Raw genomic sequence first — 57,671 nt, 5'->3', positions numbered from 1 at the left:
TGTCGGACCGCTGCTTGGCGGGGCGGCCCCGCCGCTGTGAAGCGGCGGGGCCGGCCGGCGGCCGGGTCGAGTGCCGGGCCGTTGTTGTTGCCACGGGACTCACCGGCTGATCGCGGCCTGGCTGGCGGCGAAGAACTGCTCGGCGGCCTGGGCGGGGGTGGCGCGGCCGTACTGGGCCTCCTCCGCGGCCTTGATCAGTTCGGAGCGCACGGTGCTGTGACCCTTCGGCGGGACCGTCGGCGCGGGGCCGAAGTTCTTGCCGAGCTCGTCCATGGCCGCGATGGTCTCCTTCATCGCCGCGTTGTCCGTCGACGCGGCGACCTGGGCGCGGATGTCGAGGTTGGACGGCAGGCCACGGTCGGTGCCGAGGATCTTGCCGGCCTCCGGGTCGTTGGCCAGGAAGTTGAGCACGTCCGCCGCGACGTCCTTGTTCTTGCTGCCGCGGTAGACCGAGAAGTACATCGAGGCACGGGCCCACTGCTTGGACGCGTCACCCGGGTACGCGATCACGCTCAGGTCGTCCTTGGTGTTCTTCTGCAGCTCGGGCAGCTGGTTGGCCCACACCCAGGAGGTCAGCGCCTTGCCGGTCACCACCAGCTGCTTGGTGACGTCGGTGGCGTTGCCCTCGTGGATCACGTCGGGGCTCGGGGTGGACTTGCCGTCGCGGGCGCCCTTCCACAGCTCGAACCAGGCCTGCACGTCGGCCTGGGTGAAGCCGAGCTGGTTGCCGTTGTAGAATTCCTTGCCGTTCTGGCGCAGCCACACCCAGAACGCCTTGTAGTCGGCGCTCGGGTCCATGGTGCCGGCCACCTTCGCCTTGACCGCGGCGTCCTTGGCCCAGGCGATGTGCTGCTCCCAGGTCTGCCCGGTCTTGGGCAGCTCGACGCCGGCGGCCTCCAGCTTGGCCTTGTTGAAGACCAGGCCCTGGGTGTTCTCACCCATCGCCACGCCGGCGACCTTGCCGTCGACCGTGCTGTACTCGACGAGGCCCTTCTGGAACTTCGAGACGTCGATCTTGCCGGACTTGGTGTATTCGCCGAGGTCGGCCGTGACGTTGCGGGTGGCGTACTCGGCCAGGTAGTTGTCGTCGATCTGGAAGATGTCCGGGGCGTCGTTACCGGCCGTCAGGGTGGCCAGCTTGTCGAAGTAACCCTGGTTGGCCTGCCACGTCTTCTTGAACGTGACGTTCGGGTGCTTCTGCGTGTAGAGGGCGAGGGCCTGCTCGGTGAGCTGGGCGCGGGCCTCGCCGCCCCACCAGAAGAAGCTCAGTTCGACCTTGCCGTCGGCGGCGGGCTTGTCGTCGCTGCCACAGGCGCCGAGCGCCAGGGGAACAGCCAGCATGGTGGCCACCAGGCCGCTGAGTACGCGGCGCCGGGGAAGGGGGTGGGATGCGGTCATGGGGTCTCGTCACTCCTTGACGTGTGCGGCAGCAACCTCAGCGGTGATCGCGACGGCCGGGGCGTACGGCCCCGGGCCGGTGGAATTGCGGATGATCAAGTCGGTCCGGAGGGTGACCTGCCCGGTCGCCCCGTCGTCGCCCTGTTGCAGGAGCATGTCGACGGCGGTGCGGCCGGCGGTCGCGGTCGGGTTGGCCACGGTGGTGAGCCGTGGCCGGACCAGCACGCTGTACGCGATGTCGTCGATGCCGACGACACTCACCTGCCCGGGAACGTCGACACCGCGGTCCTGCAACGACTGGAGCAGGCCGATGGCCATCAGGTCGTTGTAGGCGAGCACCGCGGTGGCGCCGGTGCGCAGCACCGCCTCGGCGGACGCGGCACCGGTCTCCTCGACCGGCTGGTTCGGGCCGAGGACGGTCAGTTCCGCGCCGGCTGCCCGGGCTGTCGCCCCGGCGGCCCGGCGGATCTCCCGGTTGGTCCAGGAACCACGTGGCCCGGCCAGGTAGACCAGGTGTCGGTGGCCCAGGTCCAGCAGGTGGCGCACGGCTTCCCGGGCGCCGTGTCCCACGTCCATGACCACCGCGGGCAAGCCGGTGATCATGCGGTTGATGACGACCAGTGGCACCTCGCGGCGCACCTGCTCTATCTGGTCGTCACTCATCCGGGGACTGCACAGGAGGATCCCGTCGACCTGCTTGGCCAGCGCTTGCACCAGGTCGAGCTCGACGATCGGATCCTCGTCGGTGTCGGCGACGAAGACGTGGTAGTCGCGCCGCCGGGCGTGGGTCTCGGCCGCCTTGATCAGAGGCGGGAAGAACGGGTTCGCGATATCGGCCACGATCAGGCCGATGTTGTGGGTACGTCCGGTTATGAGTGCCCGGGCCGCCCGGTTCGGGCGGTAGCCGAGCTGCTCCGCGGTGGCCAGCACCCGGGAACGTGTCTCGGGGTTGACCAGATGCGGGGCGGAGAAGGTGCGCGACACCGTGGAGATGTGCACTCCGGACGCTCGAGCGACGTCCCGGATGGTCACGGCCACGATGCCTCCTTGATGGCGACCCGCTGTGACCCGGGTCTCTCGGTGAGAGCCATTAATGCAAACGGTTGCGGTGGTGTCAACGCCTCTCGATGTCGCTTCTGTTGCGTGATCATGACCAGGCGCGGGCAAAAGCGGACAAATATCCACGGTGCATTGACTTTGGTCGTGGTGAAGTCCCTAAGCTGTTGCAAACGTTTGCCGAATGGAGGCGACGGAATGCCCCCTCATCCCCGCCGCCGGTACGCCCTCGTGGGCGCCGGTGCACGGGCCGGAATGTTCCTCCGGGCGATCACGACCGACCACGCCGACGTGGCCGAACTGGTCGCCATGGCGGACACCAACCCGGCCCGCCCCGCGGTGCACAACGAGCGCCTCGAACGGCTCGGCGTCGCACCCGTCCCGGTCTACGACGCCGCCGACTTCACCGAGATGCTCAAACGGGAACGCGTCGACGTCGTACTGGTCGCGACCGTGGACCGCTATCACGACCACTACGTCGTGGCCGCCCTCGAGGCCGGCTGCGACGCCATCACCGAGAAGCCGATGACCGTCGACGCCGCCGGTTGCCGCCGGATCCTCGACGCGCAGCTCCGGACCGGGCGCGACGTCCGCGTCACGTTCAACTACCGCTACAACCCGCTGCACGAGGCGGTGAAGCGGGTCATCGCGTCCGGTGAGATCGGCGAGGTCGGCTCGGTGCACTTCGAGTGGCTGCTCGACGTGCGGCACGGCGCTGACTACTTCCGCCGCTGGCACCGCGACAAGGAGAACTCCGGCGGCCTGCTGGTGCACAAGGCCGGTCACCACTTCGACCTGGTCAACTGGTGGCTCGACGACGGCCCTGAGCAGGTCTTCGCCGCCGGGCGGTTGTTCTTCTACGGCGATCAGGGACGACGGCACGGGTACGCCCGCGACTACGACCGGGCGCACGGTGCGGCCACCGCCGAGGGCGACCCGTTCGCGCTCCGGCTGGCCGACGAGCCCGCGATGCGCGAGCTCTACCTGGAGGCCGAGCAGCACGACGGCTACCACCGGGACCGCAACGTGTTCGCCCCCGGGGTGACCATCGAGGACGACATGGCCGTGCTGGTCCGCTATGCCGGCGGCGCGTCGATGAGTTACCACCTCACGGCGTACGCGCCGTGGGAGGGCTATCGGGTGATGTGCAACGGCAGCCGCGGGCGCCTGGAGCTGGAGGTGGTGGAGAGCGACCACGTCGCACCCGCCGCGGCCGCCGGGGTGAAGGGCGAACCGGGCGCCGAGTCGACCGCCGAACAGGGCTTCAAACGGCTGCTGGTACGACCGTTCTGGGCCCCGCCGCGGGAGATCGCGGTGGACGGGCTGTCCCGGCACGGACACGGCGGCGCCGACGTCCGGATGCTCGCCGACCTGATCCGCCCCGACGCCCCCGCCGACCCGCTCGGCCGGACCGCGAACGCCGTCGACGGCGCCAGCGCCCTGCTGACCGGTCTGGCCGCCAACGAATCCCTGGCTCGAGGCCAGGCCATTCGCGTGCAGGAACTCCTAGATCTCAAGGACTTCAGGTGACCGACGAGAACCATCTCTTCCCCGCCGAGCCGAACCAGCGGCAGATCGCGCGCGAGCTCTACTCGCACGCGAAGGACCTGCCGCTGATCAGCCCGCACGGGCACGTCGACCCGGTGCTGCTCGCCGACGACGTGCCGTTCGGAGACCCGGCCCGGCTGTTCGTGGTCCCCGACCACTACGTCACCCGGATGCTCGCCAGCCAGGGCATCCCGCCGGCCCGCCTCGGGGTGCCGAGTGTGGACGGCTCGGAGGTGGAGACCGACGGCCGTGCCATCTGGCGGCTGCTCGCCCAGAACTGGAAGCTCTTCCGGGGCACACCGTCCCGGCTCTGGACCGAGAAGGTCCTCGCCGACGTCTTCGGGATCACCAAGACCCTGAGCGGCGGTACGGCCGACGAGATCTACGACGAGTTGTCCGCCCGGCTGGCCGAGCCGGACTACCGGCCGCGCGCACTGTTCACCAGGTTCAACATCGAGGTCCTCGCCACCACCGAGAGCCCGCTCGACGAACTGCAGGCGCACGGCAAACTCGCCGCCGACGGCTGGGGCGGCCCCGGCGGCCGGGTGATCACCACCTTCCGCCCGGACAACCTGGTCGACCCGGAGTGGCCCGGCTGGGCCGGACGGGTCGCCGAACTCGGTGAGCTGACCGGCCTCGACGTCGGCACCTACGCCGGCTTCCTGGCCGCGCTGCGCAGCCGCCGCCAGGCGTTCATCGAGGCCGGCGCGACGAGCTCCGACCACGGCCACCTGACCGCGGCCACGCTGAACCTGAGCGACGCCGACGCGGCGGTGCTCTACCGCAGGGCCCTCGGCGGCGGTGCTGACGCGGCCGACGCCGAGGCGTTCCGGGCGCACATGCTTGTCGAGTTCGCCCGCATGTCGCTCGACGACGGCCTGGTCATGCAGCTGCACCCCGGTTCGGTGCGCAACCACAACACCGCCCTCTACGAGCGGCACGGCCGGGACACCGGCGGCGACATCCCGTCCGCCACCGACTACGTGCACGCCCTGCGGCCGCTGCTCGACGCGTACGGCAACGACCCGCGCCTGCGGATCGTGCTCTACACGCTGGACGAGACCACCTTCAGCCGGGAGCTCGCCCCGCTCGCCGGCGGCTACCCGTCGCTGTTCCTCGGCGCGCCCTGGTGGTTCCTGGACAGCCCGGAGGGCCTGCGCCGGTTCCGGGAGACCGTCACCGAGACCGCCGGCTTCTACAACACGTCCGGCTTCGTCGACGACACCCGCGCGTTCTGCTCCATCCCGGCCCGGCACGACGTGGCCCGCCGGGTCGACGCCGGATACCTCGCCAAGCTCGTCGCCCAGGGCACGCTGCCCCTGGACGAAGCCGCCGAGACGATCGCGGACCTGGCGTACCACCTTCCCAAGAAGGTGTTCCGGCTCGAGGACGTGGCATGACGGTGACCTACCGCCTCGACCGCGGCGCCCTGTCGTCGCTGCCCGCGGCAGCCCGGCCGGCCGTCGAGCCCGGGTCTGTGCGGCCCGGCATCGTCCACCTCGGACTCGGTGCCTTCCACCGTGCCCACCAGGCCGTCTTCACCGAGGCCGCGGTCGCCGCGTCGGGCGGCCAATGGGGCATCGTGGGGGTGGCACCCCGCTCGCGCGAGATCCTCGACAAGCTGCGCGAACAGGACGGGCTCTACAGCGTCCTCACCGTCGGCGACGGCGAGGACCGGGCTCGTGCCGTCGGCATCCTCGCCGGCTTCGGGCACGCGGCCGGCGACCCGTACGGCGTGGTGGCGGCGATCGCCGACCCGAACATCCGGATCGTGTCGATGACCGTGACCGAGAAGGCGTACCGGCTCGACCCGGCCGGGCGGCTGCTGCTCGACGACGAGCTGCGCGACCAGCTGACCGGGCACGCGCCGCCGACGACCGTACCGGCGCTCCTGGTCCGTGGCCTGCTGCGCCGACAGGCGGCCGGTGGCGGTCCGCTGACCGTGCTGTGCTGCGACAACCTGCAGGGCAACGGGCCGCGCATCCGTGGCCTCGTCGAGCAGGCCCTCGACGTCGCCGGGGCGCACCTGCCGGCCGGTGTGGCGTTCCCGGCCACCATGGTCGACCGGATCGTGCCGGCCACCAGCGCCGGCCACATCCGGCGTACGGCTCTCGCGCTCGGCGCCGACGACGCCGCGCCGGTGGTGGCCGAGTCCTTCACCCAGTGGGTGATGCAGGACGACTTCCCCGGTGGGCGGCCGGACTGGGCGGGCGTCGGCGCGATCATGACCGATGACGTTACGTCCTGGGAGAAGCTGAAACTGCGGGCCCTCAACGCGGTCCACTCGGCGTGCGCTTATCTCGGGGCACTGGCGGGCCGCGAGCTGATCGCCGACTCCCTGGACATCCCCGGCCTGCCGGGAATGCTGCGCCGGTTCATCGCCGAGGACATCGCCCCGACCTTCGAACCGCCGCCGGGCGTCACGGTGGTCGGCTACGGGGAGACCGCTCTGGAGCGCTTCGCCAACCGCGAACTGGGCCACCGCAACCTGCAGGTGGCCATGGACGGCTCGCAGAAGTTGCCGCACCGGTTGCTCGGCACCATCTCCGACCTGCGGCGGGCCGGCGCCACTCCGGGCTGGGCGGTCCTCGTCCTGGCGGCGTGGATGCGCTTCGCGCGGGGGTACGCCGACAACGGCGCCCCGCTCCAGCTGGACGACCCGCTGGCCGGCCGGATCCGGGCCGCGCTCGCCGCCGCCCCGGACAACCCGGCCGGCGTGGTCGGCGCCCTGCTGGCCCTCGGTGAGATCTTCCCGGCGCACCTGGCCGGCGACGACGTGCTGCGTTCCGGGCTGATCCGCTGGTACGGCGAACTCGAGCGGCACGGTGTCGAGGCGACCGTGGCGGGGCTAGGGACATGATCGACTGCACCGAGCGGCAGCAAGCCGGACCGGGCCGCATCGTCGCAGGCGAGGGCCGGGAGAGCATGTCGAAGGCAGGCACAGCATGAGCACACGGGTCGCGCTGATCGGCGCGGGAGGGCACGGGCTGTCGCATCGGCGTGTGCTCCAGCGGCTCTCCGACGCGGGACTGGTCGAGGTGGCGGGGCTGTGTGACCGGCAGCCGGTGGAACCGCACCCGGACGCACCGCTGCCGGGCGTGCCGTTCTTCACCGACCACCTCACCCTGCTGTCGGCCGCGCGGCCCGAGGTCGTCATCATCTGCACCCCGCCGCACACACATCTGGCCATCGCGCTCGACGTGTTCGCGGCCGGTGCTGACCTGCTGCTGGAGAAGCCGCCGGTCATGTCGCTGGCCGAGCACACGACCCTCGCCGAGGCCGTGGCCGCCACCGGGCGGATCTGCCAGGTCGGTTTTCAGGCGCTCGGCTCGGCAGCGCTCGCCGAACTCTGCGTGGCGGCACCGGACGGCGACATCGGGGTGACCGGAGCCTGGTGGCGGCCGGACACCTATTACCGGCGTGCGCCGTGGGCCGGCCGGCGTACCGTCGACGGCCGCCCGGTGCTCGACGGCGCGCTGGTCAACCCGTTCGCGCACGCGTTGATGCAGGCGCTGGTGGCCGCCGGGGCACGTGTGCCCGGGTTCCAGCCGGTCGAGATCGAGTTGGAGCGCTACCGGACCCGGGACATCGAGACCGACGACACCACGTTCCTGCGACTGACCGGTACCGGCGGGCGGCGGATCACGGCGGCCGTGACGCTCGCCTCGCCGGTGTTCATCGCCGGCGAGATCCGGGTCGGCGACGCCGTCCTGGAATACCCGACAGACCGCCTGCGGCTCCCGGGGGAGCCCGAGTTCAAGCATGTCCCGGGCCGGGTGGGCCTGCTGGAGAACCTGCTCGAACACCGGCGCGACCCGGCCGTCCCGCTGCTGGCGCCGCTCGAGCGGACCGCCGGGTTCACCGCGGTGGTCGAGGCGATCGTGGCCGCCCCACCGCCCGCGGAGATCGGCCCCCGCTGGCGGGAACCGCATCCGGACGGCGGCGGCTCGGTCATCGCGGGCATCGACGCGCTGGTCCGTGAGATGGCCGACACGGGACGGCTGCCCTCCGAGTCGGGCGTGCCCTGGTCCCGGCCCGGCGTACGAGTTCCGATCGACGGACTGGCCGAGGTCCGCTGAACCACCAGAGCCACGGCGGGCGGGCGTGCTTTCGTGCGCTCGTCCGCCGTACCGGAAAGGGATTTTCATTAGAGAAGGGATCTGATGCAGTGAATGCTCTCTCGGGCCGGGAATCGGTCGGGTAGGCCGTGCGTACCGCTCTCGCCGCGACCATCGGCCTCGTCCTCGCCGCCGGTGTCGCCTCTGTTCCCGCCTCCGCGGCCCCGCTGACAGCGCCGGCCGAGGCGCGGGCTGTCCTGCCCGCGAACGACGGATGGGCCGCCGCGACCACCGGGACCACCGGTGGCAGCGCGGCCGACGACGCGCACGTGTTCGTGGTGCGCAATCGCGCGGAACTCGCCGCCGCGCTGGCCGGTGGCACCGACCCCACCCCGCGGATCGTGCTGATCAAGGGCACCATCCGGGCCAACGAGGACGACGCGGGCAACCCGCTGACCTGTGCCGACTACGCCGACCCGGCGTACACGCTGGACGGTTACCTGGCCGCCTACGATCCCGCGGTGTGGGGTCGCACGTCCCGGCCGACGGGCCCGCTCGAGGAGGCCCGGGTCCGGTCGCAGCGCAACCAGGCGGCCCGGATCCAGTTCCGGGTCGGTGCCAACACCACCATCTACGGCCTGCCGAACGCCCGGCTCGTCGGCGGCAACCTGCTGATCCAGAACGTGGACAACGTGATCGTGCGCAACGTGCGGTTCGAGGACGCGGCCGACTGCTTCCCGGCCTGGGATCCGACCGACGGTTCGCTCGGCAACTGGAACTCCGCCTACGACCTGGTGACGCTTACCGGGGCCACGCACGTGTGGGCGGACCACAACACGTTCAGCGACGGCAACAACATCGACGCCAGTCAGCCGCGGTACTTCGGGCGGCCCTACCAGGTGCACGACGGCGCGCTCGACATCATCCGCGCGTCCGACTACGTCACCGCCTCCTGGAACGTGTTCCAGGAGCACGACAAGACGATGCTGATCGGATCCACCAACACGGTCGGCGCGGACCTCGGGAAACTCCGGGTCACCCTGCACCACAACCTGTTCGCCAACGTGGGGCAGCGGGTGCCGCGTGTCCGATTCGGACAGGTCGACGTCTACAACAACTACTTCTACCAGACCGATGAGGACGCCTATTCGTACTCGTGGGGGGTGGGGGTCTACTCGGCAATCTATGCCGAGAACAACTTCCTGCTGCGCAGTGCGGATCTCGCCCTGGAGGACGTCGTCTACGACTGGGGTGGCACGGCCATCACCGAGATCGGCACGCTCACGCGGGTCGGCACCGGGCCGGTCGAGGCGGTCAGTCTGCTCGACGAGTACAACGCCACCCACGACCCGGACCTGGGCGCGGACGCCGGCTGGAGGCCGGTGCTGCGGGCCGGTCCGGTGACGCCCACCGAGCAGGTTCCGGCGGTGGTCGGCAACGGCGCCGGCGCGGGCCGGTTGTGAGTCACGGTTCCCGGCCGGTACGACACGGCCGGGAACCGGTTTTCCGCCCCGATTCCGGAACTCCGTCGCGGCCGCCTCGACTACGCTGACGCACGTTGTCGAAAATGCCGGTTATCGGAGTGTTGGTCATGAATATTGTTGCCCGTCGGCTGGCGGCGGTCCCGGCCGGAATCCTCCTTCTCGCGGGCCTCGGCGGGCCGGCCGGCGCCACCGGATCGACCGGCGTTCTGACCCCGCCCGGCACCGGATCGCCCGTGCTGGAGCAGATGCGCCGGGACGTCGCCGCGGTCACCGGCGCTCCGCAGGTGCCCTGCTGGCATGACATCACCATCAAGTCGGTGGCCAACAGGCGCTACGTGTCCGCCGAGATCGGCTGGGAGGACGGCGACTACGGCGCGTTGCGGGCCCGCGCGGTGGCGCCCGGCAAGTGGGAGAAATTCATCGTGTGCCGGGACGCCGCGTCCGGGGTCACGAAACTGCGGTCCCAGGCCAACAACGAGTTCGTCTCGGCCGAGCTCGACAACGCCGGTGCCCGGTACGGCATGCTGCGGGCCCAGGCCGAGAAGGCCGGCGGGTGGGAGCGGTATTACTCCAACAGCGCCCCAGGTGGCCAGTTCTCGTTCTATGCCCGGGACAACCGCCGCTGGGTCTCCGCGGAGGTCACGTTCCGTGGCGTTCTGCACGGCGTACTGAGGGCGCGGGCCACCAGCGTGAGCGCCGAGCAGACCTTCGTATGGTGAGTTTCCTTTAAAGAGGAAGCCCTGGAACCTTAAGTTTTTCTTTATTCCGATCTTCGGTGATCCGCGCTTGGGAGCGTTCCCGTATGGACCGGCGAGAAGGCGGTTCAAAAGGAAGGCACGCACATGAAGCGGTACCGGAGCTACCGGAGCAACGCGGGGGCATCGAACATCCGGCGCTGGCGGGTCGCCGGTGTGGCAGGCGTCGCGGTGGCGCTCGTCGGGGTCGGACTCGGCGTGGCGGCCGCCGCCGACAGTGCTGTACCCACAGTGAACTGCCAGACGGTCGCCGACAAGCTCGGTGCCGTGCCGGCCCAGGCCCAGGCCGAGATCGCCCGCAACCTGCAGCTGCTGAACACGCAGATCCAGGAGGCCAACAACCGGATCCGTACCAGCCAGGGTCAGGGTGGCCCCAACTTCATCCAGAACGCGATCCTCGGCCCGCTGAAGGACAAGCGGTTCGCCACGATCAACCGGATGGAGACGGCGATCGGCCGTACCCTGGCCAAGCCGGACCTGAATGCTGAGGGCCTGGCGCCCTGCACGCTGAACACCGGCGGCGGTGGCAACGCCTCGCCCGAGCCGGCCCAGGTACCCGCGAAGTCGGTGCAGGCCGGCGCCGCCGCGGCCGGGAACGTCGGAACGATCGCCTGTCCGGACGTCGTTATCAACGTGGCGATCCCGGCGCAGGCGCAGGCCGAGATCGACCGGAACCTGGCGCTGCTGCAGACCCAGATCGACGAGGCGAACACCCGGCTCAAGAACTCCGTCGGCCAGGGCGGCGCGAACTTCGTGCAGAACGCGATCCTCGGCCCGCTGAAGGACAAGCGGTTCGCCACGATCAACCGGATGGAGACGGCGATCGGCCGTAACGCCGCGAAGCCGGACCTGAACGCCGAAGGACTGTCCACCTGCTCGGTGAACGCCGGTGGCGGTGGCGCCGCGGCGCCCGCGAACCCGCCGGCGAACAACGGCAACGCCGGTGGCAACGGCAACGCGGGCAACAACGGCGGCGGCAACGCCGGTGTCAACGACGGCACCGCGACCGTCAACTGCCCGGCCGTCGCCATCAACGTGGCGATCCCGGCGCAGGCGCAGGCCGAGATCGACCGGAACCTGGCGCTGCTGCAGACCCAGATCAACGAGGCGAACGCCCGGATCAAGAACTCGGTCGGCCAGGGTGGTGCGAACTTCATCAAGAACGCCATCCTCGGCCCGCTGGAGGACAAGCGGTTCGCGACCATCAACCGCATGGAGACGGCGATCGGCCGTAACGCCGCGAAGCCGAACCTGAACGCCGAGGGCCTGGCTCCCTGCTCGCTGAACAGCTGATCCTCTTCACCTGATCGCCGCGAACGGCCCGGCTGCCCCGGCAGCCGGGCCGTTCTGTGCCTGTTCGCACATGGGGCCGGAGGCTGGCCCTCTCCGGCCACAATCGATGCCATGGCGAAATCCGAGACCCTGGCCAAAGTGGACCTCGACCTGCAACGCGGTCACACCCACCTCGCCGCACAGCGTCTGCACAGCCTGATCGCGGCCGACCGGCTCGATCTCTCGCTGCGCGCCCGGCTTGCCGCTGTGCACCGGCGCACCGGCAACCTCGCCGAGGCCGGCCGATGGGGTTACCTCACCGAGGAGGCGACCCCGGCGGAGCTCATGGCGTTCGCCAAGGCTCACCGCCGGTCCGCCGGTGACCAGCTCCGGGCCCTGCTCCTGCACGGCGAGAGTCCCCGGCCGCTCGGGCCCGTCGCCGAGGCCCGCCTCGCCGAGCTGATCCGGCGGGCCGGCACCCCACAGGTCCGGCCGACCCCGGCGCCTGCCCGGCGGGCTCCTGGTCCAGATCCTGCTCTTTCTCCTGCTCCTCGGATCGAGCCCTACCAGCCGCCAGCCGACATGGGTCGCGGCGAGGTGATCGGCGGCCTGCTTCTGATGGTGTTCGCCGCCATCGGGGTGATCAGCGTCATCGTGTGGTTCCTCTGACCGGCTCGTCGCCGATGAACAACTTGTCGAGAGTGGGACGGGCCGCCTCCTCCGCCTCCCACGCCTCGACGGCGTCGACCTCGGCGTTGCGGGCCTCCTCGACCAGCACCTCGGCGGCGACCGACGCGACATGCGCCTGCTGCCGTACCTGCACCGTCTCGGCCACCGCCTCCTCGTAGGCAAGCCGGGCGTCGCGGACCTGATCGCGGTCGAGCAGCGCGGCCGGCGGACCGGCGTGGTGCCAGATGCCGTTCAGCTGCTCCACCGACAACTCACCCCGCCGGTACGCCGCGAGCGCCGCCCGCTGCACCAGCAGATGCGTCTCGTCCACCGTCGCGACCCGGGCCTCCCACTGGGCCTCCAGGAAACGGTCCTCCGCCTTGTCGCGCGCCCCGGCCGCCCGCTCGGCCCGGCGCCGTGCCTCGTCGGCCTCGGCCGCCGCCCGCTCGGCGGCTGCCCGCACCGACTCCACGTCGTCAAGCAGTTCCTGCACCTCGCCCGGCACCGCCGGACCCGGCCGCGGCCGCTGCCACGCCGCCACCGCCGCCACACACGTCAGGATGATCGTCACCACTGCCGCGGCGCCGGCCACCCACGTCCAGACCATCACCCGCTAGAACCCTTCCCGGCGCTGCATCCCCATCGAACCGAACGTAATGGGATGAATGGATCTTCGCCACTCCGTCCCGCGATCGCAGCCGGATAGCACTATCGGATAGCGTCATGCGCTCGCGCGTGGCATGCCGGGTCGGTAACGCGGACGTGGTAGAAAGCGCGCCGACACCCGCCGACATCTGGAGGAACAGCCGTGCCAGGGAGCGCCAGCACGATCACCGGCAGCGAAGGTGGCGCGGTCCGGGCCGGCGGCAGTGTGGTCGTCTACCTGCCCGTCGGCGTGCGGTCGAGGCTGCGTGCACGCGCCGCCGCCACCGGCCGCTCCCACACCCAGCTCGTGTTCGACGCGCTCAACGCCACCCACACCCGGCTCGCCGACCTGATCGGCGCGAGCGGCGAACCCGCCGGCGAGACCGACGGGATCTTCGTCACCCAGCGCTCCGGCCGGCGACGCCACCGCGAGGACCGGGTCCAGGTGTCCCTCCGGCCCCACCCGGCCAACCTCGCCGTCATCGACGATCTGGCGGCACGGCACACTACCGGCAACCGCTCCGCGTTGATCGCCGTCGCGCTCGACGAGTTCCTACCGGCTCCCCCTCCGGCTTCGAAAGGCGTCACCCCGTGAAGCAGTTCAACGACCTGATCGCCGACTTCTGGCGGGACTATGCGGCCCTGGTCCTGCTGGCCGGCGGCTTGCTCGGCGTGGTGCTGCTGATCGGCTTCGCGATCTGGGCCAAACGCTCGAAGAAGCCGCTGCGGCCACTCGCGCTGGCCTTCAGCATGAACCTGGCGCTGCTGCTCAACGCCGAAGGCATGTGGGTCATCGCGCTCGACCAGCTCAAACTTCCGGCGATCTTCGCGGTACTGGTGTTCGCGGTCTTCGAGATCTGCTTCCTGACCGCCACCTCGCTGGCGGCCGAACAGTACCGGCGCACCTCCGTCTACGCGAGTGACGGCACGATCGTCACCCCCGGTCACCCCGGGGCGATGCTGTGGATCGCGGCCCTCATCGCGGGACTGTCCGGTGTCATCGTCGCGAGCAACGCGGTCACGTTCACCGAGAAACTGCTCCGGCTGGCCGTACCCTGCATGATCTTCCTGATGTGGTGGGCGGCGCTCACCGCCGCCGGCCAGCGGGTCCGGCGCGGACGCTTCGCCTACAGCCCGCGCCGCCTCGCGGAACGCTGGGGATGGCTCATTCCCGACGACGACCCCGATCTGGTACGGATGGCCGCCGAACGCCAGGTGCGGCGCATGGTCGTCAACTACCACCGGGTCAGCGCGGGCCGTTTCCCCAAGCCCTGGTGGCGGTCGCGGCTGCTGAAGGACGCGCGCACCGCGGGCGAACCGGTCGTCGACGAGGTGATCGAGCAGCTCTCCCGGATCCAGCGGGTGATGGACCTGCTCGTCCCCGGCGCCGTGCGGATCAATGTGCCGGTCCGGAACCCGGCCGCCCCGGTGGCCGCCGGGACCCCGGTCATCGCCGAGCCGCCCGCCTCCGGTCCGGACCCGGCGGACGTGCTGTCCCATGCGCTCACCCCGGTTGCGTCCCCGCCCTCGAACGGGCAGGCGGTCCAGTTCGTCGAACCGGTCAAGTTCGTCCCGCCTTCCGCCGCGGCGCTCATCGCCGACGAGGCGGCGGGGCGGGTCGACGACTCGGCCGCGGGTGCGGAGACCGGCGCCGCCGAGTCCTTCCGGGACGGTCTGTCCTCGTCCGGCCGGCCTTCCGCGTTCCCGTCCGGCTCCGGCGAGCGCTACTCCGGCCAGCCGTCTCCGGTGGCGTCCTCCTCGGCCCGGCCGTCTCCGGTCCCGCCTTCGTCCGGCTTGCCGTCTCCGGTCCCGGCCTCCTCCGGCCTGGCGTCCTCCCCCCTGGTTTCGTCCGGCCTGGCTCCCTCCGATCTCGCCTCCTCTGAGCTCGTCTCCCCTGAGCTCGCCTCGTCCGGCCTGCCCTCGTCCGGCCTGCTCTCCTCCGGCCTGACCTCCTCCGATCTCGCCTCCTCGGGCCTGCCTTCGTCCGGCCTGGCCGCCTCCGGGCCGGCCTCCTCCGGTGGTGAAACGGCTGTCGGTGGCGCTGTGGCCGGTGCCGTTCCGGGTAGCCATAGCGCGGGTCGCGCCACCGTCGCGCAGCGTGCCGCCGCCGCGGGTGGGGTGGTGCTGCCGGTCCCGGCTCAGCGCGGTGCCGCCCGTGACGGCACTGTCGTGCCCGGTCCCGCGCCGGCCCCGGCGTGGGCGTCGACGCCGACCGGGGCGCGCCCGGCCGTCAGCATCGCCGGGTCACCGTGGTGGCGGCTCGCCGTCGACCGGCTCAGCAAGATGGTCGCCGAGGAGATCAGCGCCGAGGACCTGCCCGAGATGAACTACATGCGGCGCACCGAGCTGGCCCGCAAACTCGCCCCGCGCGTGCAGGAACTCGGTGAGGGTGTGGTCCGCACGTTCATCAACGAGTACATCAGCGAGCTCGACGGGGAACACGTCGAGTCGGCGTACCCGTGGCGGGACTTCCTGCCCGCCCCCGCCCTCGCCCCGGACGGCTCGGAGGCCTGGCACAACGCGCTGCTCGACCTGCGTGCCGCGCTGGAGGAGGAACTCGGCGAAGGCCAGCCCCTGGACCCGGAGGAACTCGCCGACCTGCTGGCCCCGAGCGCGCCCCGTCTCGACGACGCCACGATCCGGCGGTTCGTCGGCGACTACGTGCTCGCGCTCAGCGGTATGACCGCCCCCGGCAGTGTCCAGCCGTGGGCCGAACTGCTTCCGCGCCCCCGGAGCGCCCGCCCGGCCAGCGACGACGACCTGCTGGAGATGCACGGTGCCGAACTGTTCGAGCACCTGCGCAGCACCGGCCGGTTGAGCCGCTACAAGGTGCAGGCCGTCACCGGCATCAAGAGCCGTGTCCAGGCCGATCGCATCAAGTCCGTCATCGAGGAGCGAGCTGCCGAGACCGCCACCGCCTGAACCCGCCGGCCGTAGCAGGACAGGACGGCCATGCGGGGGTCAGGCAGGGTGGGTCAGGCGGGGGTGGCGATCCAGAACGACCGGGTGCTGCGTACGGTCAGGTCGGCTCGGTTGCGGAGGGCGTGCGGGCCGTCGTCAGCGAGCAGGACGTCGAGAGTGTCCCGGTCCTCGGCGGTCAGGCGGTCGGCCAGGCCCGCGCGGAGGCGCTGCAGGGTGGCGTAGGCGTAGCGGGCCGCGGCGTCCGGGACCGGTGCGGGCAGGTCGACCACCAGATCGCCCGACTCCTGAATCTTGAAGCCGGTCATGGTCAGGCGGGCCGTCCAGTCGGAACCCATGTGGGGGAGATGCTCGGCGCGGGCCTCGGCCATCAGTACGTCGCAGCGATCCTCCAGGCCGGGCGCGCCGATGCCGATGTCGTCGGGCAGGAAGTGCGGCATCGACTCCATCTCGATCATCGCCAGCCGGCCGGCGGGGCGCAGCGTGGCGTGGATGTCGCGCAGCACCCGGTCGGGGTCGGCCAGGTGGTGCATCGAGGACGCGGCCCAGACCAGGTCGGCCGGGCCGGTCGCGGGCCACCGCTCGTCGAGGTCGGCCCGTATCGGCCGGACCCGGCTGTCGAAGCCGTGCTGCCGGGCGCTCCCGCTGAGATGACCGAGCATCTCGCCGGAGGTGTCGACCGCTGTCACGATCGCTTCCGAGAACTGCCGGAGCAGCGCGAACGTTCCGCTTCCGGTGCCGGCGCCGAGATCCACCACGTCCCGCACCGGATGATCACCGGCGAGCGCGGCGATCCGGGCGGTGAAGCGGGCGAGCTCCGCCGCTCCGACCTCGGCGTCGAGATCGAGCATCTCCCGGAGCCCGTCCCCGTGTCCGCCGTGCTGGTGACGTCCGTGCCCGCCCTGAGCGGTCTGATCAGCGTGTGCCATGCCACCGACTGTAGACTGGCATTGCGGCTGGAGCATAAGCTCTTGCGTATGACGCAAGACGCTGAGGTCGACGCACTGGTCCGGGCCCGCATCCGGGGGTTGCGCCTCGCCAAGGGCTGGTCGCTCGATGATCTGGCCGGCCGGTGCTATCTGAGCCCGTCCACGCTGAGCCGGATCGAGACCGGCCACCGGCGGATCAGCCTCGATCAGCTGACCGCCATCGCGCGGGCGCTCGGGGCCAGCCTCGACCAGCTCGTCGAGACGGCCGGCGACGCTGTGGTGATCAAACCGCACCGGCATCCGGAGCGGGGGATGACGACCTGGGTGCTCAGCGGGGACCACCACCACAACGGCCTGACCGTGGCCCGGATCCGGATCACCCGGCCGGCCTCCCGGCGACCGGAGGATCAGCGGGTCCATCCGGGGCGGGACTGGTTCACCGTCCTGTCCGGGACGGTGGAGCTACTCCTCGGCGAGCGTGAGGTGCTCGTTCAGGAGGGTGAGGCGGCGTCCTTCTCCACGATGACCCCGCACGCCTTCGGTGCCCGGGGCGGTCCGGCCGAGGTGATCGCGGTGTTCGACCCGGACGGCGAGCGTACGCACGTCGACGCCTGAGGCCCGATCCCGCGAGAGCGAGGGCGAGGGCGAGGGCGAGGGCGAGGGCGAGGGCGAGGGCGAGGGCGAGGGCGAGGGCGAGGGCGAGGGCGAGGGCGAGGGCGAGGGCGAGGCCGAGGCCGAGGCCGGGGCCGGGGCCGTCAGCGTGGCGGGGGAACGCAGGAGGAACGCCAGGCCAGGGTGGCGTCGGCGCGTTCGGTGTGCGGGACGTGGGCGTCGTCGAGAGCCAGTGCCATCGCCCGCTCGCCCATCTCGACCAGCGGAAGCCGGACCGTGGTGAGAGCCGGCGTGACGTCCCGGGCGATGGGCATGTCGTCGAAACCGGTGACGGAGACCTCGTCGGGGACGCGGACACCGCGTTCCCGCAGCGTGGCCATCGCACCGACCGCCATCGAGTCGTTGAGGGTGATCAGCGCGGTGAGGCCGGGCTGCGCGTCGATGAGCGCTCCGGCCGCGGCCGCACCGCCGTCGCGGGTGAAGTCGGAGTAGACGAGTCGCGACGACGGCAGTTCGACGCCCAGCTCGTCGAAGGCACGGCGGAATCCGGTGAGCCGGTCGGTGGTGGTGGTCAGGTAGCGGGGACCGGCGATGACGCCGACCTCCCGGTGGCCGAGCCCGAGGACACGCAGGCCCAGCTCGTGCGCGCCGTCCTCGTTGCCGGGCAGGACGGCGGTGCCGACGAGACGGTGCCGGCCGATCACCGCGACCCGGCCGCCGGCCTCCTGGTACGCCTCGAGCTCGCCGTTGAGCCGGGCGGTGAACTCGTCGTCGTGGTAGCCGGACCCGGCCAGGATCAGCGCGTGCACCTGCTGGGCGCGCAGCAGGCTGACGTACGCCAGTTCGCGCTCCGGCTCCCGGTAGCTGTTGCAGATGACCAGGAGCCGGTCCTGGGCGCCGGCCTGCCGCTGGAGGCCACGGGTGATCTCGGCGAAGTACGGGTCGGAGACGTCGTGCACGATCACGCCGACCGCGGACTTGCGGGGGCGCGCCACGCTCTGCGCGTGCGCGTTCGGCACGTAGTGCAGCTGCCGCACGGCCGCGAGGACGCGCTCCCGGAGATCTTCGTTGACCTTTTTTGCACTGTCGTTGATGACGCGGGAGACGGTCGCCGGGGACACCCCGGCGAGCCGGGCAACATCCGCCAGGGTGACCGCCATCCGCACAGGTTAACGGGCCAGGAGCGTCAATGTGTCGACGACCCGGCCGGCGAAGCCCCATTCGTTGTCGTACCAGGCCACGACCTTCACCAGGCGCCCGTTCGCGGCGGTCAGCAGCGAGTCGAAGATCGACGAGGCGGGGTTGCCGGTGATGTCCGAGGAGACGAGTGGATCAGCCGAGAATTCGAGGATTCCGCGTAGTGGGCCGGCCGCCGCCGCGGCGTACGCCTCGTTGATCTCCTCGATCTTGACCGGGCGGTGGACCAGCGCGTTCAGCTCGACCATCGAGCCGACCGGGACCGGCACCCGCACCGAGTACCCGGACAGGCGGCCGTCGAGCCGGGGCAGGACCGCGCCGATCGCGGTGGCCGCGCCGGTCGTCGTCGGGGCGATGTTCACCGCGGCCGCGCGGGCCCGGCGCAGGTCACGATGCGGGCCGTCCTGCAGGTTCTGTTCCTGCGTGTACGCGTGGATCGTGGTCATCGAACCGGCCTCGATGCCGGCCAGGTCGTCGAGCACCGACGCGATCGGGGCCAGGGCGTTGGTGGTGCAGGACGCGTTCGACACGACGCGGTGCCGCGCCGGGTCGTACGCGCTGTGGTTGAGGCCGTAGGCGATGGTCACGTCGGCACCCTTCGCCGGGGCGGTGACCAGTACCTTCCGGGTCACGTGGCGGTCCGCGCCGGCGGTGAAGCGGCCGGTCGACTCGACGGCGACATCGACGTCGTGCCAGGGCAGGCGGGACGGGTCGGCCTCGGCCGTCACCGTGATCTTGTGACCGTTCACGATCAGGTGGTCGTCGCCGTGCGACACGACGCCGGGGAAGCGGCCCAGGGTGCTGTCGTAGCGGAGCAGGTGGGCGAGGGTCCGGGCGTCGGCCAGGTCGTTGATCGCCACGATCTCGAGGTCGTCCCGGCCGGCGGCCGCCCGGAGAACATTCCGCCCGATCCGACCAAAACCATTGATAGCAACTCGCATGCATCTATTCTTGGACGCGTGGCGCCGGCGGGACAGCCGGTGCAGCGCCGGATCCCGCAAGCTTTCCGCCAAACGCCCGCCGGTACTCGGTCGGCGTCGTGTCGAGGATCCGCTGGAAGTGCAGCCGCAGGTTCGCGCCGGTGCCCAGCCCGACCCGGCCGGCGATCTGTTCCACCCCGAGCGAGGAGCACTCCAGCAGCTCCCGCGCCCGGTCGACGCGGGCCCGCAGGATCCACCGCATCGGCGTGTAGCCGGTGTCCTCGACGAACCGGCGTCCGAACGTGCGCGTCGACACCCCGGCGTGCCGGGCCAGGTCGGCGACACCGATCGGCTTGTCCAGCCGGTGCAGCGCCCATTCGCGGGTCGCGGCGAACACCTCACCCAGCGGTTCCGGGACGGTGCGCGGCACGAACTGCGACTGGCCGCCGCTGCGGTACGGGGCCGCCACGATGGTGCGGGCCACGTCGTTGGACGCCTGCACCCCGTGATCGCTGCGGATCAGGTGCAGGCACAGGTCGATGCCGGCGGCGACCCCGGCCGACGTCAGAACCCGCCCCTCGTCGACGAACAGCACGCGCGGATCGACCCGGACCCGCGGGTACTCGCGGGCCAGGACCGGTGCCATCGACCAGTGTGTCGTGGCCCGCCGCCCGTCCAGCAACCCGGCGGCGGCCAGCGCGAACGCGCCCGTGCAGATCGACACCATCCGGGCGCCCCGCGCCGCGGCGTTGCGCAGCCCGTCGAGAATCACCCGGTCCAGCTGCCGCAGCGGATCATTGAAGCCGGGCACGATCAGGGTGTCCGCGTCGTCCAGCGCCTCCGGGCCGTACTCGACCACGAAACCCAGGCCGTCGCGCCCGGGGACCGGCCCGGCGGCCAGCGAGCAGTGCCGCGTCTCGTACGGCAGGCCGTGCTTCGGGGCGAAGATCTGCGCGCTGATCCCGACGTCGAGAGGCGCCGCGCCCGGGAGGACCAGGATCGCGATTCGGTGTGGTCGCACGCGTCCACTCTGCCGCAGGACCCGGCCGCGCTGGAAACGCGCAGGCCGCACGTGTACCGTGGGTCGGTCGCGGAAAGGACGGTTCAGCGATGAGGGAAGACCGGAGCCGCTCCACCGGGCGGCCGACTCTGGAAGAGGTTGCCGCGCGGGCCGGGGTCGGTCGTGGGACCGTGTCCCGGGTCGTCAACGGGTCGGCGCAGGTCAGCCCCAAGGCGCGGGAAGCCGTCCAGGAGGCCATCGACGCGCTCGGCTATGTACCGAACCGGGCGGCGCGCGCGCTCGTCACCCAGCGAACCGATTCGATAGCCCTGGTGATCTTCGAATCCGGGGAGCGGTTCTTCGCCGAACCGTTCTTCGGCCGCATCGTGCAGTCCGTCTCGTCGGTGCTGGTCGCCCGGAACCTGCAGATGGTCCTGATGATCGCGCAGGCCCCCGAGGAACGCCGCCAGCTCGAGGGATACCTCACCCGCCAGCACGTCGACGGCGCCCTGCTGCTTTCCCTGCACGGCGACGACCCGCTGCCGGCCATGCTCGAGGAACGCGGCGTGCCCACGGTGCGGGCCGGCCGGCCGTACCATCCGGAGCCGGTCAGCTTCGTCGACGCCGACAACCGGGCCGGGGCCCGTGCCGCCGTCACCTATCTGCGCGATCAGGGACGCCGCTGCATCGCCACGATCACCGGTCCGCTCGACATGGCGGTCGGTATCGCCCGCTACGACGGTTACCGCGACGTCGTCGGCGAAGGGCCGGCCGCCCGCGGCGACTTCGGTGAACTCAGCGGCGCCACCGCGATGGAGTGGCTGCTCCAGCAGTACCCGCAGATCGACGCGGTGTTCGCCGCGTCCGACATGATGGCCGCCGGCGCGCTGCGCGTGCTGCGCCGGGCCGGGCGTCGTGTCCCGCAGGACGTCGCCGTGGTCGGCTTCGACGACTCGGTCGTCGCCCGGCACACCGACCCGCCGCTGACCAGCGTCTACCAGCCGGTCGAGCAGATGGGTCAGGAGATGGTCCGGCTGCTGCTCGCCAAGATCGACGGCGACGAGCCGGCCGACTTCGAGACGGTACTGCCCACCCGCCTGATCCTGCGCGGTTCCGCCTAAAAAACCCATATCGTACGGTCCACGGAAGGCGCCCGGGCATCGCCGGCGACGTGCCTGCCGCCTCCCGCGCCCAAGGCCCCTCACGGGCTGAGCCGTCCCCTCACCGTCACCCCCAGCTGTGCGGGACCGCTGTCTCACGAGCGCTGAGACAGCGGTGCGCGCCAGCCGGTTGGTTCTGGCTGTGCAGGACCGCTGTCTCGCGGGCAGCCCGTCGCGGTGTGGGCGGGTGCGCGAGGGGTGCGGTTGAGGGCGCGTAGCGCGTACCGAAGAAAGGGGTCAGGGGGTCGAGGCGGACCGGAGGTCGTTGAGCCGTTCCCGCAGCAGGCCGGCGCGGGTGTCGGTGAGGCCACCCTCGTTCTGGCGCTGGCGGACCTTGCGCAGCAACTCGTCGACCTGGTCGTTGAGCGCGGCGTCGGCGTCCGGATCGATGAGGCCGAGCAGGTTCTTGAGGTCGAGGGCCACGTCGGGCCGGATCTCGCCGGACTCCTCGCCCGCCTCGACGGTGGCCTGGACGCGGGTGAGCGCGGCCTCCACGGTGAGAACAGCCGCGGTGGTCGGGACGACCGTGGTGACGGCCGGGTCGGGCGGGACCGGGGGCGGCGTGGTCCCGGTCGCCTCGGTCGGTGCCGTCCGGTCCGGCACGGCCGGTGACGTGGTGGTGGCCGGCCCGGCGGAACCGGGACCGTCGCCGTTGTCGCCGACCGCGTTGACAACGGCGACGAAGGCGACCGCGGTGACGGCCAGCGCCACGCCGACGGCGGCCCGCCGGATCACCGGGTTGCCGGTACGGGGTGCGACCGGCAGCACCTTGGCGTGCCCGGTGGGTGGTGGCTTGGGCAGCGGGATCGTCAGCCGGGCCGGCGCCGACGGGACGAGCCGGGTGAGGATCCGGCGAGCCTGTGCCGCGGTGGGCCGGCGGGCCGGGTTGTCGTCGAGACAGCGGGTGATCAGCTCGCGCAGCCGGGCCGGCAGCGCCTCGGACAGCGGGGTGGGGCCGTGCGCCTGGGCGGCGGCGAGTTCCTCCCAGGTGTTGACGTCGTACGGCGGCTCGCCGTTGACCATCTCGAACAGCAGCACACCCAGGCCGTAGAGGTCGGTCGCCGGTTCGGCCGGCTTGCCGTCGAGACGTTCCGGGGCGGCGTAGGCGGGCGTGCCGAAGCTGACGCCGGTGTCGTCGTCGTCGGGTTCACCGGCGGCCGCGCTGATCCCGAAGTCGAGCAGCTTGACGCCGCCGGGGGAGAGCATCACGTTGCCGGGTTTGATGTCGCGGTGCACGACGCCGGCGGCGTGGGCGGCGGCCAGCGCCTCGGCGACGGCGGCCGCGATCGACACCGCCTCGCCCCACGGCATCGGGCCGCCGGCGTCGCACAGCCGGGCCGCGACGGTTTCGCCGCTGAGGAGTTCCATCACCACGAACGGTGCGACCGAGCCGTCCGGCCGGACCGCCTCCCGGTAGTCGTGCACGGCGGCGATGCCGGGGTGCGAGAGTCGCGCCGCCAGCCGCGCCTCCCGCCAGGCCAGGTGTGCGGCCCGGGTGTCACCGGCCGGCAGCTTGACCGCGACAGGGCGGTCGAGCAGCTCGTCGGTGGCCCTCCAGACCTGCGCCATACCGCCCGTCTCGAGGAGAGTGATCAGGCGGTACCGCGAGGCGAGCAGCACACCCGCGTCCGGCCAGACATCGTGCATCCCAGGACATTCGCCCAGTACGGCACGGCATGTCAACTCCCGGATCTCGGTCGCGCGACGCATCTCACCGTCCGTGACAAATCCCGGCGCAACCGATCCGCAACCGTGCGGGCAACCGGGCTGAACCCGTGGCGGCTAACGATGAGTTCACCCCCGAGTTGAGGAGTTCTCCCGATGCGTATGCGCCGTAGTGCCGCCGCCCTCGCCATTGCCGCGGCCGTCACGATTCCCGTTGCCGTCTCCGGCGTGGCCGCCTATGCCCAGGGCTCGTCGCCGTCCGCCGCGGCGTCCGCCGCCAAGAAGCCGGAGAAGCCGAAACCCACGCCGCCGAAGCCCACGCCGCCGAAGCCGACGAAGGCTCCGGTGCAGAAGGTCAACTTCCAGGCCAGCGGCTCGGTCACCGCGGTCGACGCGGCAGCCGGCACGGTCACCGTCGCGGCTCGCAGCGGCACCAAGGACGTCCGCGGCAAGAGCGTGACGATGAAGGTCGCCGCGGACGCCCGGATCGTGCTGAACGGCAAGAAGGTGAAGCTGGACGTCCTGGCGGCCGGTCAGAAGGTGTCGGTGACCGGTACCCGCGTGGACGCCGCGTACACGGCCGCCAAGATCCAGGCGTCCGGTAAGCCGGGCAAGCCGTCGCCGGCGCCGTCGTCCCCGACCACCGCCCCGACGGTGGCCCCGACCACCGCCCCGACGGTGGCCCCGACCGTCGTTCCCACGGTGGCCCCGACGTCGGAACCGACGGTCGCCCCGACGTCCGAGCCGACCGTCGCCCCGACGTCGGAGCCCACGGTCGCCCCGACGTCCGAGCCGACCACCGCTCCCACCGGCGAGCCCAGCGACGAGCCCACGGAAGAGGCCCCGGAGGACTGAGGACCACCGGCGACCGGTACGCCCCACCCGCCATGACAAGCCGGGGCGTGCCGGTCGCCGGCTTTTTTGCCTAAGACCGGGCGCGGACCGGCCGATAGCTGCCGGGGAGGCCCGGAGCAGGACGGAGAGTGGCATGCCGCCAGCGGTACGTGCCGGGTTGTGGCGCGATCCGGTGCTGATCGCGCTGGCCGTGTCCGGTGTGATCGTGGTCGGCGCCTTCATGCTCGACGTGGGTACGCCCCGCGGTCAGCTGATCGCCTGCTGGTCCATCAGCCCGATCCTGGACCTCGCGTTGTTCTGGCTGTCGCGCCAGGTGGCAGGCGTCCCGGGGCTGCCCCCGCACGCACGCCGGTTCTGGCGGGCGGTCGGCGTGGGCGGGCTGCTGTTCCTCACCGGCGACCTGGTGCAGCTGGGCAAGATCCTCAGTGATCCGGGCATGCAGCGGATCTTCTTCCATCCGGTGCAGTCGGCGGCGATGATGCTCGGCGTGGTGGTGATGATCATCGGTCTGCTGCTGCCGCAACGAGGGGTGAGCCGGCCACGCCGTGAACGCATCCGCCTGCTGTTGGACACCGCGATTCTGATGTCCGCCTCCACGGTGGTGGCGTGGTGCCTCATGACCCGCCCGGAGATGGCCGGAAGCGGGCCGGCGGCCTACTTCCTGGCCCTGTTCGGCTGTGGTGTGGTGCTGTGTGCGATCTTCGTGGCGATCCGTTCGGGTCTGACCGGTGTGTCCCCGATGAGCCGCGTGGCCGCCGGCCCGATGGTGCTCGCGCCCGTCGGCCTGGCGGCGGTCAGTGTGCTCCTGCCCAGCGGCAGCGTGTCGAACACCGGGATGCAGATGGCCGCGGTGCTCCTGCCGTGCTTCCTGGTCCTGGCCGGCCCGCGCTTGCAGTTCCTGCACGGCGTGGACGACCTCGACGGCCGCGAGTGGTTCACCCGCCGCCGGCGATTCAGTGTGCTGCCGTACGCCGCCACGCTGGTCTGCGCGGTCGCGCTGGTGTTCGTCCTGATCACCCGCGGGCTCGGGATGTCCGCGTGGGGCGCACTGGCGGGCCTGCTGATCAACGTCGGCCTGGTGATCGGCCGGCAGGTGCTGGCACTGGCGGAGAACGACGCCCTGGTCGGCGTGATCGGACGCCGGGAGCAGCGGCTCACCTCGCTGCTGGAACACTCGTCGGAGATCATCTCGATCGCCCGGCCGGACGGCACGTTCACCTACCTCAGCCCGGCGGTCGAGCGGGTGCTCGGTTTCCCGGTGGCCGACGTCCTCGGCCGCTGCGCGCTGGACATCCTGCACCGTGAGGATCGGGAGCGGCTCGCCGGTGACCTGGACCGGCTGTACTCGACGCCGGGGACCGAACTGACCCTGCACGGCCGGTACCGGCACGCGGACGGGTCGTGGCGCTGGCTGGAGGTGGTGGCGGTGAACCTGGCCGATGTGCCGGGCATCGACGGCGTGGTCTCCAACTCCCGGGACGTCACCGAGGCCCGGGAGCTGCACGAGCTGCTGCGTTACCAGGCCGGGCACGACGAGCTGACCGGGCTGGCGAACCGCCGCGGGTTCACCGCCGCGATGGCGGGGCGCTCGGGCGACGTCTCCGTCCTGCTGATCGACCTCAACGGCTTCAAACAGATCAACGACACGTACGGCCACGCGGCCGGTGACGCGGTCCTGCGACACGTGGCGGGCCTGCTGCGCGACTGTGCCGGGCCCGCGGACGTGCCGGCCCGGCTCGGCGGTGACGAGTTCGCCGTGATGGCCGGCGACCCGGCGGCGGCCGAGCGGATCGCCGGACGGTTGCGTACCGCGCTGGCCGAACCGGCCCGGATCGACGGCCGGGAGCTGTCGGTGGGCGCCAGCATCGGCCTGGCCACCGGTCCGGCGGCCGGTGCCGACCAGTTGCTCAACACCGCCGACCTGCGCATGTACGAGGAGAAGCAGCGCGCCCGGGCGTACCTGTCATGAGGCGTCACGTCATCACGGCCGCCCTGATCTGCCTGCTCGGCACCCTCTGGTACGGGCTGTGGGTGACCGTGTCCCCGGGCACCGTGGCGATCGGCTACCTGTTCATGCCGGTGTCGATGGCGACCGGCGGTGTCGCGGTGCGCTCGCTGCGCCGGGCCGTGCCGATGGCCCCGGCCGGGCGCCGGTTCTGGCTGCTGCTGGAGACCTGCTGCTACCTGTTCGCGGCCGGGTTCGGCCTGCTGGCGGTGGACGCCTTCCGGACCGCACCGGAGCTGCCCGGTATGCCCCCGGCCGGCGCGGTGCTGATCGGCGCCGGCGTGCTGGTGGCGATGTGGGGCGTGGCGCAGGTGCCGCTCGGCGTGACCAGCTGGTACGAGCGCGGCAAGCAGTGGCTGGACCGCACCATCGCGTTCCTGGGCTGCGCCGTCGTGCTGTGGCATTTCGGCATCGCTCCGATGATCTGGGCGCCCGAGCCATGGAGCACCGCGGCCCTGGCCATCCTGCTGCTGGCGTGCGCGTTCGCCGCCGGATCGATCACGAAGGTGGCGTACATCGCGGGCGGTCCGGTCGACCGCCGTGCGATGCGGCTGGTCGCCTCGACCGGCCTGGCCTCCGCGGGGGTGGCGCTGCTCGCGGTCCTCGAGAGCTACGACGGCATCCTGCCGGGCCAGGCCGTGCTGATGCCGGTGAGCGGCCTGCTGATCGCGCTCGGCTGCCGCCGTCAGCTGTCCGCGGCCACGAACCCGGTCCCCGTGGGCAAGGGCAACGTGTGGCTGCCGTACCTCGCGGTGCTGGCGGTCGACGTGCCGGTGGTGGACGTGCTGGTCCGGCCCTGGCACTGGGCGCCGGGCGTCTGGGAGGGCCGGCTCGTGGTGTCCGCGGCCGTGCTGGTGACCGGCCTGGTCGCGCTGCGCCAGTACGTCGTGTACCGGGAGAACACCCGCCTGCTGCGGGAGAAGCAGGAGTCGGAGGCCCGGCTGCGGCACGAGGCAACCCACGACCCGCTCACCGGCCTGGCGAACCGTGCCCTGTTCCGGCAGAGCCTGGACGCCGTGCTCGCGACCGGCCCGGCGACCGTGCTGCTGGCCGACCTGGACGAGTTCAAGACGGTCAACGACTCGCTCGGCCACGACGCCGGCGACGGCCTGCTGGTCGCGTTCGCGGATCTGCTGCGGGCGGCGGCCGGCCCGGAGGCCGAGGTGGCACGGCTGGCCGGGGACGAGTTCGCGGTGCTCGTACCGGGGGACACCACCGGCGAGTGCGTGGCCGCGGCGATCGCCACCGCGACGGCCGTACCGATCAGTGATCAGCGGTTGCTGGTCAGGTTCAGCGCCGGGCTGGCCACCGCGCCGCGCGGCACCCCGGCCAGCGATGTGCTGCGCCGGGCCGACGCCGCCCTGTACGCCGCCAAGCAGCGCGGCCGCGGCAACTGGGTCCGCTATGCGGGCGGTATGGAACGCCCGGCCTCGGCACACGCCCGGCTCGGCGGCGACCTTCGCCGGGCCCTGGACGCCGGCGAGTTCCGGATCGTCTACCAGCCGATCGTGGCGCTCGCCGACGGCCGGATCGTCGGCGTCGAGGCACTGGTCCGCTGGGAGCATCCGGAGAAGGGCCTGGTGTCGCCGGCCGACTTCATCCCGGCCGCCGAACGGACCGGGCTGATCGTGCCGCTGGGCCGGTTCGTGCTGCGCGAGACCTGCCGGCAGGCGGCGGCCTGGCTCGCCGAGTTCGGCCCGGACGTGCTGGAGAAGGCGGCGCCGAACGTCTCGGTACGGCAGCTGCACGATCCGGACTTCGTCGCCGACGTGGCGGCCGCCCTCGCCGACCACGGCCTGCCGCCGGACCGGCTGGTCCTGGAGCTGACCGAGTCGGCGGTGCTGCGCGGCCAGCACGTGTCCCGGGTGCTGCACGAACTGCACGACATGGGCGTACGGCTGGCACTTGACGACTTCGGCACCGGGGAGTCGTCCCTGAGCCTGTTGCGCGCGTTCCCGGCCGCGATCGTCAAACTCGACAAGTCGTTCGTCGACGGCATCGAGCTGGACGAGCCGGACACCCCGGCGGCGCACGCCCGGCAGGCGGTCGCCCGCGCCGTGGTGCAGCTGGCCGACGCGCTCGGCCTGGAAACGGTCGCCGAGGGCATCGAGAACCAGGAGCAGGCCGACCGCCTGCTGCGGCTGGGCTACGCCATCGGTCAGGGCTACCACCTCGGGCGGCCGATGCCACCCGAGCAGCTCACCGAGATCTTCGCGGCAAGGCGGCTCGCGGCGGCCGCCTGAGAGCCCGATATCGTACGGCGATGAGCGTTGCCGACGACGGGACGACAACCGCCCGGTCGCTCACCGAGTGGCTGGATCAGCTGACCTTCGCCGAGCTGCCGGAGGCCGACGCCGCCGCGCGGATCGCCGATTCGGTGCAGCGGTGGGCGCAGTGGCAAGGGTGGCGCGTCTACCGGCGGGCGCCGAGTGTCTTCCCGTTGCCGCCACCGTTGCGCGGCAACTCGGTCATCGACGTGGCGTGTGCCCGGCCGGGTGCGCCTCCGCTGGCGATCGAGATCGACCGTACGGACCGGCAGCGTACGGTCGACAAGCTGCTGGCCGAGGCGGCTGCCGGCCGGGTCGCCCTGTGGGTGCGCTGGGGCGTCGGCCCGTTCCCGCCGCCACCGCTTCCGGTACATCTCGTGGTCCGTGAGGCCGCCCGCCGGGCCGGTCGCTGGCATACGGTGTCGGCGGCGCCACCCGCGCCGCGTCACTCCGGTGCCGTCGCGTCCGGAGACGCCGTCCACGCCGAGGAGCTGCCGTGGGAACAGTGACCGAGAGCCCGTACCGACTCGCCTGGCGGGTCACCGAGCCGCTGCACGCGATGGTCTACTTCGTGCCGGAGGCGCCGGCGCGCTACGCGAAGTTCGGCATCGAAGGGATGGACGGCTATTTCGCGTCCCGGGGTGCCGCGCTCGGCCCGGTGGGGCCGGAGCTCGTGACCGCGGTCTTCTACAACTTCAATCCGGCCCTGGTTTCCCGAGCGATCCCGTCGGTCTGGACGAAGGCGACCCCGGAGCAGCTCGTGCAGGCCCGCCTGGAGGCCGCTGACGCCGCCCTGACCCGAGGCCTGGGTGCGGAGGTGGTGGACGGTCCGGAGATCGCTGAGGCGGCGGTTCTGGCCCGGCGGGCGGCCGAGAAGGCGGTCACCCTGCCGCACGGCCGGCCGCTGTTCGCCGCGCACGCCGCGCTGCCCTGGCCGGACCGCCCGCACCTGGTGCTCTTCCACGCGCAGATGCTGCTCCGCGAGTTCCGCGGGGACGGGCACGTGGCGGCCCTGCTGGCGAACGGGATCAGTGGCCTGGACGCGATCGTCATGCACGCGGCCAGCGGTGAGATCGACCCGCGGTTCCTGCGCGGCACCCGGGGCTGGACCGGCGAGCAGTGGGCGGAGGCGGAGGGCGACCTGCGGCGCAGCGGCCTGCTCGACGACGAGGGCCGGCTCACCGAGGCCGGCGTGGCGCTGCGGGCACACGTCGAGGACCGTACGGATCAGGTGGCCGAGGTGGCCTACCGGGCGATCGGTGAGGAGGGCTGCCGGCGGCTGGCCGAGCTCACCAGACCGCTGAGCCGGACCATTGTCAAGGGTGGCCTGCTCAACCCGATGAACCTTGTCACGCATTCCTCTCGGCCGAATCATTTGCCGGAGGGTAATCAATAGGTCACGCTAGGTCGTGTGACCCAACATCTGCGGAGACACCCGGCGTCCTGGTGGACGCAGTTCCAAGAGGCCTCCGAGCGGTTCGACACCGCCTACCTGACCGAGGGGTTGGGTGATCTCCTCACCGCGAAGATAGGTTCGCCGCTGTTGCGCCGGGAGGCGGAGATCGCCACCGACATCCAGGTGCGGCATCTGAACAAGCCGCAGGCCGAAGAGCTGGCCGACCGTGCGCGCAAGAGCGTCGAGCGGCTGGTCGCGACGGTGGCCCGCCTGGCCGAGCGCTCCGGGGAGGGATTCTCGCTCACCGAGGCGCATGCGCTGTGCCATCTGCTGGAGGGCCGGTACGGCGAAGCGGCCAACGCGGCCGAGGAGTTCCTGAAGACGCAGCAGATTCTGCGGATCTTCGTGGGCGCGATGCGGATGGAGCGGTTCGACGCCGAGCTCGCGGTCAAGATGCTGGCGGCCGGCCACGAACCCGGTGCGGCCATGCACTCCGGGATCGTGGTGGGCAAGTACAGCTGGTGGCCGAGCTGGCTCATCAAGATCGTCACGGAGCGGGCCATGGAGGGCCGTCTCGACGACGAGGCGATCACCGCGCTGGACAAGTGCGCGTACGCCGAGCTCAGTCCCGCCCAGTCCCGGATCGCGCGCCGGCTGCTCTCCGGCGAGGAGGCGCTGATCGACGCCTCGGCGGTCCGTCTCGAGGCCCTCGGCGAGACGGACGCGGCCGAGAAGCTCCGCAAGGGCGACCTGACAGCGGTCGCCATCGCGGCTCGTCTCATCCCCGTCTGAGACCCGGTGCCGGGCGCGGCACGCGCCCGGCACACCCGCTCGTCAGGCGCCGCCCTCGGTGAGGGTCACCGCGGCGGGTTGGAACGCCGTACCCGTCACGTCGACCCCCGCCGCCTTGGCCTGCTCGATCGCCTGGTTGATGTAGTCGTTGGTGTAGGCCAGGCCCTCCGGTGCCTTCTTGAGGACCGTGTCGCCGGTCTGGTTCCTCGTCGACAGCGAGATGTCCACGGTCTGCTTCCAGGAGGCCTCGTCGATCACGCCGACCCCGGCGCCGGCGGCCGGCCAGATCAACCTGTTGACCTCGTTCATCTGCCACAGCTGGTGGCTCTTGCCGAGCTTGGAGCCCTTCGCGACGACCAGGTCACGGCACTTCTCCGCGTTGTCGCGGCAGTACGCCCAGCCCTTGATCGTGGCGGTCAGGAACTTGACGGTCTGCGCCTGGTAGTTCGGGTCGTTCAGCTTCCCGGTGTTCGCCCACACCGCGTCCTGGAGCATCGACGACCCCTCGGACTTCCAGTCGATGATCGCGAAGTCGCCGGCGGTGTACAGCTGGCCGGTAGCCGGGTTCTTCGCCTCCAGGAGCTGGGCGTACTCGTTGTAGCTCATCGCCTGGGCGGCGTCGATCTCCTTCTTGAGCAGCGCCTGCATGTCGAACTGCTGCTGCACCAGGGTGACGTCCTTGCCGGGGTCGAGGCCGGCCTTGGTCATGCCGGCGAACAGCTCGAACTCGTTGCCGAAGCCCCAGTTGCCGACCTTCTTGCCCTTGAGGTCCGCGGCCCCGGTGATGCCGCTGTCCTTCCAGGCGACCTGGTACGTGCCGGAGCGGGCGAAGATCTGCCCGACGTCGGTGATGCCGGCACCCTGTTCCCGGGAAGCCAGCGCCTTGGGCACCCAGGCGACGGCGTAGTCGGCCTTACCGGTGGCGAGAACCGTCTGCGGGACGATGTCGACCCCGCCCTCGAGCAGCTCGACGTCGAGACCCTGCTCGGCGTAGAACCCCTGGTCGACGGCAGCGATGTAGCCCGCGAACTGGGCCTGGTAGAACCACTGCAGCTGCAGCTTGACCGGGGTGAGTGCGCCGCTCGCGCCGGGAGCCGGAGTGGCGGGGGTGTCGGCGGTGCCGCAGCCGGCCAGGAGCAGAGCGGAAGCGGTGATGGCAGCGGCAAATATCCGGTTTCGTGGCACGAGAACCTCCGGGGAACTGGCGGAATCTTCAGGAGAGGAGCCGCTGCCGCCACGGCATGGCGAGCCGTTCCAGCAGCAACGTGACCAGGTAGAAGGTGAGACCGAGAAGGCAGGCGCCGGCCACGAAGGCCCAGGCACGGGGGTACGCGGTGAACGCCGCGGCGGAGGTGATCCGCGCGCCGAGCCCGTCCTGCAGACCGCCGAAGTACTCGGCGACGACCGCGGCGATCACGGCGAGCGACGACGCCTGCCGCAGGCCGGTGAAGAGGTGGGGGAGCGCGCCGGGCAGCCGCACCTTGACCGCGAAGGTCCAGCCCGAGGCCGCGTACGAGCGCATCAGCTCCTGATGGACCGGGTTCACCTCGCGCAGCCCGCGCAGCAGGTTGAGGAAGACCGGGAAGAAGACCACGATGCCGGTCACCAGCCGCCGGGGGACGCTGCTCGTCGACTCGAACATGTTGTTGAGGATCGGGGCGAGCGCGATGATCGGCAGCGCGTTGGCCACCGCGGCGAACGGGATGGACACCTCGCCGAGGAACCTCGAGCGGCTGGCGGCAAGCGCGGCCAGGACGGCCAGGAGCGTGCCGCCGATCAGGCCGGCGAGCGCGTTGGCCCCGCTGGCCAGTCCCGCGTCCCAGATGTTCTGCCTCTGCTCGGCGATCTGCGCCCCGATCGCCGAGGGAGCCGGGAGGATGAACGGGGCCACCCGGCCGGCCGTCACGAAGACCTCCCACAGCACCAGGGCCAGAACCCCGAAGACCAGAGGCGGCAACACCCGTCTCATGAGCGCAGCGCCTGTCGTACCTCGGTGATCTTCTCGAAGTAGACCGGTGCCTGACGTCCTGCCTCGTCCCGGGAGGGGAGTTCGACGTCGATCGACGCGGTGATCCGGCCGGGCCGGGCCGACATGACGACCACCCGGTCGGAGAGGAACACCGCCTCCGAGATCGAATGGGTGACGAAGACCGTGCTGGTGCCGGTCGTGGCGCAGATACCGAGCAGCTCCGACTGCAGGCGCTCGCGGGTCATCTCGTCGAGCGCCCCGAACGGCTCGTCCATCAGCAGCAGCGGCGGCTGGACGGCGAGGGCACGGGCGATGGCCACCCGCTGCTGCATGCCGCCGGACAGCTGGCCGGGATAGTGACCGGCGAAATCGGCGAGCCCGACCAGTTCCAGCATCTGCTCGGCCCTGGCCCGCCGATCGGACTTGGACATGCCACGCAGTTCGAGGGGCAGCTCGACGTTGCGGCGTACGGTCCGCCACTCGAAGAGGCCGGCCTGCTGGAAAGCGATGCCGTACTCCTGCTCCCGGCGTGCCCGCGCGGCCGGCTTCCCGGCGACCGTCAGTGTGCCGGCGGTCGGCTCGATCAGATCGGCGATCAGCCGCAGCAGGGTGCTCTTGCCGCAGCCGGACGGCCCGATCAGCGACACGAACTCACCGCCGCCCACGGTCAGGTTCACGTCGGACAGTGCCAGCACCTCGTCGGAGCGGCCCCGGTTGAAGACCTTCGTCACGTTGGCGACGACCACCGAGGCGTCGCGCACCGGGGCCGGCACGACGTCCGGGGCCGGGCTTGCGAGCTCGCTCACAGCGTCACCACCTCCACATGGCGCCGGTGCCGCATCAGCGGCAGTTCAAGAAGGGAGACGGCACCGGCGACGAGCAGGCCCAGCAGGGCCGCGCCGAGCATCGCCGTGTAGACCTTGGCGGGATCCGAGGTGGCCTCCCGCGAGTACTCGATGATCAGGCGGCCGATTCCGCCGCGGGTGCCGGTGGAGATCTCGCCGACCACCGCGCCGACCACCGCCGCCGCTCCGGCCAGCCGCAGCGCCGGGAACAGGTAGGGCAACGCCGACGGGAACCGCAGCTTCACCAGCGTTCGCCACCACCCGGCCGCGTAGCTGCGCATCAGCTCGGTTCCGGCCGCGCCCGGCGACTGCAGCCCGCGCAGCATGCCCACGGCGACCGGGAAGAAGGCCAGGTACGCGGCGATCACCGCGACGGTCGCCCAGGGCGGCATCAGGGTGCCGCCCCAACCGGCGATCAGCGGCGCCAGCGCCACCAGGGGCACGGTCTGGGAGAGGATGACGTACGGCAGGAGCCCGCGCTCGACGATCCGGAACCGCTGCATGGCGACCGCCAGGACCAGCCCGATCACCGTTCCGGCGGCGAACCCCGCCGCGGTGATCCCGAGGGTGAACAGGCAGGCGTCGAGCACCACGATCCACACCGGCCGCCCGCCGGTCATCTCCGGATCGGCCAGCCGTCCCAGGATCGTCCCCAGATGCGGCATGGAGAGGTCGTCGGCGCGCGGGAGCACCCGCACGCCGAACAGTACCGTCCCCTCGGGATCCCCGGCCGCCTTGTAGCCCTCCCACAGGAGCGCGGCCGCGATCAGCCCGGCGATCACCGAGAGGACGCGCCTCACGAGAACGCCGGGATGATGTGCTCGCCGTACGCGGCGAGCGTCGGCTCCTTGCCGTCGTGCTGAAGGTAGACGGAGAACTGGTCGACGCCCAGTTCCCGCAGCTCCTTCAGCTTCTTGACGTGGCTCTCCACCGGACCGAGGACACAGAACCGGTCCACGATCTCGTCCGGCACGAACGCGGTGTGGCTGTTGCCGGCGCGTCCGTGTTCGGCGTAGTCGTACCCCTGCCGGGCCTTGATGTAGTCGGTGAGGGCCTGCGGCACCGCACCTCCGTCACCGCCGTAACGCCCGACGATGTCGGCGATGTGGTTGCCGACCATCCCGCCGAACCAGCGTGTCTGCTCCCGCTGGTGTGCCAGGTCGTCGCCGACGTAGGCCGGGGCCGCCACACAGAACGTGATGGCGTCCGGGTCCCTCCCGCCGGCGACCGCCGCTCTCCGGACCGCCTTGATCATCCACTCGGCGATGTCCGGGTCGGCGAGCTGCAGGATGTACCCGTCGCCCACCTCCCCGGTGACGGCGAGTGCCTTCGGGCCGTACGCGGCGACCCACACCTCCAGGCGGCTGCCGGCCGCCCACTCCAGTTGCAGTTCCCGGCCGCGGACCGTGACCTTCTCGCCGTTGCCGAGTCCCTTGATCGCCAGCACGCTCTCGCGCAGCTGACCGAGGGTCTGCGGGGTCAGGCCGAGCACGCGCAGCGCCGAGTCGCCGCGGCCGATGCCGCAGACGGTCCGGTTGCCGTACATCTCGTTGAGGGTGGCGAAGGCCGAGGCGGTGACGGTCCAGTCCCGGGTGCCCGGGTTGGTCACCATCGGCCCGACGATGATCCGCTCGGTCGCGGCGAGGATCGCCGAGTAGACGACGAACGGTTCCTGCCAGAGCACGTGCGAGTCGAACGTCCAGAAGTGGCTGAAGCCGGCCGCCTCGGCCTTCTTCGCCCACTCGACGATCTCCAGCGCGGGCGGGTCGTTCTGCAGCACCACACCGATGTCCAAGTGGCCCACCCCTTTCTAGATCAGGTAGTCGCTGAGGCCGCGCTTGAGATAGCGGCCGCGGCCGGCCCGCCCGGTGTACTCGCCGCCCGACGCGATGACCTCGCCGCGGGACAGGACCGTGTCCACCCGCCCGTCGATCTCCCAGCCCTCCCAGGCCGAGTGATCCATGTTCATGTGGTGGGTCTCGACGCTGATCCGGGTGCGCCCGGCGGGGTCGTACAGCACGATGTCGGCGTCCGAGCCGGGGGCGATCACGCCCTTCCTCGGGTACAGGCCGAACATCCGCGCCGGTGTGGTCGCGATCGTCTCCACCCAGCGGCCCAGTGACAGCTTCCCGTCGACGACGCCCTGGTAGAGCAGGTCCACCCGATGTTCCACGCTGCCGATCCCGTTCGGGATCTTCGAGAAGTCGCCGAGGCCCAGCTCCTTCTGGTCCTTGAAGCAGAACGGGCAGTGGTCGGTCGAGACCACGGACAGGTCGTTGGTACGCAGGCCCTGCCACAGATCGGCGCGGTGCGACTCGTGCCCGCTCCGCAGCGGTGTCGAGCAGACCCACTTGGCGCCCTCGAAACCGGGCGCGCCGAGCTGGTCCTCGAGCGTGAGGTAGAGGTACTGCGGGCAGGTCTCGGCGAACACGTTCCGGCCGAGGTCGCGGGCGTTACGGACCTGTTCGAGCGCCTTCGACGCGGACAGGTGCACGATGTAGAGCGGGCAGTCCGCGGCCACCGACGCCAGCCAGATCGCCCGGCTGGTGGCCTCGGCCTCCAACTCCTGCGGGCGGGTCAGGCCGTGGTGGATCGGGTCCGTCTCGCCGCGTTCCAGGGCCTGTTTGACCAGCACGTCGATGGCCGGGCCGTTCTCCGCGTGCATCATGATCATGGAGCCGTTGTCGCGGGCCTTCTGCATGGCGCGCAGGATCTGGCCGTCGTCGGAGTAGAAGACGCCCGGGTACGCCATGAACAGCTTGAAGCTGCTGATGCCCTCGTTGCCGACCAGGTGGTCCATCGCCTTGAGCGACTCGTCGTCGACCCCGCCGATGATCATGTGGAAGGCGTAGTCGATGTGACAGTTGCCCTCCGCCTTGCCGTGCCAGGCGGCCAGGCCGTCCTGGATCACCTCGCCGTAGCGCTGGACCGCGAAGTCGATGATCGTGGTGGTGCCGCCGATCGCCGCGGCCCTGGTGCCGGTGTCGAAGGTGTCGCTCGCGTGGGTGCCGCCGAACGGCAGTTCCATGTGGGTGTGCGCGTCCACGGCACCGGGGATCACGTACTTGCCGGTGGCGTCGATGACCTCCGGGCCGTCGGGCGCCTGCCCCGGCGCGAAGATCGCGGCGATGATCTCGCCGTCGATGAGCACGTCGGCGAGGATGGGCCCGGCGGGCCCGACGACGGTCCCGCCCTTGATCAGCTTGACCGTCACGGGGCCACCAGCCCGTCGTAGCTGTCCGGGCGGCGGTCACGGTAGAACTGCCACCGGTCGCGGACCGTGCCGAGCAGGCTCAGGTCCAGGTCGCGGACGATCAGTTCCGGGTTGTGGGTGTCCGCCACGTCGCCGACGAACTTGCCCTCCGGGTCGACGAAGTACGTCTGCCCGTAGAAGTCGTTGTCACCGAGGTCCTCGACGCCGACCCGGTTGATGGCGCCGATGAAGTACTCGTTCGCGACCGCGCTGGCCGGCTGCTCCAGCTGCCACAGGTACGAGGAGAGGCCGCGGCTGGTGGCCGACGGGTTGAACACGATCTGGGCGCCGTTCAGGCCGAGAGCGCGCCAGCCCTCCGGGAAATGCCGGTCGTAACAGATGTAGACGCCCACCCTGCCGACCGCGGTGTCGAAAACCGGGTAGCCCAGATTTCCGGGACGGAAGTAGAACTTCTCCCAGAATCCCTTCACCTGCGGAATGTGGTTCTTGCGGTACTTGCCGAGATATTTTCCGTCGGCATCGACCACGGCCGCGGTGTTGTAGAGAATTCCGGGCTGCTCCTGTTCGTACATCGGCAGGACCATGACCATTCCGAGTTCGGCGGCGAGCGCCTGGAAACGCTCGGTGGTCGGGCCCGGGATCGACTCGGCGTACTCGTAGTAGGCGGCGTCCTGCACCTGGCAGAAGTACGGGCCGTAGAAAAGTTCCTGGAAGCAGATCACTTTCGCGCCTTGGGCGGCGGCCTCACGAGCGTAATCCTCGTGGGCCTTGATCATCGATTCCTTGTCGCCCGTCCAGGTGGTCTGGACGAGGGCGGCACGGACGACTCCGGTCGTCATTGCGGCCCCTCTCTTTTGATCTTCTACGCACGCGCAGTGCGCCATGAAGCGCCTGTGATCGTGTGTTTACTCCTTGTCGTAGCTCCTGCGCCAGGCCTTGCCTGGAAGCGCCGGATGCCGTAGGACCTTAACGACACACATTGAGGCGAACAATTGCCCGTACGTTACGGAATGTTTCGGAGACGATAATTTGCTGACCCTGATCACCGGGGCGGTTCAGGACAGAAGCGCCCGGGGTATCGCGGCGGCGGTGAGCCGGTTGATCACGTCCGGCCGCCTGCCCGCCGGCGCGCGCCTGCCCACCGTCCGGGTGGTCGCGAGCGGGCTCGGCGTGAGCCCGACGACGGTCAGCGAGGCGTGGCGCAACCTGATCCTGGCCGGGGCCATCCAGACCCGCGGGCGCTCCGGCACCTTCGTGGCAGGGCCCTTGCCGCCCCGGGCCCGGCTGCGGTACGCGCAGCTCAGCGGTGCCGGGGTGGACCTGCCCCGGGACCTGTCCACCGGTGTGCCGGACCCGCTGCTGCTGCCCGACCTCACCGAGTCGTTGCGGCGCGCCGGCGACGGGCGGTGGGCGGGCAGCTATCTCGAGGCGCCGGTGCTGCCGGAGCTCGAGGCGCTGCTGCGGGAGCGGTGGCCGTACCCGCCGGAGAGGCTGACCGTGGTGGACGGCGCGATGGACGCACTCGACCGCGTCGCCGGGGCGGTGCTGCGCTACGGCGACCACGTGCTCGTCGAGAACCCGGCCTTCCCACCGCTGCTCGACCTGCTCCAGGCCCTCGGTGCCACCGTCGTCGGCGTGCCGATGGACTCGGCCGGCATCGTCCCCGACGGTCTCCGGCAAGCCATCCGGGACTACCGGGCGGTCGCCCTCTTCCTCCAGCCGCGTGCCCACAACCCCACGGGTACCAGCATGGACGGCGCCCGCGCGGCACTACTGGCGAACGTCCTCCTGGAGGCGCCGCACCTGCTGGTGGTCGAGGACGACCACGCCGGCGGCATCGCCACCGCACCGCCCGTCAGCATTGGCCGCTACCTGCCCGAACGCACCGTGCACGTGGCAGGCTTCTCCAAGAGCCACGGGCCCGACCTGCGGCTCGCGGCTGTCGGCGGGCCGGCTCACGTGCTCGACACGCTCGCCGACCGCCGGCTGCTCGGCCCCGGCTGGTCCAGCAGGCTGCTCCAGGGCGTACTGCTCGATCTGCTGACCGACCCGAAAGCCGTGGCCCGCGTCGCGGCCGCGCGGGACGCCTACGCCGCGCGCCGTACCGCCCTCGTGAAAGCCCTGCACGAACGGGGGGTCCCGGCGACCGCGGCCGACGGGATCAATCTGTGGATGGAGGTCCCCGACCAGCAGAACGCGCTCGTCGCCCTTGCCGCCCACGGCGTCGCCGCGGCTCCCGGGACGCCGTTCTGCGTCACCCCGCTCGGCGCCGACCACCTGCGGATCACCGCCGGCCTGGTGGCCGGCGGCCACGACGAGCTGGCCGACGTACTGGCCGTCGCCGCTGTCCCGAACACGCTGAGAACCCGCTTCCGTACACGCTGAGAACCCGCTTCCGTAAATGCTGAGAATCCGAAGGGGAACCTGATGAGCGAGCTCCTCGACCGCCACCGGGCCGTGATGCCGGCGTGGATGCCGGTCTACTACGGCGACGACGCGCTGGAGATCGTCGCCGGCCGCGGACGGCACGTCACCGACGCGAACGGGCGCACCTACCTCGACTTCTTCGGCGGCGTGCTGACCACGATGATCGGGTACGACGTGGCCGAGATCAGCGAAGCGGTCCGCCGGCAGATCGGCACCGGTGTGGCGCACACCTCCACGCTCTACCTCATCCGGCAGCAGGTGGAGCTTGCCGAGAAGATCGCCCGGCTCTCCGGCATCCCGGACGCGCGGGTGTTCTTCACCAACTCCGGCACCGAGGCCAACGAGGCCGCCCTGCTCATGGCCACCAACGTGCGGCGCTCCAACCAGATCCTGGCGATCAAGAACAGCTACCACGGTCGTACGTTCGCCACCATGGCGATCACCGGCCACCGGACCTGGTCGTCGAGTTCGCTCAGCCCCTTCACGGTCAACTGGCTGGCCTCCCCCGACCGGCTGCGGGGCAGGATGGCCCGGCTCAGCGACGCGGACCTGATCGACGCCGCGGTCGACGACCTGCGGGAGGTCCTCGCCACCGTCACGGCCGGCGACGTGGCCGCGCTGATCGCCGAGCCGATCCAGGGTGTCGGCGGGTTCGTGCACGGCCCGGACGGTCTGCTCGGGGCCTACCGGAAGGTGCTCGGGGAACACGGCATCCTGCTCATCGCCGACGAGGTGCAGACCGGCTGGGGGCGGACCGGTGAGCACTTCTGGGGTCATCAGGCGCACGGCGTCACCCCCGATCTGATCACCTTCGCCAAGGGCATCGGCAACGGGTACGCCCTCGGCGGTGTCGTGGGCAGCGCGGAGGTGATGAACGCGGTGCCGGCGATCAGCTTCTCCACCTTCGGCGGCAACCCGGTCAGCGCGGCGGCCGGTAACGCGGTCCTCGACTACGTGCTCGACCATGACCTGCAGGGCAATGCGCGACGGGTGGGATCGATCCTGCTGGACGGGCTCCGCAGTCTGACGCACTCGATCGTCGGCGAGGTGCGGGGCCGGGGCCTGATGATCGGGGTCGAATTCGTCCGTCCCGGCACCACCGAACCCGACCCGGCGGCCACGCTGCGGGTGTTCGACCTGTGCCGGGCCGGGGGACTGCTGGTCGGCAAGGGCGGGCTGTACGGCAACGTACTGCGGATGGGTCCGCCGCTGACCCTGACCGAGGACGAGGCGCGTGAAGGGCTGGCGATCCTGGCCGAGGCGATAGCGGCGGCCGACGCCGAGCAACTAATCCGTTAAGTCATTTTTGCGAGTATTATCCCTAAGGCATTGTTCACCTTTGGTCCATCTGTGGGCACGCTCAGTTGCTTGACAGTTGCTTTCCGTGCAGATTGGGGAAACGCCAGGTTAACGCGAGCGGAACCTTGTACATGTTGCGTTCCGACTATGGCAGCGCGCCCGTAACTCGGTCACGATCACGGCGTGACAGAAACATCCGTGATCTTGGCGCTGGTGGTCATCACGGCCCTGGCCTTCGATTTCACCAACGGGTTCCATGACACCGCCAACGCGATGGCGACCTCCATCGCGACCAAGGCGCTACGGCCCAAGACCGCCGTCGCCCTCTCCGGTGTGCTGAACCTGGTGGGCGCCTTCCTCTCGGTGGAAGTCGCGCTGACCGTCACCAATGCCGTGGTCAAGATCCAGGACAAGAGCGGCGCCCCGAAGGTGGAACTCCTCGCCGACGGCGGCAGCGGACTGTTGCTGATCATCCTGGCCGGCCTCGTCGGTGGCATCGTCTGGAACCTGCTGACCTGGCTGCTCGGCCTGCCGTCCAGCTCCTCCCACGCCCTCTTCGGCGGCCTCGTCGGCGCCACCCTCGCCGGGCTCGGCATGGCGGGCGTCAACTGGAGCGGCGACGGTTCGAAGCTCGACGGCGTCATCGGCAAGGTCCTCCTCCCCGCCGTCATCTCCCCGGTCATCGCCGGAGTGGTCGCCGCAGCCGGCACCTGGATCATCTTCAAGATCACGACCGGCGTCGCGGCCCGCTTCACCGAACAGGGCTTCCGCTGGGGCCAGATCGGCAGCGCCTCCCTCGTCTCCCTGGCGCACGGCACCAACGACGCCCAGAAGACCATGGGAGTCATCACGCTCGCCCTGATCGCCAGCGGCAACTGGAGCGACCTCGAGAACATCCCGCTGTGGGTCAAGGTCTCCGCGGCCGTGGCCATCGCCCTCGGCACCTACCTCGGCGGCTGGCGCATCATCCGGACCCTCGGCAAGGGCATCACCGACATCAACCCGCCGCAGGGCACCGCCGCGCAGTCCGGCGCCGCCGCCGTCATCCTCGCCTCCAGCCACCTCGGCTTCGCGCTCTCCACCACGCACGTCGCCACCGGCTCGGTCATCGGCTCCGGCCTCGGCCGCCCCGGCGCCACCGTCCGCTGGGCCGTCGCCGGCCGGATGATCCTCGCCTGGCTGATCACCCTCCCCGCGGCCGGCATCGTCGGCGCCGTGATGTTCTGGATCGGCGACGCCGTCGGCGGCACCGCGGGTGCCCTCGTCGTCTTCACCCTGCTGGTCCTCGCCTCCGGCGCGATGTACCTGCAGTCCCGCACCGGCAAGATCGACCACGAGAACGTCAACGACGACTGGGACGGCACCACCGCCGAACCCGCCGTCGCTCCCGTCCCCGCCGTCGCGGCGAACTGAGAGGCGAACAGATGCACAACCTGGGATTCGCCCTCGACGGCGCCTGGCAGGTCCTCATCGCCGGTCTGGCCCTCGGCGCCGGCCTGCCCGTCCTCTTCGCCCTCGGCATCCGCTCCCTCGCCTGGGGCGCCGGAGCCACCACCGTCGGCGAGACCCCGGGCCCGGTCCGGCCGCTCGGCACCGCCCTCGGGTACGCGCTCTTCGCGGTGGTCGTCATCGGCGTACTGCTCGGTCTCACCTTCATCGTGGCCAGCGGTTTCGGTTACAAGCTCGAGTTCTCCCACATCTACCCGACGCTGATCGCGAAGTGACGCCGGCGCCCTCGCGGCGCTTCCCTTCCGATCGCTGAACGAACCGGGCCCGGCACTCGAAGTGCCGGGCCCGCCTCACATCCTCAACCCATTCAGGCCGCCGCCCGCCTGCCGCGTGCTGCCTGCCTGCGGCCGCCGCCCGCTGCCGCCGCTCGCCAGCCGCTGCCGCCGCCCGCCTGTCGCGTGCATGCCCGCCTGCTGCCGTCGGCCTGCTGCCGCCCGCCATCGCCCGCCAGCTGCCGCTGCTGCTGCTGCCGCTCGCCTGCCGCGTGCGTGCATGCCCACCCACCTGCTGCCGCGCCCGCCTACCCGCCTGCCACTCGCTGCCCGCTGCCGACCGCCTCGATGTTGTGAGGTTCGGGTCGAACGTCTCGCCGGAAACTCACAAGGTCGGCCACATCAGATGTGACGACGGCCGCAGAACGGGCGTAAGCCGCCAATTTCCCGGCGCTTCATCCGGCGGAGCTGGCTACTCCGCGCCGATGGCGGTTCGGGCCGAAGTCGCCGTGATGGGCAACTGGGCGGCGGGGCGTGCCAGGTCTCGGTCTCAGACGAGTGTGCGGGCCAGCACACCGATGTCAGGGTTGTCGGTGAACACGCCGTCGATTCCGGTGCGCAGGAACGTGACCTGCTCGTCGATCGACCTGCCGTACGCCGTCGCGTCGGTACCGACGCGCAGCTCCGCCGGGAGGAAGGAGTTCTCCGCCCGGAACGTGTACGGGATGACCTTGAGACCGGCCGCGTGCGCATTCGCGACAAGCGTCGTCGGGGCGCCCAGAGTGCCGTCAGCCTTACGCGGGATGATCTGGCCCTTCTCCGGGCCGAGGCCGTCGACGAACTCCGACAGCTCCTTGAGACCGGCCGGGGAGAGGTAGTCGGCGTACGACCGCGGGTCGCCGAACGGCGCGCCGGACGCGCTGCTCAGGAACACCAGCGGAACCTCGACACGGTGATCGTCGGCGAGGTCGCGCAGGTTCGCCGCCTCGAACGACTGGATGAACACCTTCGCGCCCCGCCTGTCGAGACCGTTGCGGCGCAGCGTACGGACCAGCGGCTTCTCGAGCGCCAGACCGATGTCCCGGAAGAAGGTCGGGTGCTTCGTCTCCGGGAAGACGCCCAGCTCACGGCCCAGCTCGCGGGACAGGCGCTTGCGCAGATCGAGCAGCTCCTGGAAGGTCGGCACCTCGAAGTAGCCGTCGTACACGGTGTTCTGCTGACGGACCGCCGGAATCCGCTCGGTGGCGCGCAGGGTCTTCAGCTCGGCGAGCGTGAAGTCCTGGGTCCACCAGCCGGTCAGGCTGACACCGTCCAGCAGCACTGTCCGTTTACGATCCGCGAACTCCGGCCGTGACGCGACATCGGTGGTGCCACCGATCTCCGGCTCGTGCCGGCACACCAGCACACCGTCCTTCGTGCTCACCAGGTCGGGTTCCAGGTAGTCGGCGCCCAGGCGGGCCGCCAGCTCGTACGACGCGAGGGTGTGCTCGGGCCGGTAGCCGGAAGCACCCCGGTGCCCTACCACCAGCGGCTTGTTCCGGGACCCGCCGCGCTCGCCGGCCCAGGCGGGCGCGGAAGCGGCCCCGGCCAGCGCCGGAGCGGCGGCGGCGACAGCGCCGAAGCGCAGCACCTGACGGCGATCTGCCACGTTGTTCCTCCACGTTCGAATGCCGGCGTTCCTTCGCCGGGTGTCCGATCAGAGTCGACGTGACCGATCCGTCGGCCAGGCGACGCCCTTATGGCATTCCCGCTAACGACGGGTCAATGCTGATCAACCCGGACTGCCTGCGCCGCCCGGACTGCCTGCGCCGCCTGGACGGTCTGACCGCCCGGATGGCCTCAGCGGCCGGATCGCCTGTGCCGCCGGGCTAGCCTCAGCCGCCCGGATGACCTCTGGGGCCGGGACGGTTTCAGCAGCCAAACGGTCTCAGCGACCCGGACGGCCTGATCGACCGGGACGGCCTGATCCGCCCGGACTGCTCGATCTGCCCGGACGGGCTGACCCGCCGGCCAGCATCAGTTGTCGGCCGGTGGGTGTGCCCGGCGCGCGAGGCCGGAGGTCGCGAGGCCGGAGGTGTCGCGGCCGACCCGAGAACAGGTTGCGACCGACCCGGACGGCGGGATGACCGGGCGGAGGAGTCGGCCCGGGGAATCGGTGCTGTACGCGCGAAAGCCCTTCCCGCGCACAGCACAAGCAGTGCACGGCCGGGGAAGGAACGACCCCGATGGCGAAGGGGCGCCGGAGCGGACGATCAGGCCGCGGACAGGGCCGCCTGCAGGCGCTTCGCCTCCCGGACCAGTCGTGAGCCGCCGCCGCGGGCCATGATCGGGGCCAGGCCGGTGATCTCCTCGCGGGCACCCGTCGAAGTGGCCGTGCGGGTGGCCAGCTCGAGCAGGTCGGGCAGACCGCGCGGGGCGGCCTGCAACAACGGTGGCAGGGCGGCGCGCAGCAGCTCCCAGACGGAGACGGCCGCCCCCGCCTGGACGGCGTCGGCGAGGGCGGGCACCACCCGGCTGAGCTTCACGGTGCCGTCAGCGCACAGATCCCCCAGCTCCATGCCGACACCGGCCGCGAAACAACCGGCCGCCGGCACTCCACCGCTCGCGTGCCGGCCCGATGGCGACTCCCCGCCGGAGGCCCGGGCGGCCGGGATCTTCGGTATGCGGCGGGCAGCTGACGGCTCGTCGGGGGACGGCAGCACACCGGGGGGAGCAGCGTCCGGGTGCGGGCTGTGCGGCAGCGTGTAGGCGTCCGGGAGCGGGCCGTCGGCCAGCAGGAGGAAGGCGTCCACGGCGGCGACGCGGTCGGACTGGTGACGGGCGCCGAGACCGTAGGCCACGGCGAGGGTCAGGGCCGGGCCCGCCGGACCGGAGCACTCGGCGAGCAGCGGCAGCAGGGAGGCGCCGCGCTGGTCCAGGTCGGCGAGCGCGGCGATCTCCGGCAGCGCCCAGGCGGCCGCCGCCTCGCGGTGGTGGGGGAGCGCCATGGCCAGGGGCTCCGGGAACTCGGCGTAGTAGCTGCCGTACTCGGGCCTGGACCGGCGGGTGAGCGTGACCAGCGGATCCTCGAGCAGGATGCGGTTGTCGTCGGTGCGGGCGGGCTCCAGGTTGACGACCACGCGGCGGACGATCACCCGGCCGTCGGCGTCGCGGGTGGACTGTTCGAAACGGGTGCTCACCGGGTCGGGCAGGCCGCCGGACCGTAGCCAGGCGGCGAGCTGCCGGCCCGCCGGGGAGGTGAGGGTCCCGGCACGGGCCAGCACGTCGGAACCGGTGGCACGCGGGAGGCGGAGCAGAGCCTGCTGAAGGTCGAGCGGCCAGGGGGTACGGCCGGCCGCCTCGAAGCGGGCCAGCCGGTCGACGAGGACGCCGGCGTCGATGCTGCCGGTGACGTGGGTCGGCGCGGCGAGCAGGCAGGGGACCGGCTGCTCGGCCAGCCCGGCGGCGACCTCGGCGACCCGCAGGGTGAGGATCGAGGCCGGGGTGTGGATCTGTGACGCCCAGTCCCCGCGCGCCGCCGCGCGCAGGCGTTCCCGCATGACGTGGCCACGTTCGTGTCCCAGCGCCGCCCGGATCGCCTCGCCGAGGAACGGCAGACGCCCCCAGAGATCCTGGAACGGCTGCGGATGGCGGTCGAGCACCGGGCCGAGCGCAGCGGCGAGCCCGGACGGCGCCAGCGCGACGAGCCCGGCGAGCACCCGCTCCCAGCCCACCGCGGACGGGTCGTGCAGCAGGACGATCACCTCCTCGGCCAGCTCACCGGGACTCTCGATCGCCGGCACGGTGGCGATCGGCGACACCGGCGGCGGCGTGGGCGGTGGTGCGGACACCTCGTCCCGAGGGATGGTGAGCGCCGTGATCCGGGAATGGGCCGGCGAGCCGGGGGCGACCTCCCCCAGGTGCCGGTCGATCACTGTGAGCGCGCGCTCACGGATGTCGAGAGCGGGATGATCGAGGGCCGTCGCGACCGTCTCGAGAAGGTCCGCGGCCCGCTCCGGTGTCCGCCGGGCACGCCTGTCGAGCCAGACGAGCTGCGCCTTGACGAGCACCTTCTCGGGCCGGAGGAGGGTGGGGACGGAAGCCTCCAGCAGAGTGTCGAGGTCGAGCAGCCCGGCGTCGTCGAGGGCACGCAGCGACCGCTGGGCCAGGCCGGCGACCCGTGACGGCCCCTCCTGCAGCAACCGGACGTGATCGGCCGCATACGCCCCCAGCTCGGCGGTGCCGGGGGAGAGCTGCTGATACAGCCGGGCGAACGGCCGTAGCGCGGCCGGGCGGTCGCCGCGCACCAGCCTGCCGACGGTCGCCTCCAGGACGGTCTTGCGATCCAGCCGGCCGTCGGCGACCAGGGTTGCGATCGCCGTCGCGAAGTCCGCATCCGGCTGTCCGGCCCGGGTCGCCGGAAGGCCGAGGCCGATGCCGTCGATCTCGAAGACGCCGGGAAGGAACGCGTCGAGCCACGGGCTGTCCCGGAAACCGTCGGCGAGCGAGGTGGAAGACCACCAGTCGCCGCTGATCGACCAGAGCCAGGCGCGTACCGCGCCTTCGGTGGCCGGCGGCTCGGCACCGCCCGCGAGCAGCAGGGCCTCGACGAACGCCCAGTCGGCCGTCATGGGGTCGCGGGCGGGCAGCCGTCCGGCGAGGCGGACACCGAGGTCACCGAGCCACGGCAGCCGCCGGGCGCGGGCGATCGCGAGGAACCGGTCGACGGAGATCGTGCCCCAGTCGCGCATGCCCCGGCGAGTGAGCAGCGCCGCGGCGCGGGCGGCCGTCGGCATGCAGCCGATCACGGTGAGCGCGAACAGCCCCGCCGGACTGTAGTGGGACCACTCCGGCCAGTCGCTCTCCGCGCGGACCCGGCGCTCGACGTCCGCGGCGAACGCCACCCGCTCCTGCTCGGTCGCGTCGAGCAGGAGCGCCGCCAGCGCGACGCTGTCGGCGGTGCGGAACGGCCCGGCGAGCCCGGCCCAGGTGAGCGGCATACGAGGACCCTAGATCCCGGGTACGACGTTTCCGCGCGCCCGATCCAGCCGGGCGGTGAGCGCGGCAGCCGCGGCCGGGCCGGGCCAGTCCGGTCCGCCGGACGGATGGGCCAGCACCCGGCGGGCCAGACCGGCGGCCTTGCCACGGCCGGTCGCCGTCCGGGCGAGCGCGGCACGGGCGGCGGTATCGGCCGGGCCGGTCCCGTCGGTGGTGCAGAGCTGGTCGAGCAGGGTCAGGAGAGCGCACAGCGCCCGCGGCGGAATGCCGCACCATGCCGGGACGCTCCACGAGAGACTTCGGCGTACGACCGTGGCATGCAGGGCCGAGACCGCTGCGATCCGGGTGAGCGCCTCCACGGTCCGATAGCCGGACGGACCGTCCCAGAGCCGGCTCGCACCGAGGGCGGCGCCGAGTTCCGCGCTGGTCAGCCGGCCGTCACCGAGGAGCTCGGTGAGCACGTCGCAGGCGAGCGCCCGTCGTTCGGTGCGGTCGCCGATCATCTCGCCGAGCACCCGGGAGAACGCCGCGGGCGGCAGCGGGCGCTCCGGATCGAGCAGCCACGGCAGGGCTCGCCGGGCGTGCAGGCCGACGTCCCAGATCCAACCGGTGTCGCCGGGCCAGAGAGTGCTGGCCCAGGCGGTGCTGTACCGGGCGTCGCCGGCGAACGCATGCCATGCCTGCCACGCGTGGTACTCCGGCAGATGGGTCATGTCCAGGAAGATGCCGCCACCGGGCATCGGCACGTCGCGGCCCTGCTCGTAGGCGCTCATCGGCAGTACCTCCAGCTCGGCCGGCGGCGTGTCAGCCGGTGCGCCGAACAGGTACGGCGCACCGGTGTGCGGCTGCCCGAGCTGCCAGCCGACGGCCCGGCGGACCACCTCCGGCGCACCGCTGAGGTCTTCGTCCGCGGGAGCCGGGGCGCATCCGGCCCGCACCGCCGCCGCGAGAGTGCCCGGCGTCCCGGCGAGTCGTTCGCGAGCTTCGGCCCGGCCCCACGGCGCCAGACGGGTGATCGCGATCGCGACGTCCAGCGGCCGTTCCAGCGCCCGGTCACCTGCCGTGATCACACGCTCGGCCAGCGCGACCGGATCGATCCAGCCCTCGCGATCGGTGGGGTACGCCAGAAGCCGTCCCGCCACACCACCGGCCGTCATCACCAGCACCTCACGCAGCCGCCCCACCAGCCACCCGCGCGGGGTCTCCAGCGGCACGTCGCCGGGCAGTTCGCGCCCGGGGTCGAGCCAGTGCGCGATCAGATGGCAGAAGTCCCCGCTGATCTGTTCGCCCCATTGCGGCTCGTCGCTCTCGAAGTGCCGGTTGACCCGGTCGACGAGCGGCCCGGCCCGCAGCCCGAAGTCGGCCGGACGCGAGGTGTGCAGCGCCGCCAGCCCGTCGAGGGCCCGCTCCAGGTCGTGCGCCGACTCGTAGGTCACATCGACGACCCGCAGCAGCACGCCGATCAGCTCGTCGAAGTCGCCGACGGGCGCCACCGGAGCGGAGCCGGGCCGGGCGTCGAGCCGCGGCCGGGGCACAACCGCGGGCGGTTCCGTGGCGGCGTCGAACGGGCCGAGGCCGAGGGCCCCGGCCTCCGCGATCAGTCCGGCGAGGTCCGGGACCGGCTCCGGCGGGGTCTTCTCGAGCGGTACGAGAGCCGCGACGGACGGCGCCATGTCGGGCATCGCCTCGGTCAGAGCCTGCCGGACGGCCGGGTCGGCGAGGTGTGGCAGGAGCGCCTCGACCGCGACCTGCTGCACGTCGGGCCGGGTGTGGGTGAGCGCCGGGGCGAGCGCGCCCGCGGCCGGCGTCAGCAGGCCCGGCCGGCGGCGCAGCGCCGACCCGATCAGCTTGATCGCGCCGCGCGCGGTCCCGGCCGAGGAGGCGCCGGTGGCCGCGCCGAGATGGCCGACGATGTCCGCCGGGTCGAGCCGGCCGGCCCGATCGAGTGTGAGCAGCGTCTGCACGGCGAAGCCGGCCAGACCCGGCACCCGGTGACCGGCCAGCCGCAGCAGCCGCTGCCGTCGCGCCGCGAGTTCCGCCGGCGTGGGCTTGAACTGGATCAGGAACTGTTTGTAGGCGGGTGCCTCCGTCCCCATGTCACCGCCCATGGCGTCGAACAGTCCGTCCAGGAGGCGCTCCCGCAACGGATGGCCCTCGGCCAGGACACCGCCCAGCACCGGCGACCACATCCGGAACTTGACGAACGGCGGACCCGAGATGCGATTGTCCCGTTCGTCGTTGTTCACGAGCAGGCCGAGGCCGCCGGGACGGTCGAGCAGTGCCGGCAGGTCGATCTCCAGGAGAAGCGGGTCACGAGCCACCATCTCGGCCAGCTGCTCGGCGGACCACGCCGCGAACCAGGGCAGTTCCCGGAGGTATCGATCGTCGGCGGTCGGGCGGGGGATGTGACCCTCGACGGCCAGCCGCCACACCTGGCGCCACAGCGGACCGTAATCCAGGTAGCTGTTCACGAGCTGATCGAGCCATGGCGGGCGCCGCTCGGTGAGCAGCCGGTGCCCGTTGTCGGAGAGGAAGGCATCGGTCAGGTGCCCCCTGCGGTACCACCCGTCGTTGTCGTCGTGGATCGACACGTCGGGCGGCCAGGTCGCCGGGCTCCCGACGCCGGCCCAGGCCAAGTGAGCCGTCTGCAGCTGTCCGCGGACGTGAAGCAGCCCTTCACGTCGTGGGCCGAAGTCGTAGACCAGCTCGCGATCGAGCCGGTGCAGCTCGTCGGCCCGCGCGGCCACGGCGGGCTCGAGCGCCAGGCGATCCGCTTCGGACAGCGGCGCCAGCAGCGCGACGACGGCGTCCTCGTCGGCCTCGTCGATCACGGCGAGCAGCCGCTTCTCCAGATCAGAGCCATTCACGAGCCGGTCTCCTGGTAGTTCGGCCGGCCCGCCGGAGCGGCGGGCGGCTGGGCGGATGCCTCCGAGCTGGTGGCGGCCACGTGCGCCCGGGCGGCCAGCACGTGCCGGCAGGGTCCGCGGGAGTCACCGTGGCGGCTGAACCACAGGCAGGTGCAGCAGGCGTCCCCGCCGGCCAGCGCCACCCGGTGGGCGAACCCGCGACCCCGGACGAACACCTCGTGACCGCCCTCGATCGGCTGGACCGTGATGTCCGGCGCGGAGATCGCCGCGGCCCGCCGCACCCGGGGCTGCAGGGTGGGGACGCGTCCGGCCGCGAACGGTAGGTCCCGCCGGAACCAGGCCTGCTCGGCCAGGTCGTATCCCACCAGGCCCTGACTGCCGAGCACGGCCAGCATCTGCCGCAGGCGTCCGGTGGTGACCCCGGCGGAGGCGGCGAGGGCGGTCTCGTCGAGCCGGGAGGTCCAGGCCAGCGCCGGACGCAGCGCCGAGGCTGCGGCCACCGTCCCGGGGTCGGCGAGCACACCGAGCGCCTGCCCCTCGCCGGAGAAGCCGCGGGTCACGTCCGGACTGAGCACCAGCCACAGCCGGGCCCCGGGCAGGTCGAGCTGGAAGGCGGTGGACCGCGGTCCCGGACCCGGCCGGGTCCACACCGTCAGGCCGAGGGCGTAGCGGGCCAGCGGACGCATCTCGCGGAGCCGGAACGGGCCGGCCACGAGCGGTGCCCTGGCCGTGGCGGCCTGCCGGAATCGCAGCTCCCGGCCCTGTGCCACGAGAGCCCACGGCGGCGCGGAGGCCGGGCCGGCCGGCGGCAGACCGGTCAGCAGGCGGCGCGTGGCGGCCGGGCCCGCGGTGGCGGCGACCTGCATGCCGGCCTGGGCGAGGGCCGCCTCACCGAGACCCTTGATCCATCGGGTGGGCAGCGTGACCTTGCGCTCGAACGCGGCCGTCGCGCGGGTGACGACGGTCAGGCCGTCGGCACCGACGCTCAGGCGCAGCTCGTCCCGGTCGTCCAACTGGGACAGCGCGTCCCGGACGTCCTGGTTGAGGTCGACATTGGTGGTGCCCGGCGCGGCGCGTGTGCCGGTCAGCGCCTCGGGCAGCAGGTCGGCCCGCGCGTAGACGCCGCAGCAGGAGGAGAAGGACTCCAGCCGCAGCCGCCCGTCGCCACTGGTCAGGATCGGGTCGAGGAGCCGGGCCGCGGACGGCTGGAAGTAGCGCGACCGGGCCACCGCCGCGACCGCCAGCAGCAGCGCGGCGACCAGTCCGGGCCGGGCCGCGAACCCGTCGAAGAACGGAAGCGGGCCGGAATCACCGGCCCGCCCCAGCCCCAGCACACCGCCGTCCAGCCGGGACGGCCGGTCGTAGGCGAGAACCACTTCGGACATCGTCCACCTCCGTGGCTGAGCAACCTAGCGGAGGCGTACGACAGAACCTCACATCCGCAGGTGGTCCCAGTCGAGCAGGCCCTCGCCGAGATCCCGGACGCTTGCCAGCAGCCCGAGCCGCGCGGCCCGGACCGCGGGGTCGTCGGCCATCACGAAGACCTCGTCGAAGAACCGCCCGACCGGCTCGACCAGCACCCCGGTCGCGGCGACGAACGTCGAGATGTCGGAGAAGCGGGCGTGCTCCACCGTGCTCACCGCGGTGTGCAACGCCAGTTCGGCGGGTTCTTTCAGCACCGCGGCGTCATAGGTGGGCGCGGTCCCGGCGGGCACGATCCGCCGTGCCCGCTGCACCGCGGTGGCCACCGCCCGGAACCCCGGATCGGTGACCGCGGTGTCGAGCTGGTCCAGCAGCGAGACCGCCACCGACGGCCGGCCGGCGTGCGGCAGCACGGCTCGCACCCGGTCCACCGGCCGCCCCTCCTCGGTGAGCAGCTGCTCCAGCCGCTTGGCCAGGAAGTCGCTGATGGCGGCGAGGGTCGCGGGTTCCACGGGTACGGGCTGGGCAGCGGCCGCCAGCTCGATCCCGTCGGTCAGGGAGAATCCGGCCAGCGCCGGTGCCGCCCGATGCACCGCGAGCAGGCCGAGCACCGCCCGCCGGACCGCGAACGGGTCGCTGGAGCCGGTGGGCAGCCCCACGGTGGCGGCGAGCCCGGTGACCAGGTCGAGCCGGTCGGCCAGCGACAGCAGCGCGCCGGGCACGGAGGCGGGCAGCACGTCACCGGTGTTGCGCGGCAGTTCGGCCTCGTAGACGGCCTGGGCGACGGCCCGGTCCTCGCCGGCGTGCAGTGCGTAGTCACGTGCCATCACCCCGGCCAGGCTGGTCATCTCGGTGACCAGCTGGGAGCCGAGGTCGAACTTGAGCAGTTCGGCGGCCCGGTCCAGAGCCGGTGAGCCGATGCCGAGGCGCTCGGCGATGGTGAGGGCGAGGGCCGCGATCCGGCGGGCCCGGTCGGCCATCGAGCCGAGCTTGTCGGTGAAGGTGAGGCGGTCCAGGTGGGCCTTCATGGTGGCGAGCGGCGTCTCCCGGTCGGCACGGTAGAAGAACGCCGCGTCCTCGTAGCGGGCCCGCAGCACCGCCTCGTTGCCGGCGCGCACGAGTTCCACGTCGACCGGTCCGTTCGCCACGGTCACGAACATCGGCAGGAGTGCTCCGTCCGCGTCGCGCACCGGCAGGTACCGCTGGTGTTTGCGCATCACCGTGGTGAGCACCGCGTCCGGAAGTGACAGGTAGCTCTCGTCGAAGGTGCCGAGCAGCGGCAGCGGCTGTTCGACCAGGTCGGTGATCTGGTCGATGAGGGCCGCCTCGCCCTTCACGTCGATCTTGCCGTCCGGGTAGACGAGGTCCTGGGCGCCGATGACGATCAGCTCACGGCGGTCCTCGTGGTCGGCGACGATCCCGTTGACGCCGAGCGTCTCGAGGAACGTCTCGGCGGAGGCGATGTCGGCGTGCGGCGGCTGGGCGGTGCGCAGCAGCCGGGTCCGGCGGCCGGCGGCGAGTGTGGAGACGGCAACCGGCACGACATCGTCGCCCCAGAGCGCGGTCAGCCAGCGGAGCGGGCGGCTGAAGGCGAGCCGGGGATCGTTCCACCGCATGTTCTTGGCGGCCCGCAGGCCGGTCACGACCTGCGCGAGCACGTCGGCGAGCACGGTGGGTGCCGCGCGTCCGGCTTCGTGCTTCTTCACCACCACATGCGGTACGCCGGCGAGCTCCTCGGTCTCCACGTCGGCGATCGTGACGCCCTGTCCCCGGGCGAAGCCCTCGAGCGCTTTTGTGGGAGTGCCGTCCGCCCCGTACGCCGCTTGCGCCTTGGGGCCTTTGACCGTGCGCACGTGATCGTCCTCGCGTGCCGCGACCGCCGGGACGACGGCGATGAGCCGCCGGGGGGTGCCGAAGACCCGCACCTCGCCGTGGCCGAGCCGGGTGCCGGCGAGTCCGTCGGTGAGCAGCCGTCGCACCTGCTCGCGCGCGGACCGCAGCTCGGCCGGCGGCAGTTCCTCGGTGCCGATCTCGAAGACCAGCGTGCGTTCGCCGTCGGCGGTCTGCACCGCCGGGGCGGGACGGGCCGGTGCCGGCGGGTCGATCGTGCCGAGCGGCAGGCCCAGTTCGGTGCGGCGGCCGACCCACAGCCGGGCGACCTCGCCGGCGAGCCGCCGCATCCGGCCGAACTCGGCGGCGCGGTCGGCGGTGGAGACGGCGCCGCGGGAGTCGAGCACGTTGAAGGCCTGGGAGCACTTCAGCACGTACGAGTGCGCGGGCACCGGCAGCCCGGCGTCGATCATGCGCTGGGCCTCGGCCGCATAGATCTCCAGCAGCCGCCGGTTGGCGTCGATGTCGGCGTCGTCGAGGTAGTAGCGCGACATCTCGTACTCGGATTGGCCGAAGACCTCGCCGTAACTGACGCCGGGGGAGTACTCGATCTCCTTGAAGTGGGTCTTCTCCTGCAGCGCCATGATGATCCGCTCGATGCCGTACGTGATCTCCACGCTGACCGGATCGAGGTTCAGGCCACCGGCCTGCTGGAAGTAGGTGAACTGGGTGATCTCCAGCCCGTCGAGCCAGACCTCCCAGCCGAGTCCCCAGGCGCCGAGCGCGGGGGAGGCCCAGTTGTCCTCGACGAACCGCACGTCGTGCGCCGCCACGTCGACGCCGATCGCGGCGAGGCTGCCGAGGTAGAGCTCCTGCGGATTGCCGGGGTCCGGCTTGAGGACGACCTGGAGCTGCGTGTGGGTCTGCAGCCGGTTGGGGTTCTCGCCGTACCGCGAGTCATCGGGACGTACCGACGGTTCGGGGTAGACGACCCGCCACGGCTCCGGCCCGAGAACCCGCAGGAAGGTGGCCGGGTTGAGGGTGCCTGCGCCGACCTCGGTGTTCATCGGCTGAACGACCAGACAACCCTGATCGGTCCAGTACGCGGTCAACCGGGCCAGTGCGTCCTGCATGGTGAGCATGGGACCGAAGTCTAGGTGTGCCGGTGCGGGGGCCGGTGCGCGAACATGCACACCGGCCCCGCGCAAGGTCAGACGTAGTCCTTCCGGAGGTCCGTCTGGGTGGCGGTGAGAGACAGGTTGCAGGAGGTGAGGCCACCCTTGGGCGCGGGGGTGCTGGTCCACTCCAGATAGAAGTGACCGCGCGTGACACCCGGCTTCAGCTCGAACTCGACCGGTCCCTCGCCCTCGGGGAAGTCCCGCCAGCCCGGGTCACCGGACTTGAAAGTGTTCTTCGCGTCGCCGGTGAAACCGACCCGGCCACCGGCCGTCGGCTGCAGGCACTCCCGGGTCAGCTTGACCTTGATCGGGGCGGGGCTGATGAGCTGATCCGGCCCGACCGCCGTGCAGGCCGGCAGGCAGGGCATCGTGAAGGCGTTCCAGCCGAAGACCGTCTGGGTCACCGGCTTCTCGGTGTAGACGTTCAGGTACGCGGTGCCGCTGGCCTTCACCGGTTGCTTGCGGTGCTGGTATTCGGCCGCGTACTGGCCGCTGGCGGTGGCCTTGACCCGGAACCGGAATTCCCCGGAGCTGGCGGCTTCGGTGGATCCGATCCGGACCCTCGGGCCCGTCGTTCCCTTGCTGAAGAAGAAATCGACCTTTCCGGCGTTGCCCGTGTCCCGGCCGATCCAGCCGGCCCAGCCGCTGAGGGTGATCATCGTGCCCGGCTTCACCTCAGCCGTTCCGGCGCTGAACATCATGTCCGTTCTCGGAGGGTCCGCCAGGGGCGCCGCCGCGGCCGGTGCCGCGCCGCTGAGGGCGGCGGCCAGAACGGTGCCGGCCGCGAGCAAGCGGGTACTGCCCACGTTGTCCTCCCCGTGGGGTAGTTTCGGGATATTCAGCCCGAAAGCTACCAGTACGGGGAGCGGCATCTACCGTTTATCCAGCAGACGGCGAGTCCCGTTCCGATCGGTCAGCTGCCGGCCAGGCGAACTCCGCCGCCACCGCGCTTGGCCTGGTACATGTACGCGTCCGCCTCCCGCATCAACTCGGCGACCTCGGTGCCGTGCTCGGGGAACAGCGCCACCCCGACGCTCGCGCCGATCCGTACCGGCTCGCCCTCGATCTCGAACGGCTCCCGGAGCCGCTCGCAGATCCGGTCACCGACCTCGATCGCGGCCCGCTCGTCCGGCGAACCGGTGAGCAGCACCGAGAACTCGTCGCCGCCGAGCCGGGCCACCAGGTCCGGCCGGCGCACCACGCCCTGCAGGCGCTTGCCGACCAGCTGCAGCAGCACGTCACCGGCGTGGTGCCCGACAGTGTCGTTGACCTGCTTGAACCCGTTCAGGTCGAGCAGCAGCAGTGCCACCCGCGTGCCGGTCGCCGCGGCGATCTCCACCGCTGTCCCGGCCCGGTCCAGCAGCAGCTTGCGGTTGGGCAGCCCGGTCAGCGAGTCGTGGAACGCCTGCCTGGTCAGCTCGCTCATGTGCACCTCGGCGGCCTGCCGCATCCGGGCGCTGTCCATGATCAGGGTGCCCTCGACGGCGAGCTGCTGGGCCAGGATCCGGTCCTGGGCGCTCCAGTCCCGGGTGCCGCTCGAGTCCCCGCACATCACCATGCCGACCGGGCCCTGCGCGGACATCAGCGGCAGGGCGATGAACGACTTCAGCCCGAGGGTCTGCGCCAGCCCGCCGGTCCGGATCTTGACCACCGCGGCGTCGCCGACCAGCGACGGCTCGCCCTTCCCGGCACTGCCGCGCCAGACGGGGGAGTCCGAGGCGGCCTTGCCGAGCAGGTTGGCGGTCATCTCCCGGTGGATGTCGTCGGAGAACCCCACGCCGTGCACGTACCGGATCAGGCCCTCACTGTCGATCAGGTGCATGGCGGCGTGCTCGGTGCGGAACGCGGTCGCGCACGAGCGGGTCAGCAGCTCGGCGGCGGTCCGTACGTCCCCGGCCGTCATGCCCTGCTCGAACAGCTCACGGATGGTGGCGCTGCTGTGCGCCACGAACTGCCGCTGCTTCTCCGCCGCCAGCCCCTGCAGAGTGGTCGCGAAGTGCAGAGCCATCGTCGAGATGGTGTCCAGCTGCAGCTCGTCGAGAGCGGTGCCGGTCAGCAGCAGGATGCCGACGGTCTGCCCGCCGATGCGCAGACGGATGGCCATCTGGTCCCCGTTGACCACCGGCTTCCCGCCGGCCGGGGCGCGGAACACCTTGCCGGCCACCAGCCGGTCGCGCTTGCCCGGCTCGCCGACCTGCGCGCTGACCGTCATCTGGCCGGTCTCGGAGTCGAGCTCGAAGACGGTGGCCGCGGTCAGGCCGGCGATCTCGGCCAGGTGCGGCGCCGTCAGATCCAGAACGTGCTGCACCGAAGGGGTGTCCTTGGTCATGAACGCCACCAGCTCGGCCAGTATCAGACCCTGCCGGTCCGGCGTCATGGTGCTCCCGCCGGTCTCGGTGACTCCGGAACCGGCTGTGTGCATCTCGCTGCCCACGCTCATGGCCCTAGGGTCGGCACGGCCGGGTCAGGGTTGAGTCGCGACTCCGCTCCTCCGGGTCGCAAATCGGGTGCGGTCGGGTGCCCCTCATAATCTTCCGATGGCGACCAAGGCGTTGATCTTCGACTTCGACGGCCTGTTGATGGACACCGAGACCACGCTCCTGGACAGCTGGCGTGCCGAATGGCGGCACCACGGGCTCGAACTGGACGAGTCGCGCTTCTTCGCCGACCACGGCGGCGACACCACCGAGGAGCAGTACGCGCTGCTCAAGGCCGCTGTGGGGGCCGGCTTCGACCGGGCCGCCAGCCACGCGCGGCGTACCGCGTACCGCCAGGAACTGCATGTGACGCTGGGCCTGACCGCCGGCCTCGCCACCTGGCTCGCGGAGGCCGAAGGCATCGGGTTGCGGCTCGCGGTGGCGAGCAGCTCGCGGCGTGCGTGGGTGGCCGGCAACCTGGCCCGGACCGGCGACCTGCCCCGTTTCGAGGTGCTGGCCTGCGGCGACGAGGTCGACGGGCACAAGCCGGATCCCGCGGTCTACCTGCTGGCGCTGGAGCGACTCGGCCTGCCGCCGGAGGAGGCGGTGGCCTTCGAGGACACCCCGCACGGCGTCACGGCCGCGGTGGCTGCCGGGTTGCGGTGCGTCGCGATCCCCAATGCGTACGCCCGGAGCAGCCGGTTCGGTCATGCCGGCCTGATCCTGCCCTCGGCCGCCACGATGTCGCTGACCGAGGTGCTGTCCCGGGTGTGAGCCCCGGGCTGGTGCAGGGGCCGCCGGGCTGTCGCGTACCGCTGTCTGACGGGCACCGGAAAGAAACCGAACGCAAAACCCGCGCAAAACAAGGGAGAGAAAAAGGAAAAGCCGGCCGAATGTGAAAAA

General features: G+C 71.5%; 46 protein-coding genes (1 of these 46 running past the window's edge). 23 read left to right on the top strand and 23 right to left on the bottom strand.

What is annotated here, in order from left to right:
- The 3 genes in view from AB0G04_RS07430 to AB0G04_RS07420 are tightly spaced (at most 9 nt apart) and all read right to left on the bottom strand, a layout consistent with a single transcriptional unit that may run on beyond the window.
- A protein-coding gene (locus AB0G04_RS07430; RefSeq protein ID WP_360978047.1) for a sugar ABC transporter permease crosses the window boundary here: on the bottom strand, positions 1–94 show its start. It extends 881 nt beyond the left edge of the window; only the first 94 of its 975 coding nucleotides appear in the window; its start codon is at positions 92–94; its stop codon lies beyond the left edge, outside the window.
- A gap of 5 nt (positions 95–99) precedes the next feature.
- Positions 100–1,398, bottom strand: coding sequence for an extracellular solute-binding protein (locus AB0G04_RS07425; RefSeq protein ID WP_360978044.1), 1,299 nt, complete (start codon positions 1,396–1,398; stop codon positions 100–102).
- Positions 1,399–1,407: 9 nt separating this feature from the next.
- Positions 1,408–2,436: a LacI family DNA-binding transcriptional regulator gene (locus tag AB0G04_RS07420; protein ID WP_360978040.1), complete on the bottom strand. Its 1,029-nt coding sequence runs from the start codon at positions 2,434–2,436 to the stop codon at positions 1,408–1,410.
- Positions 2,437–2,652: 216 nt separating this feature from the next.
- On the opposite strand from AB0G04_RS07420, the gene AB0G04_RS07415 reads away from it, so the two are divergent.
- The 8 genes from AB0G04_RS07415 to AB0G04_RS07380 all read left to right on the top strand — a co-directional run bounded on the left by AB0G04_RS07415 (position 2,653) and on the right by AB0G04_RS07380 (position 12,240).
- Positions 2,653–3,984 carry a Gfo/Idh/MocA family oxidoreductase gene (locus tag AB0G04_RS07415; protein ID WP_360978037.1) on the top strand — a complete coding sequence of 444 codons (1,332 nt, stop codon included), beginning with the start codon at positions 2,653–2,655 and terminating at the stop codon, positions 3,982–3,984.
- Positions 3,981–5,402: a glucuronate isomerase gene (uxaC, locus tag AB0G04_RS07410; RefSeq protein ID WP_360978034.1), complete on the top strand. Its 1,422-nt coding sequence runs from the start codon at positions 3,981–3,983 to the stop codon at positions 5,400–5,402. Before AB0G04_RS07415 ends, uxaC begins: the two co-directional genes overlap by 4 nt.
- Positions 5,399–6,862 carry a mannitol dehydrogenase family protein gene (locus AB0G04_RS07405; protein WP_360978031.1) on the top strand — a complete coding sequence of 488 codons (1,464 nt, stop codon included), beginning with the start codon at positions 5,399–5,401 and terminating at the stop codon, positions 6,860–6,862. The genes uxaC and AB0G04_RS07405 overlap by 4 nt, the downstream gene beginning before the upstream one ends.
- A gap of 85 nt (positions 6,863–6,947) precedes the next feature.
- The gene (locus AB0G04_RS07400) at positions 6,948–8,081 is read left to right on the top strand and encodes a Gfo/Idh/MocA family oxidoreductase (RefSeq protein ID WP_360978028.1); all 1,134 of its coding nucleotides are present in this window, start codon (positions 6,948–6,950) and stop codon (positions 8,079–8,081) included.
- 128 nt (positions 8,082–8,209) lie between these two features.
- Complete coding sequence (locus tag AB0G04_RS07395) at positions 8,210–9,523, top strand: pectate lyase (RefSeq protein WP_360978025.1); 1,314 nt, start codon at positions 8,210–8,212, stop codon at positions 9,521–9,523.
- Between the two features lie 128 nt (positions 9,524–9,651).
- Positions 9,652–10,263, top strand: coding sequence for a hypothetical protein (locus AB0G04_RS07390; RefSeq protein ID WP_360978022.1), 612 nt, complete (start codon positions 9,652–9,654; stop codon positions 10,261–10,263).
- 123 nt (positions 10,264–10,386) lie between these two features.
- Positions 10,387–11,592, top strand: coding sequence for a hypothetical protein (locus AB0G04_RS07385; protein WP_360978019.1), 1,206 nt, complete (start codon positions 10,387–10,389; stop codon positions 11,590–11,592).
- 111 nt (positions 11,593–11,703) lie between these two features.
- On the top strand, positions 11,704–12,240 hold the full coding sequence (locus AB0G04_RS07380; RefSeq protein WP_360978016.1) for a DUF6584 family protein: 537 nt from the start codon (positions 11,704–11,706) through the stop codon (positions 12,238–12,240).
- On the opposite strand, the gene AB0G04_RS07375 is transcribed toward AB0G04_RS07380, so the two are convergent.
- The gene (locus AB0G04_RS07375) at positions 12,221–12,850 is read right to left on the bottom strand and encodes a hypothetical protein (protein ID WP_360978013.1); all 630 of its coding nucleotides are present in this window, start codon (positions 12,848–12,850) and stop codon (positions 12,221–12,223) included. The two genes, AB0G04_RS07380 and AB0G04_RS07375, sit on opposite strands and share 20 nt — an antisense overlap.
- Positions 12,851–13,048: 198 nt before the next feature.
- Here AB0G04_RS07375 and AB0G04_RS07370 point away from each other — a divergent pair, with 198 nt between their 5' ends.
- Complete coding sequence (locus tag AB0G04_RS07370; protein ID WP_360978010.1) at positions 13,049–13,480, top strand: hypothetical protein; 432 nt, start codon at positions 13,049–13,051, stop codon at positions 13,478–13,480.
- Positions 13,477–15,807: an MFS transporter gene (locus AB0G04_RS07365; protein ID WP_360978007.1), complete on the top strand. Its 2,331-nt coding sequence runs from the start codon at positions 13,477–13,479 to the stop codon at positions 15,805–15,807. Before AB0G04_RS07370 ends, AB0G04_RS07365 begins: the two co-directional genes overlap by 4 nt.
- 53 nt (positions 15,808–15,860) lie before the next feature.
- Here AB0G04_RS07365 and AB0G04_RS07360 read toward each other — a convergent pair whose 3' ends face one another.
- Positions 15,861–16,733 (bottom strand): class I SAM-dependent methyltransferase, encoded by an 873-nt coding sequence (locus AB0G04_RS07360; RefSeq protein WP_360978004.1) that lies wholly within the window; start codon positions 16,731–16,733, stop codon positions 15,861–15,863.
- Between the two features lie 48 nt (positions 16,734–16,781).
- Between AB0G04_RS07360 and AB0G04_RS07355 the strand changes: the two genes are divergently transcribed.
- Entirely contained in the window at positions 16,782–17,348 is a 567-nt protein-coding gene (locus AB0G04_RS07355) for an XRE family transcriptional regulator (RefSeq protein WP_360978000.1), read from the top strand.
- Positions 17,349–17,488: 140 nt separating this feature from the next.
- Here AB0G04_RS07355 and AB0G04_RS07350 read toward each other — a convergent pair whose 3' ends face one another.
- The 3 genes from AB0G04_RS07350 to AB0G04_RS07340 are packed head-to-tail and all read right to left on the bottom strand — an operon-like array spanning position 17,489 to position 20,483.
- The gene (locus AB0G04_RS07350) at positions 17,489–18,505 is read right to left on the bottom strand and encodes a LacI family DNA-binding transcriptional regulator (protein ID WP_360977997.1); all 1,017 of its coding nucleotides are present in this window, start codon (positions 18,503–18,505) and stop codon (positions 17,489–17,491) included.
- Between the two features lie 9 nt (positions 18,506–18,514).
- Entirely contained in the window at positions 18,515–19,483 is a 969-nt protein-coding gene (gene gap / locus AB0G04_RS07345; RefSeq protein WP_360977994.1) for a type I glyceraldehyde-3-phosphate dehydrogenase, read from the bottom strand.
- Positions 19,484–19,487: 4 nt separating this feature from the next.
- A complete protein-coding gene (locus AB0G04_RS07340; protein ID WP_360977991.1) occupies positions 19,488–20,483 on the bottom strand; it encodes a helix-turn-helix domain-containing protein in 996 nt (331 codons plus the stop codon).
- An 89-nt stretch (positions 20,484–20,572) separates the two neighbouring features.
- Between AB0G04_RS07340 and AB0G04_RS07335 the strand changes: the two genes are divergently transcribed.
- Positions 20,573–21,583: a LacI family DNA-binding transcriptional regulator gene (locus AB0G04_RS07335; RefSeq protein ID WP_360977987.1), complete on the top strand. Its 1,011-nt coding sequence runs from the start codon at positions 20,573–20,575 to the stop codon at positions 21,581–21,583.
- A 276-nt stretch (positions 21,584–21,859) separates the two neighbouring features.
- On the opposite strand, the gene AB0G04_RS07330 is transcribed toward AB0G04_RS07335, so the two are convergent.
- The gene (locus AB0G04_RS07330; RefSeq protein ID WP_360977984.1) at positions 21,860–23,269 is read right to left on the bottom strand and encodes a serine/threonine-protein kinase; all 1,410 of its coding nucleotides are present in this window, start codon (positions 23,267–23,269) and stop codon (positions 21,860–21,862) included.
- 174 nt (positions 23,270–23,443) lie between these two features.
- On the opposite strand from AB0G04_RS07330, the gene AB0G04_RS07325 reads away from it, so the two are divergent.
- The 6 genes from AB0G04_RS07325 (at position 23,444) to AB0G04_RS07300 (ending at position 30,602) form a co-directional block, all read left to right on the top strand.
- The gene (locus AB0G04_RS07325) at positions 23,444–24,142 is read left to right on the top strand and encodes a PT domain-containing protein (protein ID WP_360977981.1); all 699 of its coding nucleotides are present in this window, start codon (positions 23,444–23,446) and stop codon (positions 24,140–24,142) included.
- A gap of 133 nt (positions 24,143–24,275) precedes the next feature.
- Entirely contained in the window at positions 24,276–26,111 is a 1,836-nt protein-coding gene (locus AB0G04_RS07320) for a sensor domain-containing diguanylate cyclase (RefSeq protein ID WP_360977978.1), read from the top strand.
- The gene (locus AB0G04_RS07315; RefSeq protein ID WP_360977975.1) at positions 26,108–28,390 is read left to right on the top strand and encodes a bifunctional diguanylate cyclase/phosphodiesterase; all 2,283 of its coding nucleotides are present in this window, start codon (positions 26,108–26,110) and stop codon (positions 28,388–28,390) included. The genes AB0G04_RS07320 and AB0G04_RS07315 overlap by 4 nt, the downstream gene beginning before the upstream one ends.
- Positions 28,391–28,410: 20 nt before the next feature.
- A complete protein-coding gene (locus tag AB0G04_RS07310; RefSeq protein WP_360977972.1) occupies positions 28,411–28,923 on the top strand; it encodes a hypothetical protein in 513 nt (170 codons plus the stop codon).
- Positions 28,911–29,810, top strand: coding sequence for a hypothetical protein (locus tag AB0G04_RS07305; protein ID WP_360977969.1), 900 nt, complete (start codon positions 28,911–28,913; stop codon positions 29,808–29,810). The genes AB0G04_RS07310 and AB0G04_RS07305 overlap by 13 nt, the downstream gene beginning before the upstream one ends.
- A gap of 15 nt (positions 29,811–29,825) precedes the next feature.
- Positions 29,826–30,602 carry a hypothetical protein gene (locus tag AB0G04_RS07300; RefSeq protein ID WP_360977966.1) on the top strand — a complete coding sequence of 259 codons (777 nt, stop codon included), beginning with the start codon at positions 29,826–29,828 and terminating at the stop codon, positions 30,600–30,602.
- Positions 30,603–30,644: 42 nt separating this feature from the next.
- Here the strand turns inward: AB0G04_RS07300 and AB0G04_RS07295 are convergent, their stop codons facing one another.
- Genes AB0G04_RS07295 through AB0G04_RS07265 form a run of 7 tightly spaced genes read right to left on the bottom strand, consistent with a single transcriptional unit; the run spans position 30,645 to position 37,469 of the window.
- On the bottom strand, positions 30,645–31,787 hold the full coding sequence (locus tag AB0G04_RS07295; RefSeq protein WP_360977963.1) for an ABC transporter substrate-binding protein: 1,143 nt from the start codon (positions 31,785–31,787) through the stop codon (positions 30,645–30,647).
- A gap of 28 nt (positions 31,788–31,815) precedes the next feature.
- Positions 31,816–32,571 (bottom strand): ABC transporter permease subunit, encoded by a 756-nt coding sequence (locus AB0G04_RS07290; RefSeq protein ID WP_360977960.1) that lies wholly within the window; start codon positions 32,569–32,571, stop codon positions 31,816–31,818.
- Positions 32,568–33,377, bottom strand: coding sequence for an ABC transporter ATP-binding protein (locus tag AB0G04_RS07285; RefSeq protein WP_360977957.1), 810 nt, complete (start codon positions 33,375–33,377; stop codon positions 32,568–32,570). Before AB0G04_RS07285 ends, AB0G04_RS07290 begins: the two co-directional genes overlap by 4 nt.
- Entirely contained in the window at positions 33,374–34,216 is an 843-nt protein-coding gene (locus AB0G04_RS07280) for an ABC transporter permease subunit (protein ID WP_360977954.1), read from the bottom strand. The genes AB0G04_RS07285 and AB0G04_RS07280 overlap by 4 nt, the downstream gene beginning before the upstream one ends.
- Positions 34,213–35,211, bottom strand: coding sequence for a TIGR03842 family LLM class F420-dependent oxidoreductase (locus AB0G04_RS07275; RefSeq protein ID WP_360977950.1), 999 nt, complete (start codon positions 35,209–35,211; stop codon positions 34,213–34,215). Before AB0G04_RS07275 ends, AB0G04_RS07280 begins: the two co-directional genes overlap by 4 nt.
- 15 nt (positions 35,212–35,226) lie before the next feature.
- A complete protein-coding gene (gene hydA / locus AB0G04_RS07270; protein ID WP_360977947.1) occupies positions 35,227–36,630 on the bottom strand; it encodes a dihydropyrimidinase in 1,404 nt (467 codons plus the stop codon).
- On the bottom strand, positions 36,627–37,469 hold the full coding sequence (locus tag AB0G04_RS07265) for a nitrilase-related carbon-nitrogen hydrolase (protein WP_360977944.1): 843 nt from the start codon (positions 37,467–37,469) through the stop codon (positions 36,627–36,629). Before AB0G04_RS07265 ends, hydA begins: the two co-directional genes overlap by 4 nt.
- Positions 37,470–37,659: 190 nt before the next feature.
- Here AB0G04_RS07265 and AB0G04_RS07260 point away from each other — a divergent pair, with 190 nt between their 5' ends.
- From AB0G04_RS07260 to AB0G04_RS07245, 4 genes are all read left to right on the top strand, one after another.
- On the top strand, positions 37,660–39,015 hold the full coding sequence (locus AB0G04_RS07260) for an aminotransferase class I/II-fold pyridoxal phosphate-dependent enzyme (RefSeq protein ID WP_360977941.1): 1,356 nt from the start codon (positions 37,660–37,662) through the stop codon (positions 39,013–39,015).
- A gap of 42 nt (positions 39,016–39,057) precedes the next feature.
- A complete protein-coding gene (locus AB0G04_RS07255) occupies positions 39,058–40,356 on the top strand; it encodes an aspartate aminotransferase family protein (RefSeq protein ID WP_360977938.1) in 1,299 nt (432 codons plus the stop codon).
- Between the two features lie 183 nt (positions 40,357–40,539).
- Entirely contained in the window at positions 40,540–41,769 is a 1,230-nt protein-coding gene (locus AB0G04_RS07250) for an inorganic phosphate transporter (RefSeq protein ID WP_360977935.1), read from the top strand.
- Between the two features lie 11 nt (positions 41,770–41,780).
- Positions 41,781–42,080, top strand: a complete 300-nt coding sequence (locus AB0G04_RS07245; RefSeq protein ID WP_360977932.1) for a hypothetical protein — start codon at positions 41,781–41,783, stop codon at positions 42,078–42,080.
- A 547-nt stretch (positions 42,081–42,627) separates the two neighbouring features.
- On the opposite strand, the gene AB0G04_RS07240 is transcribed toward AB0G04_RS07245, so the two are convergent.
- From AB0G04_RS07240 to AB0G04_RS07210, 7 genes are all read right to left on the bottom strand, one after another.
- Entirely contained in the window at positions 42,628–43,725 is a 1,098-nt protein-coding gene (locus tag AB0G04_RS07240; protein ID WP_360977929.1) for a glycerophosphodiester phosphodiesterase, read from the bottom strand.
- A 604-nt stretch (positions 43,726–44,329) separates the two neighbouring features.
- Positions 44,330–47,056 carry a DUF6493 family protein gene (locus AB0G04_RS07235; protein ID WP_360977926.1) on the bottom strand — a complete coding sequence of 909 codons (2,727 nt, stop codon included), beginning with the start codon at positions 47,054–47,056 and terminating at the stop codon, positions 44,330–44,332.
- 9 nt (positions 47,057–47,065) lie between these two features.
- A complete protein-coding gene (locus AB0G04_RS07230) occupies positions 47,066–49,921 on the bottom strand; it encodes a DUF6493 family protein (protein WP_360977923.1) in 2,856 nt (951 codons plus the stop codon).
- Positions 49,918–51,306 (bottom strand): SWIM zinc finger family protein, encoded by a 1,389-nt coding sequence (locus AB0G04_RS07225; protein ID WP_360977920.1) that lies wholly within the window; start codon positions 51,304–51,306, stop codon positions 49,918–49,920. Before AB0G04_RS07225 ends, AB0G04_RS07230 begins: the two co-directional genes overlap by 4 nt.
- Before the next feature lie 48 nt (positions 51,307–51,354).
- On the bottom strand, positions 51,355–54,315 hold the full coding sequence (locus AB0G04_RS07220; RefSeq protein ID WP_360977917.1) for a glycine--tRNA ligase: 2,961 nt from the start codon (positions 54,313–54,315) through the stop codon (positions 51,355–51,357).
- Between the two features lie 68 nt (positions 54,316–54,383).
- Positions 54,384–55,157, bottom strand: coding sequence for a hypothetical protein (locus AB0G04_RS07215; protein ID WP_360977914.1), 774 nt, complete (start codon positions 55,155–55,157; stop codon positions 54,384–54,386).
- A gap of 107 nt (positions 55,158–55,264) precedes the next feature.
- Positions 55,265–56,791 (bottom strand): sensor domain-containing diguanylate cyclase, encoded by a 1,527-nt coding sequence (locus AB0G04_RS07210; protein WP_360977911.1) that lies wholly within the window; start codon positions 56,789–56,791, stop codon positions 55,265–55,267.
- Positions 56,792–56,888: 97 nt separating this feature from the next.
- Between AB0G04_RS07210 and AB0G04_RS07205 the strand changes: the two genes are divergently transcribed.
- Entirely contained in the window at positions 56,889–57,542 is a 654-nt protein-coding gene (locus tag AB0G04_RS07205; RefSeq protein WP_360977908.1) for an HAD-IA family hydrolase, read from the top strand.
- The last annotated feature ends 129 nt before the right edge of the window (positions 57,543–57,671 follow it).

Source organism: Actinoplanes sp. NPDC023801, from assembly GCF_040639655.1.
Classification (GTDB): domain Bacteria; phylum Actinomycetota; class Actinomycetes; order Mycobacteriales; family Micromonosporaceae; genus Actinoplanes.
The sequence above is the reverse complement of the archived record's forward strand: the minus strand, read 5'-3'. Positions and strand labels throughout refer to the sequence as shown.

Bases quoted from the DNA above. Each gene is read 5' to 3' on its own strand.
- AB0G04_RS07415 (WP_360978037.1), top strand. From the start codon at position 2,653: ATGCCCCCTCATCCCCGCCGCCGGTACGCCCTCGTGGGCGCCGGTGCA.
- AB0G04_RS07385 (WP_360978019.1), top strand. From the start codon at position 10,387: ATGAAGCGGTACCGGAGCTACCGGAGCAACGCGGGGGCATCGAACATC.
- AB0G04_RS07330 (WP_360977984.1), bottom strand. From the start codon at position 23,269: ATGCACGATGTCTGGCCGGACGCGGGTGTGCTGCTCGCCTCGCGGTAC.
- AB0G04_RS07235 (WP_360977926.1), bottom strand. From the start codon at position 47,056: ATGCCGCTCACCTGGGCCGGGCTCGCCGGGCCGTTCCGCACCGCCGAC.
- AB0G04_RS07245 (WP_360977932.1), top strand. From the start codon at position 41,781: ATGCACAACCTGGGATTCGCCCTCGACGGCGCCTGGCAGGTCCTCATC.
- AB0G04_RS07315 (WP_360977975.1), top strand. From the start codon at position 26,108: ATGAGGCGTCACGTCATCACGGCCGCCCTGATCTGCCTGCTCGGCACC.
- AB0G04_RS07320 (WP_360977978.1), top strand. From the start codon at position 24,276: ATGCCGCCAGCGGTACGTGCCGGGTTGTGGCGCGATCCGGTGCTGATC.
- AB0G04_RS07360 (WP_360978004.1), bottom strand. From the start codon at position 16,733: ATGGCACACGCTGATCAGACCGCTCAGGGCGGGCACGGACGTCACCAG.
- AB0G04_RS07405 (WP_360978031.1), top strand. From the start codon at position 5,399: ATGACGGTGACCTACCGCCTCGACCGCGGCGCCCTGTCGTCGCTGCCC.
- AB0G04_RS07355 (WP_360978000.1), top strand. From the start codon at position 16,782: ATGACGCAAGACGCTGAGGTCGACGCACTGGTCCGGGCCCGCATCCGG.
- AB0G04_RS07390 (WP_360978022.1), top strand. From the start codon at position 9,652: ATGAATATTGTTGCCCGTCGGCTGGCGGCGGTCCCGGCCGGAATCCTC.
- AB0G04_RS07210 (WP_360977911.1), bottom strand. From the start codon at position 56,791: ATGAGCGTGGGCAGCGAGATGCACACAGCCGGTTCCGGAGTCACCGAG.
- AB0G04_RS07335 (WP_360977987.1), top strand. From the start codon at position 20,573: ATGAGGGAAGACCGGAGCCGCTCCACCGGGCGGCCGACTCTGGAAGAG.
- gap (WP_360977994.1), bottom strand. From the start codon at position 19,483: ATGCGAGTTGCTATCAATGGTTTTGGTCGGATCGGGCGGAATGTTCTC.
- AB0G04_RS07400 (WP_360978028.1), top strand. From the start codon at position 6,948: ATGAGCACACGGGTCGCGCTGATCGGCGCGGGAGGGCACGGGCTGTCG.
- AB0G04_RS07220 (WP_360977917.1), bottom strand. From the start codon at position 54,315: ATGCTCACCATGCAGGACGCACTGGCCCGGTTGACCGCGTACTGGACC.
- AB0G04_RS07225 (WP_360977920.1), bottom strand. From the start codon at position 51,306: ATGTCCGAAGTGGTTCTCGCCTACGACCGGCCGTCCCGGCTGGACGGC.
- AB0G04_RS07425 (WP_360978044.1), bottom strand. From the start codon at position 1,398: ATGACCGCATCCCACCCCCTTCCCCGGCGCCGCGTACTCAGCGGCCTG.
- AB0G04_RS07265 (WP_360977944.1), bottom strand. From the start codon at position 37,469: ATGACGACCGGAGTCGTCCGTGCCGCCCTCGTCCAGACCACCTGGACG.
- AB0G04_RS07350 (WP_360977997.1), bottom strand. From the start codon at position 18,505: ATGGCGGTCACCCTGGCGGATGTTGCCCGGCTCGCCGGGGTGTCCCCG.
- AB0G04_RS07310 (WP_360977972.1), top strand. From the start codon at position 28,411: ATGAGCGTTGCCGACGACGGGACGACAACCGCCCGGTCGCTCACCGAG.
- AB0G04_RS07380 (WP_360978016.1), top strand. From the start codon at position 11,704: ATGGCGAAATCCGAGACCCTGGCCAAAGTGGACCTCGACCTGCAACGC.
- AB0G04_RS07325 (WP_360977981.1), top strand. From the start codon at position 23,444: ATGCGTATGCGCCGTAGTGCCGCCGCCCTCGCCATTGCCGCGGCCGTC.
- AB0G04_RS07290 (WP_360977960.1), bottom strand. From the start codon at position 32,571: ATGAGACGGGTGTTGCCGCCTCTGGTCTTCGGGGTTCTGGCCCTGGTG.
- AB0G04_RS07255 (WP_360977938.1), top strand. From the start codon at position 39,058: ATGAGCGAGCTCCTCGACCGCCACCGGGCCGTGATGCCGGCGTGGATG.
- AB0G04_RS07205 (WP_360977908.1), top strand. From the start codon at position 56,889: ATGGCGACCAAGGCGTTGATCTTCGACTTCGACGGCCTGTTGATGGAC.